This is a genomic window from Stenotrophomonas sp. GD03777 (genome assembly GCF_029842485.1).
GTDB lineage: Bacteria > Pseudomonadota > Gammaproteobacteria > Xanthomonadales > Xanthomonadaceae > Stenotrophomonas > Stenotrophomonas sepilia.
Genome location: NZ_JAOCGL010000011.1, coordinates 1 through 57,671 on the forward strand (window position 1 = coordinate 1; position 57,671 = coordinate 57,671).

The 57,671-nt window shown below is 66.4% G+C and carries 47 protein-coding genes (1 of these 47 running past the window's edge); 24 read left to right on the top strand and 23 right to left on the bottom strand.

The genetic code is table 11. The features are described 5' to 3' along the window. The 6 genes from gyrA to ligA all read right to left on the bottom strand — a co-directional run. Positions 1-2,682, bottom strand: a 2,682-nt coding sequence (gene gyrA / locus N5E02_RS04510; RefSeq protein ID WP_279945910.1) for a DNA gyrase subunit A, incomplete at its 3' end; no start/stop codon positions are given. A 260-nt stretch (positions 2,683-2,942) separates the two neighbouring features. Next, positions 2,943-4,007 (bottom strand): S-methyl-5-thioribose-1-phosphate isomerase, encoded by a 1,065-nt coding sequence (gene mtnA, locus N5E02_RS04515; RefSeq protein WP_053497328.1) that lies wholly within the window; start codon positions 4,005-4,007, stop codon positions 2,943-2,945. A 47-nt stretch (positions 4,008-4,054) separates the two neighbouring features. Further along, positions 4,055-4,783 carry a DUF3011 domain-containing protein gene (locus tag N5E02_RS04520; protein ID WP_279945911.1) on the bottom strand — a complete coding sequence of 243 codons (729 nt, stop codon included), beginning with the start codon at positions 4,781-4,783 and terminating at the stop codon, positions 4,055-4,057. A gap of 138 nt (positions 4,784-4,921) precedes the next feature. After that, positions 4,922-5,878, bottom strand: a complete 957-nt coding sequence (gene epmA / locus N5E02_RS04525; protein ID WP_065186188.1) for an EF-P lysine aminoacylase EpmA — start codon at positions 5,876-5,878, stop codon at positions 4,922-4,924. Further along, the gene (locus N5E02_RS04530; protein ID WP_053497333.1) at positions 5,875-6,360 is read right to left on the bottom strand and encodes a GNAT family N-acetyltransferase; all 486 of its coding nucleotides are present in this window, start codon (positions 6,358-6,360) and stop codon (positions 5,875-5,877) included. Before N5E02_RS04530 ends, epmA begins: the two co-directional genes overlap by 4 nt. Before the next feature lie 50 nt (positions 6,361-6,410). After that, positions 6,411-8,876, bottom strand: coding sequence for an NAD-dependent DNA ligase LigA (ligA, locus tag N5E02_RS04535; protein WP_279945912.1), 2,466 nt, complete (start codon positions 8,874-8,876; stop codon positions 6,411-6,413). Positions 8,877-9,143: 267 nt separating this feature from the next. On the opposite strand from ligA, the gene N5E02_RS04540 reads away from it, so the two are divergent. After that, the gene (locus tag N5E02_RS04540; RefSeq protein WP_279945913.1) at positions 9,144-10,268 is read left to right on the top strand and encodes a pyridoxal phosphate-dependent aminotransferase; all 1,125 of its coding nucleotides are present in this window, start codon (positions 9,144-9,146) and stop codon (positions 10,266-10,268) included. A gap of 93 nt (positions 10,269-10,361) precedes the next feature. On the opposite strand, the gene zipA is transcribed toward N5E02_RS04540, so the two are convergent. From zipA to N5E02_RS04570, 6 genes are all read right to left on the bottom strand, one after another. After that, a complete protein-coding gene (gene zipA / locus N5E02_RS04545; RefSeq protein WP_061480035.1) occupies positions 10,362-11,102 on the bottom strand; it encodes a cell division protein ZipA in 741 nt (246 codons plus the stop codon). A 46-nt stretch (positions 11,103-11,148) separates the two neighbouring features. After that, positions 11,149-14,652 carry a chromosome segregation protein SMC gene (gene smc / locus N5E02_RS04550; protein WP_279945914.1) on the bottom strand — a complete coding sequence of 1,168 codons (3,504 nt, stop codon included), beginning with the start codon at positions 14,650-14,652 and terminating at the stop codon, positions 11,149-11,151. A gap of 259 nt (positions 14,653-14,911) precedes the next feature. Beyond that, complete coding sequence (gene rplI / locus N5E02_RS04555; RefSeq protein ID WP_005417398.1) at positions 14,912-15,361, bottom strand: 50S ribosomal protein L9; 450 nt, start codon at positions 15,359-15,361, stop codon at positions 14,912-14,914. Between the two features lie 104 nt (positions 15,362-15,465). Next, positions 15,466-15,696, bottom strand: a complete 231-nt coding sequence (rpsR, locus tag N5E02_RS04560) for a 30S ribosomal protein S18 (RefSeq protein ID WP_002804494.1) — start codon at positions 15,694-15,696, stop codon at positions 15,466-15,468. Positions 15,697-15,707: 11 nt separating this feature from the next. Continuing rightward, positions 15,708-16,145, bottom strand: coding sequence for a 30S ribosomal protein S6 (rpsF, locus tag N5E02_RS04565; protein WP_005417400.1), 438 nt, complete (start codon positions 16,143-16,145; stop codon positions 15,708-15,710). 241 nt (positions 16,146-16,386) lie between these two features. Beyond that, complete coding sequence (locus tag N5E02_RS04570) at positions 16,387-16,725, bottom strand: iron-sulfur cluster assembly accessory protein (RefSeq protein WP_005417401.1); 339 nt, start codon at positions 16,723-16,725, stop codon at positions 16,387-16,389. Positions 16,726-16,853: 128 nt separating this feature from the next. On the opposite strand from N5E02_RS04570, the gene asnS reads away from it, so the two are divergent. The 12 genes from asnS to N5E02_RS04630 all read left to right on the top strand — a co-directional run bounded on the left by asnS (position 16,854) and on the right by N5E02_RS04630 (position 27,340). Next, positions 16,854-18,248 carry an asparagine--tRNA ligase gene (gene asnS / locus N5E02_RS04575; protein ID WP_005417402.1) on the top strand — a complete coding sequence of 465 codons (1,395 nt, stop codon included), beginning with the start codon at positions 16,854-16,856 and terminating at the stop codon, positions 18,246-18,248. A 30-nt stretch (positions 18,249-18,278) separates the two neighbouring features. Beyond that, positions 18,279-18,578 carry a hypothetical protein gene (locus tag N5E02_RS04580; protein WP_005417403.1) on the top strand — a complete coding sequence of 100 codons (300 nt, stop codon included), beginning with the start codon at positions 18,279-18,281 and terminating at the stop codon, positions 18,576-18,578. 5 nt (positions 18,579-18,583) lie between these two features. After that, positions 18,584-18,898, top strand: a complete 315-nt coding sequence (locus N5E02_RS04585) for a hypothetical protein (RefSeq protein ID WP_005417404.1) — start codon at positions 18,584-18,586, stop codon at positions 18,896-18,898. 7 nt (positions 18,899-18,905) lie between these two features. Further along, positions 18,906-19,544: an FMN-binding negative transcriptional regulator gene (locus N5E02_RS04590; RefSeq protein WP_279945915.1), complete on the top strand. Its 639-nt coding sequence runs from the start codon at positions 18,906-18,908 to the stop codon at positions 19,542-19,544. 71 nt (positions 19,545-19,615) lie between these two features. Continuing rightward, complete coding sequence (gene can, locus N5E02_RS04595) at positions 19,616-20,278, top strand: carbonate dehydratase (RefSeq protein ID WP_005417406.1); 663 nt, start codon at positions 19,616-19,618, stop codon at positions 20,276-20,278. A gap of 20 nt (positions 20,279-20,298) precedes the next feature. Further along, a complete protein-coding gene (locus N5E02_RS04600) occupies positions 20,299-20,820 on the top strand; it encodes a 3-hydroxyanthranilate 3,4-dioxygenase (RefSeq protein ID WP_049439577.1) in 522 nt (173 codons plus the stop codon). 138 nt (positions 20,821-20,958) lie between these two features. Next, positions 20,959-22,233, top strand: a complete 1,275-nt coding sequence (gene kynU / locus N5E02_RS04605) for a kynureninase (RefSeq protein WP_065178616.1) — start codon at positions 20,959-20,961, stop codon at positions 22,231-22,233. A gap of 31 nt (positions 22,234-22,264) precedes the next feature. Next, positions 22,265-23,632, top strand: a complete 1,368-nt coding sequence (locus N5E02_RS04610; protein ID WP_279945916.1) for an NAD(P)/FAD-dependent oxidoreductase — start codon at positions 22,265-22,267, stop codon at positions 23,630-23,632. Further along, entirely contained in the window at positions 23,632-25,071 is a 1,440-nt protein-coding gene (gene sbcB, locus N5E02_RS04615) for an exodeoxyribonuclease I (RefSeq protein ID WP_279945917.1), read from the top strand. Before N5E02_RS04610 ends, sbcB begins: the two co-directional genes overlap by 1 nt. Continuing rightward, positions 25,068-25,754, top strand: coding sequence for a DUF2461 domain-containing protein (locus N5E02_RS04620; RefSeq protein WP_053500718.1), 687 nt, complete (start codon positions 25,068-25,070; stop codon positions 25,752-25,754). Before sbcB ends, N5E02_RS04620 begins: the two co-directional genes overlap by 4 nt. Further along, positions 25,754-26,746 (top strand): aldo/keto reductase, encoded by a 993-nt coding sequence (locus tag N5E02_RS04625; protein ID WP_065178612.1) that lies wholly within the window; start codon positions 25,754-25,756, stop codon positions 26,744-26,746. The genes N5E02_RS04620 and N5E02_RS04625 overlap by 1 nt, the downstream gene beginning before the upstream one ends. Positions 26,747-26,788: 42 nt before the next feature. After that, the gene (locus tag N5E02_RS04630) at positions 26,789-27,340 is read left to right on the top strand and encodes a DUF2939 domain-containing protein (protein ID WP_065186194.1); all 552 of its coding nucleotides are present in this window, start codon (positions 26,789-26,791) and stop codon (positions 27,338-27,340) included. Between the two features lie 117 nt (positions 27,341-27,457). Here N5E02_RS04630 and N5E02_RS04635 read toward each other — a convergent pair whose 3' ends face one another. Next, positions 27,458-28,402, bottom strand: a complete 945-nt coding sequence (locus tag N5E02_RS04635) for a 5'-nucleotidase (RefSeq protein ID WP_005417414.1) — start codon at positions 28,400-28,402, stop codon at positions 27,458-27,460. Between the two features lie 47 nt (positions 28,403-28,449). Next, complete coding sequence (locus tag N5E02_RS04640; RefSeq protein ID WP_279945918.1) at positions 28,450-29,223, bottom strand: NAD kinase; 774 nt, start codon at positions 29,221-29,223, stop codon at positions 28,450-28,452. Between the two features lie 492 nt (positions 29,224-29,715). Between N5E02_RS04640 and N5E02_RS04645 the strand changes: the two genes are divergently transcribed. Then, on the top strand, positions 29,716-31,560 hold the full coding sequence (locus N5E02_RS04645) for a hypothetical protein (RefSeq protein ID WP_279945919.1): 1,845 nt from the start codon (positions 29,716-29,718) through the stop codon (positions 31,558-31,560). Between the two features lie 116 nt (positions 31,561-31,676). Here N5E02_RS04645 and N5E02_RS04650 read toward each other — a convergent pair whose 3' ends face one another. Continuing rightward, positions 31,677-36,653: an NAD-glutamate dehydrogenase domain-containing protein gene (locus tag N5E02_RS04650; RefSeq protein WP_235649368.1), complete on the bottom strand. Its 4,977-nt coding sequence runs from the start codon at positions 36,651-36,653 to the stop codon at positions 31,677-31,679. Positions 36,654-36,903: 250 nt separating this feature from the next. On the opposite strand from N5E02_RS04650, the gene N5E02_RS04655 reads away from it, so the two are divergent. Genes N5E02_RS04655 through N5E02_RS04665 form a run of 3 tightly spaced genes read left to right on the top strand, consistent with a single transcriptional unit; the run spans position 36,904 to position 42,017 of the window. Then, positions 36,904-37,560 carry a TetR/AcrR family transcriptional regulator gene (locus N5E02_RS04655; protein ID WP_005417420.1) on the top strand — a complete coding sequence of 219 codons (657 nt, stop codon included), beginning with the start codon at positions 36,904-36,906 and terminating at the stop codon, positions 37,558-37,560. Next, the gene (locus N5E02_RS04660) at positions 37,560-38,828 is read left to right on the top strand and encodes an efflux RND transporter periplasmic adaptor subunit (protein ID WP_262219821.1); all 1,269 of its coding nucleotides are present in this window, start codon (positions 37,560-37,562) and stop codon (positions 38,826-38,828) included. The genes N5E02_RS04655 and N5E02_RS04660 overlap by 1 nt, the downstream gene beginning before the upstream one ends. 15 nt (positions 38,829-38,843) lie before the next feature. Further along, positions 38,844-42,017: a multidrug efflux RND transporter permease subunit gene (locus tag N5E02_RS04665; protein WP_279945920.1), complete on the top strand. Its 3,174-nt coding sequence runs from the start codon at positions 38,844-38,846 to the stop codon at positions 42,015-42,017. 152 nt (positions 42,018-42,169) lie between these two features. On the opposite strand, the gene N5E02_RS04670 is transcribed toward N5E02_RS04665, so the two are convergent. Together N5E02_RS04670 and N5E02_RS04675 are read right to left on the bottom strand one after the other, a co-directional pair. Beyond that, on the bottom strand, positions 42,170-42,433 hold the full coding sequence (locus N5E02_RS04670; protein ID WP_061480105.1) for a hypothetical protein: 264 nt from the start codon (positions 42,431-42,433) through the stop codon (positions 42,170-42,172). 168 nt (positions 42,434-42,601) lie between these two features. Further along, positions 42,602-43,750 carry an acyl-CoA dehydrogenase family protein gene (locus N5E02_RS04675; RefSeq protein WP_279945921.1) on the bottom strand — a complete coding sequence of 383 codons (1,149 nt, stop codon included), beginning with the start codon at positions 43,748-43,750 and terminating at the stop codon, positions 42,602-42,604. A 152-nt stretch (positions 43,751-43,902) separates the two neighbouring features. Here N5E02_RS04675 and N5E02_RS04680 point away from each other — a divergent pair, with 152 nt between their 5' ends. From N5E02_RS04680 to N5E02_RS04695, 4 genes are all read left to right on the top strand, one after another. Next, entirely contained in the window at positions 43,903-44,832 is a 930-nt protein-coding gene (locus N5E02_RS04680) for a metalloregulator ArsR/SmtB family transcription factor (RefSeq protein WP_049465810.1), read from the top strand. 13 nt (positions 44,833-44,845) lie between these two features. Next, positions 44,846-45,937, top strand: coding sequence for a homocysteine S-methyltransferase family protein (locus N5E02_RS04685; RefSeq protein WP_164229485.1), 1,092 nt, complete (start codon positions 44,846-44,848; stop codon positions 45,935-45,937). A gap of 57 nt (positions 45,938-45,994) precedes the next feature. After that, positions 45,995-48,679 carry a methionine synthase gene (gene metH, locus N5E02_RS04690; RefSeq protein WP_279945922.1) on the top strand — a complete coding sequence of 895 codons (2,685 nt, stop codon included), beginning with the start codon at positions 45,995-45,997 and terminating at the stop codon, positions 48,677-48,679. An 86-nt stretch (positions 48,680-48,765) separates the two neighbouring features. Beyond that, complete coding sequence (locus N5E02_RS04695; RefSeq protein WP_279945923.1) at positions 48,766-49,950, top strand: MFS transporter; 1,185 nt, start codon at positions 48,766-48,768, stop codon at positions 49,948-49,950. Between the two features lie 12 nt (positions 49,951-49,962). Here the strand turns inward: N5E02_RS04695 and N5E02_RS04700 are convergent, their stop codons facing one another. From N5E02_RS04700 to N5E02_RS04725, 6 genes are all read right to left on the bottom strand, one after another. Beyond that, complete coding sequence (locus N5E02_RS04700; protein ID WP_279945924.1) at positions 49,963-52,035, bottom strand: acyltransferase family protein; 2,073 nt, start codon at positions 52,033-52,035, stop codon at positions 49,963-49,965. Between the two features lie 48 nt (positions 52,036-52,083). Further along, positions 52,084-52,764: a DUF2058 family protein gene (locus N5E02_RS04705; protein ID WP_005417446.1), complete on the bottom strand. Its 681-nt coding sequence runs from the start codon at positions 52,762-52,764 to the stop codon at positions 52,084-52,086. Positions 52,765-52,774: 10 nt separating this feature from the next. Continuing rightward, on the bottom strand, positions 52,775-53,017 hold the full coding sequence (locus N5E02_RS04710) for a SlyX family protein (RefSeq protein ID WP_005410256.1): 243 nt from the start codon (positions 53,015-53,017) through the stop codon (positions 52,775-52,777). Then, complete coding sequence (locus N5E02_RS04715) at positions 53,010-54,359, bottom strand: UDP-glucose/GDP-mannose dehydrogenase family protein (protein WP_065178603.1); 1,350 nt, start codon at positions 54,357-54,359, stop codon at positions 53,010-53,012. The genes N5E02_RS04710 and N5E02_RS04715 overlap by 8 nt, the downstream gene beginning before the upstream one ends. Positions 54,360-54,382: 23 nt before the next feature. Further along, positions 54,383-55,360: an FKBP-type peptidyl-prolyl cis-trans isomerase gene (locus tag N5E02_RS04720; RefSeq protein ID WP_139727356.1), complete on the bottom strand. Its 978-nt coding sequence runs from the start codon at positions 55,358-55,360 to the stop codon at positions 54,383-54,385. Positions 55,361-55,456: 96 nt separating this feature from the next. Beyond that, positions 55,457-56,044 carry a glutathione peroxidase gene (locus N5E02_RS04725; RefSeq protein ID WP_005417477.1) on the bottom strand — a complete coding sequence of 196 codons (588 nt, stop codon included), beginning with the start codon at positions 56,042-56,044 and terminating at the stop codon, positions 55,457-55,459. Positions 56,045-56,408: 364 nt separating this feature from the next. Between N5E02_RS04725 and N5E02_RS04730 the strand changes: the two genes are divergently transcribed. The 3 genes in view from N5E02_RS04730 to N5E02_RS04740 are tightly spaced (at most 2 nt apart) and all read left to right on the top strand, a layout consistent with a single transcriptional unit that may run on beyond the window. Then, a complete protein-coding gene (locus N5E02_RS04730) occupies positions 56,409-56,645 on the top strand; it encodes a hypothetical protein (RefSeq protein ID WP_032954303.1) in 237 nt (78 codons plus the stop codon). 2 nt (positions 56,646-56,647) lie between these two features. Beyond that, a complete protein-coding gene (locus N5E02_RS04735; RefSeq protein WP_005417481.1) occupies positions 56,648-57,007 on the top strand; it encodes a GntR family transcriptional regulator in 360 nt (119 codons plus the stop codon). Continuing rightward, on the top strand, positions 57,007-57,671 hold the 5' portion of the coding sequence (locus N5E02_RS04740; RefSeq protein WP_061480097.1) for an ABC transporter ATP-binding protein. It continues 211 nt past the right edge of the window; the window shows 665 of its 876 coding nt (coding positions 1-665); it begins with the start codon at positions 57,007-57,009; the stop codon falls past the right edge of the window. Before N5E02_RS04735 ends, N5E02_RS04740 begins: the two co-directional genes overlap by 1 nt.

Sequence of the window (57,671 nt, forward strand, 5' to 3'; positions counted from 1 at the left end):
AGCCGGGGCGCTGTCGGTCGTGGCCGGGGCGGCGACTGCCACCTCGTCCTCGTCCTCGTCGATCGAGGCATCCATGCGCTCCACCGCCTGCAGCTTCTCGTCCTTGGACAGGCGGATCAGGGTCACGCCCTGGGTGTTGCGGCCGACGCGGCTGATTTCCGAGCCACGCGTACGCACCAGCGTACCGCCGTCGGAGATCAGCAGGACTTCGTCGCGGGAGCCCATCAGCACTGCGGCGACCAGCTTGCCATTGCGCTCGGTGGTCTGGATGCCGATCACGCCCTGCGTGCCACGGCCCTTGCGCGGGTAGTCCGGCAGCGGGGTGCGCTTGCCGTAGCCGTTCTCGGTGGCGGTGAGGATGTACTGCACGCTGGCGTCGTCGGCACTATCGATCACCGCATCACCCGTGGCGGCGGCTTCCTCGACACCGTTGTCGTCCTCGTTCTCGTCCTCGATGCCACCGGCACTTTCGGCCACGATCAGGCTGACCACTTCCTCGCCGGCCGGCATCCTGATGCCACGCACGCCGGTTGCGGTACGGCCCATCGAGCGGACTTTGTCCTCGCCGAAGCGCACGGTCTTGCCGTTGGAGGCGAACAGCAGGATGTCGCGCTGGCCGTCGGTCAGGCCGACGCCGACCAGCGCATCGCCCTCATCGAGGTTGATCGCGATCTTGCCGCGGGCCAGACGGAAGGCGAACTCGCCCAGCGGGGTCTTCTTGACCGTACCGTTCTTCGTGGCGAAGAACACGAACTGGCCATCGGCGTACTCGCGCACCGGCAGCACGGCCTGCACGCGTTCGCCCGGTTCCAGCGGAATCCAGTTGATGATCGGACGGCCGCGGGCGTTGGAACCCGCTTCCGGCAGCTGGTAGACCGGCAGCCAGAACACCTTGCCCGAGCTGGTGAAGGTCAGCAGCGTGTCGTGCGTGTTGACCAGCCACAGCTGTTCGATGAAATCCTCTTCCTTGGTCGCCGCCGCACTGCGGCCACGCCCACCGCGGCGCTGTGCGCGGTACACGCTCACCGGCTGCCGCTTCACGTAACCTGCATGCGACACGGTGACCACCACGTCTTCCGGTGCGATCAGGTCGAGGATGTCCAGGTCTTCTTCGCTGTGGCGGATTTCGGTGCGACGTTCGTCGCCGAACTCGGCCTTGACGTTGACCAGCTCCTCGCGGATCACCTGCAGCAGGCGGTCGGGATCTTCCAGGATGTGGATCAGCCCGGCGATCACTTCCAGCAGCTGCTTGTACTCGTCGGTCAGGCGGTCCTGCTCCAGCCCGGTCAGGCGGTGCAGGCGCATTTCCAGGATCTGGGTGGCCTGGATCTCGGTCAGCTGGTAGCCGCCCTCGATCAGGCCCACGCCCTTGGGCAGGTCTTCCGGGCGCGAGGCTTCGGCACCGGCGGCACCCAGCATCGCACCGACCAGGCCCGGCTCCCACACGCGCGCCAGCATGCGCTCGCGTGCTTCGTTCGGGTTCGGCGAGGTCTTGATCAGTTCGATCATCTCGTCGATGTTGGCCAGCGCGACGGTCAGGCCTTCCAGCACGTGGGCACGGGCGCGCGCCTTGCGCAGCTCGAACACGGTGCGGCGGGTGACCACTTCGCGGCGGTGGCGGACGAACGCCTCCAGCATCTGCTTGAGGTTCATCAACTGCGGGCGGCCATCGACCAGCGCCACCATGTTGATGCCGAACACCGATTCCATCTGCGTCTGCTGGTACAGGTTGTTCAGCACAACCTCGGCAGATTCACCGCGCTTGATCTCGATGTAGATGCGCATGCCGTCCTTGTCGGACTCATCGCGCAGCTCGCTGATGCCTTCGATCTTCTTTTCCTTGACCAGCTCGGCGATCTTCTCGATCAGACGCGCCTTGTTCACCTGGTAAGGAATTTCAGTGACGATGATCGACTCGCGGCCGTTGTCGGCCACTTCGATGTCGGCCTTGGCACGGATGCGCACGCGGCCACGGCCGGTGCGGTAGCCGGCGACGATGCCGGCGGTGCCGTTGATGATGCCGGCGGTCGGGAAATCAGGGCCCGGGATGTACTCCATCAGGCCGTCGACGTCGATCTCCGGGTTGTCGATCAGCGCAATGCAGGCGTTGATCGATTCGCTCAGGTTGTGCGGCGGGATGTTGGTCGCCATGCCCACCGCGATACCGGCCGAGCCGTTGACCAGCAGGTTCGGGAACCGGGTCGGCATGACCGTCGGCTCCAGCTCCTTTTCGTCGTAGTTGGGCTGGAAGTCGACGGTTTCCTTGTCGATGTCGGCCATCAGCTCGTGCGCGAGGCGCGACATGCGCGCTTCGGTGTATCGCATGGCCGCGGCGGAGTCGCCATCGATGGAGCCGAAGTTACCCTGGCCATCGACCAGCATGTAGCGCAGCGAGAACGGCTGCGCCAGGCGCACCAGCGTGTCGTACACCGACTGGTCGCCATGCGGGTGGTACTTACCGATGACGTCACCGACGATACGCGCCGACTTGAAGTAGGGCTTGTTGCTGTGTGCGTTGAGCTCGTTCATCGCATACAGCACGCGGCGATGCACCGGCTTGAGGCCGTCGCGCGCATCCGGCAGCGCGCGGCCCACGATCACGCTCATGGCGTAATCGAGGTAGCTCTTGCGCATCTCGTCTTCCAGGTTGACCTGGATGATTTCCTTGGCGGTTTCTGCCATTCGGGTTCCGTTGTCTGGTAGCGGTCCAGTCCGGCGCAACCCTCTGCGGGAGGGGGTCGTGCCGGAACCTCGATTCAACCTGTGGATACTACCACAACAGGCCGTTTTCCGCCTCCCTTTACGGGGATTTTACCGGCACAAATCAGGAACTTAGGGGCCCCACCTATCCTGTAGAGCAGAGCCCATGCTCGGCTGCGGCGGATTCGCTGGCTGAGCCGAGCTTGGGCTCGGCTCTACAGACATCCGCAACCCTGCCCGCCTCAACCGCCGAAGGCGGCGCGCATGTTCTCGGCGGTAGGGTTCAGGATCACCCCGCGCTCGGTCACGATGGCGTCGATCAGCTCGCCCGGGGTGACATCGAACACCGGGTTCCAGGCGGCAATGCCTTCGGCCACGGTGCGGGCACCGCCCACGCCATACAGCTCACCCGGGTCGCGCTGCTCGATCTCGATCTGGCTGCCGTCCACGGTCTCCATGTCCACGGTCGAGGACGGCGCCACCACCATGAACTTCACGCCGTGGTGGCGTGCGGCAATGGCCAGTTGGTAGGTGCCGATCTTGTTGGCGGTATCACCATTGGCGCAGATGCGGTCTGCGCCCACGATCACCCACTGCACGGCACCGGTCTTCATCAGGTGCGAGGCCGCCGAGTCGGCGATCAGGGTGGCATCGATACCGTCCTGCTGCAGCTCCCACACGGTCAGGCGTGCACCCTGCAGCCACGGCCGGGTCTCGCCGGCGAACACGCGCGCGATACGGTGCTGGGCCATGCCGGCGCGAATGACGCCCAGCGCGGTACCGAAGCCGGCGGTGGCCAGCGAGCCGGTATTGCAGTGGGTCAGCACACCGCTGCCAGCCTCGATCAGGCCAGCGCCCAGTGCGCCCATGTGGCGGTTGGCCGCCAGGTCTTCCTCTGCGATCGCCTGCGCTTCGGACTCCAGCAACGCCTTCCAGTCGGCGCCGGCAGCGTTCAGGCAACGGCGCATCCGTGCCAGCGCCCAGGCCAGATTGACCGCAGTAGGGCGCGATGCGTTCAGGCGCTGCAGTGCCGGCTCCAGCTGCTGCAACGCGTGCGCACCGTCGGCGGCCTGCACCTCGCGCGCGGCCAGCACCACGCCCCAGGCGGCGGCAATGCCGATCGCCGGCGCGCCACGCACGGTCAGTGCGTGGATGGCGCTGGCAACCTCGTCACTGTCATGGCAGACCACGTGCTCGACCACGAACGGCAGCTTGCGCTGGTCCAGCAGTTGCAAGGCATCGCCGGTCCACAGGATCGGGCGGATGTGGTCGTAACGGGCGTAGTCGATGTCGGAGGCAGTGTTCATGGGCCCATTGTAGGGCCACGCCCCGCGTGGTTGGAGCCTGCCCCGGCTCAATTCACCGAGAATTCGGCGCGGCAGCCGCCATCCACCCAGATCTCGTTGCGGTTCCAGCCCCAGGTGCTGCCTTCCTCGCAGGGCGTGCTGGACAGCTGCTCGGAGACCACAGCACCCACCGAGATGCTCGCGCCGCAGAAGCGGCGCTTCTTCGACTTCGATTCGCAGGTCAGGCGGCGCGGCACATCGACGAAGCGGCCATCCTCGTCGGCCACCTCGAAATCGCCCTGGCAGCCACGGCTGGTCCAGACTTCATTGCGCTTGTAGCCCCATCCCTGGCCTTCCCGGCACGGCAGCACCGACAACTGGCGAAGCAGGCGCACCGGCGCGCCATCCAGGCGTACCGGGCAACTCTGCGGACGGCCATTGGATTCGCAGCGCACCACGCGGCGCACCAGGCGCTTACCTTCCGTTGCCGCAGGTGCCGCACCCTGCGCACGGCGCGCCCGGAATTCGGCGCGGCAGCCAAGGGTGACCCACACGCCGCTGCGGTCGGTGCCCCACTCGCTGCCGCGGATGCAGCTGTTGCTCGAGAGCTGGCGCACCAGATCGACGCCGTTGGCCACGTCGATATCGCAGTGCACCCAGCCCATGTCGCGGGACTCGCAGGTCACCACTTCATCGTCGTAGCCCACCTGCTGGGCCGACGCCGGCGACGGCAGCCAGGCACCCCAGAGCGCAATGGAGTACATCGGTGCAGCGACAACCGCAAACCACTTGACCAAAGCCTTCCCCAGCAGGAATGGATGAACTGCATGCCAGTGTCCGGCATTGGCCGTGATAAGAGCATCATCCTGCTTACCGACGCAAGCGCACAGAGCCCGCGTTTCGTTCAGCCTGCAATGTTCAGCAACACGCGGGCGTCACGCGTGGGCAAAGTCGTAGGCCAGCACATCGGCAATGCGTGGCGTGCGGTTCATCGCCATCAGCAGGCGATCGACACCCACCGCCACGCCGGCACAGGCCGGCAACGCTGGCAACGCCGCCAGCAGCGCCTCATCCAGTGGCGGCTGCACCTGCCCGCGTTCGTGGCGGCGCTGCTGGTCGCGCCGGAAGCGGGCGCGCTGCTCGTCGGCGTCGTTCAGTTCGTGATAGCCGTTGGCCAGCTCCACTGCACCCAGGTAGAGCTCGAAACGCTCGGCCAGCGGCGGCGTGCCGGCGCGGATGCGTGCCAGCGCGGCCTGGCTGGCTGGCCAGTCATGCACTACGGTCATCACCGCGTCGTCGAAATGCGGCTGGATACGATGGGTCATCAGCAGGTCGAGCCAGTCATCACGGGTCAATCCGACCGGGTCAATGTGCACCTCGCCCAACGCGGCACGCAGCGTGGACTCATCCGCCTTGAACGGATCCACGCCAAGGTGCTGCTGGAACAGCTCACGGTAACTCAGCACGTGCAGCGTTGCACGGCGTCCAACCAGGGCCAGCGCCTGTCCGATCAGCTCGGCGGTCTCCTGTACCAACCGATGGTGGTCCCAGCCGACCCGATACCACTCCAGCATGGTGAACTCGGGGTTGTGGCGGCCGCCGGCCTCACCGTTGCGGAATACCCGACCCAGCTCGTAGCAGTCGCCCACACCGGCCGCCAGCAGGCGCTTGAGCGGATACTCCGGCGAAGTGCGCAGCCAGCGACGACGGCCACCGGCATCGACATGGCCGGTGAAATCGGTGTGGAAGCTGTCGATGTTCGGCTCGGTGTTGCCTGCCACCGACAGGATCGGCGTTTCCACCTCGAGCACATCGCGCTCTGCAAAGAAGCGGCGCACCAGCGCGTTGAGCGCAGCGCGCTGCTGCAGCGCGCGCAGCAGGGCCTCGCTCACAGAATGCCCTCCGGGCGCGGATGGTCGAGCGGCAGGGTCAGCAGATCGCGCGTATCGTCGATGTAGCCGCTGGCCAGGTACAGGCGTCGGGCCAGTTCGTTGTGGTGGTTCACTTCCAGGCGAAGGCGGCTGACGCCACGACCACGAGCGCGCTGTTCGCAGATGGCCAGCGCCTGCTTGCCGCGGCCACGACCGCGCGCGCGATGGCTCAGGTACAGCTCGTCCAGCAGCATGAAGTGGCCGCCCTGCTCCAGGCTGAAGCCCATCGCGATCACCGCGTAGCCGACTACCTCGCCCGCCTCGTCCATCCACAACAGCACTTCGCCATTGCGCGGATCGGCCAGCAGCGCGTCCACGCCGCGACGCACGCGCGCGTCATCGAAGTCGATCCTGTCTTCGGCGTAGAACTCGCGCATCAGCGCGATCAACAGCTCCTCGTCGGCACGGGTGGCCAGGCGGAAATCCAGCGGGGCGGTCTGCATCGGTGTTCCTTTGTGTTTCATGCCGGGCGCGGGGACACCCGGCGGGATCGTCACTCGTGTTCGGCCAGATAGGCCAGCAGGCGGTCTTCGTCCCACACCGGCACGCCCAGCGACTGCGCCTTGTCCAGCTTGGAACCCGCTTCGCTACCGGCGACCACGAAGCTGGTCTTCTTCGAAACGCTGCCGGAGACCTTTGCACCGAGGGCCTCCAGGCGCTCCTTGGCGGCATCGCGGGTGAGCTGGGCCAGGGTGCCGGTCAGCACCACGGTCTGCCCATCCAGCGGGCCGGCCACGATCTCGGCCAGCGCCGGTGCCTTGGCCAGGATCTGCTGCATCGCCTTCTCGGCTGCCAGCAGCATCGCGCCATGGCCCTCGCTGTCCAGCCACTGGGCCAGGCCACGCGCGGTGTCGTCCGGCAATCCTGCGTTGACGAACTGCCCATGCTCGGCGTCGAGCACCGCCTGGGCACCGGGCAACGCAGCCACCAGTCTCTCCGCGCGCAGGCGGGTGATGCCGGGAATCTCTGATTCGACCAACAGCTGCGCCAGGTCCAGCCCCTCGCGCAGCCTGGCGCTGGGCGCGTGCACATCGCTGATGCGGACCTGGCCGACCTGCAGCAGGTCATCGATGGCCTGCTGGTTGCCCTGCTGTTCGAAGAAGTGGCCGAGCGACCGCGCCACTTCGCCACCGATGTCCGGCACGCGCTTGAACAATGGCCACGGCAGGTGGCGGATCAGTTCCAGGTCACCGAACCACTGCGCCAGCGCCTTGGCCGTGCTTTCGCCCACGTGCTCGATGCCCAGCGCGAACAGCAGCCGTTCCAGCGTGGCGGCACGACTGGCGTCGATGGCCGCGATCAGGTTGTCGGCCCACTTGGTCGCGATCTTCTTCGTGTTCCATTCGAAGCGGGCCGGCTGCGCCAGCGCCTGCGCGCGCCAGCCCGGATCGTTGCCGTCCAGCCTGAGCACCGCATTGAGCACCGCGCCACTGCCTTCGGCCGGCAGGTGCAGCTTCAGTGCGGCGGCCAGCGCCGAGGGATCTTCAGCGTCCAGCACCAGCTTCAGGTGCAGCAGCTGGTCACGACTGAGCCGGTACAGGTCGGCCACGCTCTTGACGATGCCAGCGTCGACCAGGGTTTCAATGTACTTGTCGCCCAGGCCGTCGATGTCCATCGCGCGGCGCGAAGCGAAATGGGCAATGGCTTCCTTGCGCTGCGCCGGGCAGGACAGCTCGCCCGAACAGCGCCATGCGGCCGCCCCTTCCTCGCGCACGATCTCCGAGCCGCACACCGGGCAGCGCGTCGGCATCTGCCAGGGCGTGGTGCCCTGCGGGCGGCGATCGAGGATGACGCTGACCACTTCCGGGATCACGTCGCCGGCACGGCGCACGATCACGCTGTCGCCGACGCGCACGTCGAGGCGTGCGATCTGGTCGGCGTTGTGCAGCGTGGCGTTGGACACGATCACGCCGGCCACGGCCACCGGTGCCAGCCGCGCGACCGGTGTGGCCGCACCGGTGCGGCCGATCTGGATCTCGATCGCGTCCACCGTGGTGCTCTGTTCCTGTGCCGGGAACTTGTGCGCGATGGCCCAGCGTGGCGCACGCGAGACAAAGCCCATCGCCTGCTGGCCGGCACGGTCATCCAGCTTGTAGACCACGCCATCGATATCGAACGGCAGGCCGTCGCGGCGCTCGCCGATATCGCGGTAGTAGCCGAGCAGGCCGTCGGTGCCTTCCACCACCTTGCACAGCGCGCTGACCGGGAAACCCCAGGCGCCGAGCTGCGCCAGCGTGCCCGAATGGGTATCGGGCAGCTCGCCGCCCTGCACTTCACCGGTACCGTAGGCAAAGAAGCTCAACCTGCGCTGCGCACTGATCTTCGGGTCGAGCTGGCGCAGCGACCCGGCCGCCGCATTGCGCGGGTTGGCCAGCACCTTGCCGCCGTGCAGGCGCGCACGTTCGTTGTATGCCTCGAAATCGGCACGCGCCATGTAGACTTCGCCGCGCACCTCCAGCACGTCCGGCCAGTCCTTGCCGTGCAGCCGCTTGGGAACATCGCCGATCTCGCGCAGGTTGGCGGTCACGTCCTCGCCGGTGCTGCCATCGCCGCGGGTCGCGCCGAGCACGAAATGACCATCCTCATAGCGCAGGCTGATCGCCAGGCCGTCCATCTTCGGCTCGGCCGAAAACTGCAGGCTGCGGCGGCCCAGGCGTTCATCGATGCGGCGCACGAAATCCGCCACTTCCTCATCGCTGAAGGCGTTGGACAGCGACAACATCGGCACCGCATGGCGGACTTCGGGGAAACGGCCGGAGGGACGCGCGCCGACCTGCTGGGTCGGACTGTCGGCCCGGGCCAGTTCCGGATGTTCGCGCTCCAGTGCTTCCAGCTCGCGCACCATCCGGTCGTAGTCGATGTCGGGGATCTCCGGGGCGTCCAGCTCATGGTAGGCGCGGTTGGCCTGGGCGATCTGCCGGCGGAGATCTTCGGCGCGTTCGGCGGGGCTGGAGCTCATCGGAATCCGCTGGTTCTGGGATGGCCGGGGATTCTACCGCGCCCGGCCGTCAGGCCCTGTAATGCCCCCCCTTCGCAGCGCCGAGCCATGCTCGACGGGCGCCCCCCCCCCTGCCCTGGTGGATGCCAACCATCTCCCCGCCCCGGCAGGTGCCCAACCTTGGTTGGCACACCTGCAGCCGACCATGGCTCGGCACTACAAAAAGCGGGCTTGCCGCCCACCGCAACCAGCGCTAGCGTGCGAAGGCTACTCCTCGGAATCCCACCCGTGACCCTGCCTGCTTCCCGTAGACGCTTCCTGCAACTGGCCGGTGCCGGCCTCGCCGTCGCTGGCAGCGGACTGCCGCGGCTTGGCCAGGCCCAACCTGCGGCCGCCGTCGCCCCGGCCCCTGCCGAAGGCGTGGTACTGCTGAACTTCAACGAGTGCCCCTACGGCCCCTCGCCGGCGGCCCAGCAGGCCGCGCGCGACAGTATCGCCAGTTGCGGCCGCTACCGCTTCGCCCTGGCCGCACAGGTGCGCGATGCCTTCATCGAGCAGGCACGTATTCCGACCGACCACGTGCGCCTCTATCCCGGCTCAAGCGAGCCGTTGAACCGCGCCGCCACGGTGTGGACCGGGCCGCAGGCGGGATTGGTGGTGGCCGACCCGACCTTCGAGACCCTGGGCGAGGTCGCCGCTGCTCGCGGCGCCCATGTGCAGAAGGTGCCGCTGCGCGACGACGGCGCGCATGACCTGCGTGCCATGGTCGCCGCCGCGCAAGCGCGCCCGACCGGGCTGGTGTATGTGTGCAATCCGAACAACCCGACCGGTTCGATCAGCCCACCGGATGAGCTCGCCTGGCTGCTGGCCCACAAGCCCGCATCGACCCGCGTGCTGGTCGACGAGGCCTACCTGCAGTACAGCGAGCAGCCGAGCCTGATCGCGCAGGTTGCGCAGCGCGATGACCTGATCGTGCTGCGCACGTTCTCCAAGCTGTACGGCATGGCCGGCCTGCGCCTGGGCGTGGCGGCCGCAAATCCCGACCGCCTGCGCGAACTGGCCAGCCTGGGCGACAACCCACTGCCCGTGCCAGCACTGGCCGCAGCACTGGCCAGCCTGCAGGATCCCCAGTTGATCGCGCAGCGGCGCCTGCAGAATGCCCAGGTGCGGCAGGCCACCATCGCGTGGCTGGGCAAGCGTGGTTTCAGCTGCGTCCCGTCGGAAGCGAACTGCTTCGTGGTGGATGTGCAGCGCGACGGTGCCGCCTTTGCCAAGGCGATGGCAGACAACGGCGTGATCATTGGCCGCAGCTGGCCGATCTGGCCACAGCGCGTGCGCGTGACCGTCGGCACCGAAGACGAGATGGCCGCATTCCGCCGTGCGTTCGCCAAGGTGGCCGGCGTACCGGCCTGACCCTGTCGGTGGGGGCGAACCTTGGTTCGCTCCATCCACGCATGGCGTGGATCTACCGGGGTGGGTGCCGACCGTTGGCCGGCACAACAGGCTTTACCAGCGCGGGGTTTTGGTCAGCGGCGGTGCCTGGTGCTGGCGGTCGTAGGCACGCAGCTCGTCGCGGATGTGCGCGATGCGCTGGCGGCCCAAGGCATTGCGGCTGTCGTCCAGCACCACGCCATCGAGCAGCTCGGCCATGCGCTGCACGGTCGGCAGCATCTTCTCCCAGGCATCAAGCGCGGTCAGCGGCGCCGGCAGGGTCAGGAAGAAGGCGATGGCCGGGGTTTCCATGGCACGGATGTTGGCCATGTCGAAGCTGCCCGGCTTCATGATGCTGGCCATCGAGAAGATCGGGCCGCGCTCGGGGTGGCCTTCCACCAGGCGGTGGAACACGTTCATGTGGCCGAATACCAGGCCGGTCTTCTCGGCCGCCACCACGATGTCTTCGCCGCGCAGCTGCTCGCCGGCACGGGCGGCCACGAACAGCGAGACGATCTTGTCGAAATCCTGGGTAGTGCGCTTGCCGAGGTCGTTGGCCGCGCCCGGGTCAGTGTCGGCCAGGCCAAGTTCGGCCTGCTCGCCTTCCCCGCGCATGCCCGGTTCGACGCGGCCCTCAGCCACCACGACGCCGTCCTCGCCCAGGACCGGTTCGCGGCGCTCGCCACTGGCCGGTTCCGTGTTCTCCACGCGACGGCCCTGGGGCTTCTTCTTCGGACGGCCAAACAGGAAGATCGCGGCGATCAACAGCAGGCCGGCGGCCAGGATGCCGATGCGCAACAGTGCCGTGTCGGACATTCGATAGGTTCTCCGGCTAATTCATTCAGGTAACTAGGATGGCACGTCAGGCCGCGCCCGCCAATCGCGCCGCTTCTTCCAGGTCCACGCTGACCAGGCGGCTGACACCCGGCTCACGCATGGTCACGCCCGACAGCTGGTGCGCGGCCTCCATCGTCGCCTTGTTATGGCTGACGAACAGGAACTGCACCTTCTCGCTCATTTCCTTGACCATGTTGGCCAGGCGGCCGACGTTGGCTTCGTCCAGCGGGGCGTCCACCTCGTCCAGCAGGCAGAACGGGGCGGGATTCAACTGGAAGATGGCGAACACCAGCGCCACTGCGGTCATCGCCTTCTCGCCGCCGGACAGCAGCGAGATGCTGGACACGCGCTTGCCCGGCGGGCGCGCCATGATGGTCACACCCGTGTCGAGCAGGTCTTCTCCGGTCAGTTCCAGGTAGGCGTGGCCACCACCGAACAGGCGCGGATACAGCGCCTGGACGCCGGCGTTGACGCGGTCGAAGGTGTCCTTGAAGCGCCCGCGGGTCTCGCGATCGATCTTGCGGATGGCATCCTCAAGTGTTTCCAGCGCCGTGGTCAGGTCGGCGTGCTGCGAATCCAGGTAGTCCGAACGCTGCGAAGCCTCGCCGTACTCGTGGATGGCGGCCAGGTTGACCGGCTCCAGCCGGCGCATGCGTGCGTCGATCTGGTGCACGGCCTGCTCCCAGTCGCCCAGGCGGGCGTCCTCGGGTAGTGCATTGAGCACGTCCTGCAGCACGAAGCCGGCCTTTTCCACCGCCGCCTGCAGGGTGTCGGCGCTGAGCACCAAGGCCTGCTGGTCGAGCTTGCGCTGCGAAATGCGCTCGCGCTGGGCCAACGCCTGCTCGTCGCGCTGGTGGCGGGTCTGCTCGTAGTTGCGCAGCTCGGCGTCGATGCCGTCCAGCAGCGTTCGCGCCTCGGTCAGCACACGGTCGGCCCGCACGCGCTCTTCCAGCGCGTTCTGATGTTCGGCCTGCAGCGATTCGACCGGCGAATCCCCTTCGTCCAGCTGCGAGTACAGCTCGCCCAGCCGCGCGTCCAGCTGCCCGCGCTGGGTGCCCATGCGTTCCAGCGCCTGGCTCAACGAGTCCAGCTGCGCGCGCTGCGATTCCAGGGTCAAGGCCAGCGAATGCGCGCGCTCGCGTACCGCGCGGGCGGCATCGCGGGCCAGGTCACGGGCCTCGGTCAACTGCCGACGCTCGCCCTCCAGCCGCTGCCGGGTCGATTCCAGGTCGCCCATGCTGCTGACCGCACTCTCCAGCCGCGAGCGCGCTTCACGCGCCTGCTCGTTGTTGGCTTCCAGCGCTTCCTGCAACTGCTTCAGCTCGCCCTCGATGCGGTCGATGCGGGTGCGTGCCGCTTCCACCTTGCCCTGCTGGCCCTGCAGCTGGCCGGCCAGCTCGGACACCGCGCGGTGGGCCTGGTAGAGCGCGCGCTGCGCGTCCTCGCGCTGCTGCTCGGCCGCCTGCAGCTGCTCACGGAAACTGCTCAGCTGCTCTTCCAGCTCGGCCTCGCGGTCCTGCAGCTGCTCGATCTGCTCACGCAGTTCGTTGATCTCACGCTCGCGCAGCAGCGCACCCTGCTCGGCGGCACCGGAGCGCCACACGCGCAGCCAGCCCTGGCCCAGCCGCTCGCCGCCCTGGGTGATGATCGAATCGCCTTCCGGCAGGCTGGCCTGCAGGGCCTTCGCCTCGGACAGGTCCTTCGCACCATGCAGGTGCGCCAGCAGCCGACGGATCGCCGCCGGGCCGCGCACGAGTGCCGCCAGCGAGGTCGGCGCCACCTTCAGTTCAGCAGCATCGTCGGCGACCAGCGCAATGTGGCCTTCGCCAAGTTCGCCCAGCGCGCCGACCAGGCTGGCCGGGTCATCGACCAGCACGCCTTCGATCAGCTGGCCCAGCGCACTTTCCACCGCGTTCTCCCAGCCGGCATCCACGTCCAGGCGTTCGCCGACGCGCGCCGCCGAATCCAGCCCGCGCGCCTTCAGCCAGGCCACGGCTGCACCCTGCTCCTGGCCCAGCGCGGCCTGCTGCAGGGTTTCCAGCGAGGCCAGGCGACCGCGCAGGCCGTTGGCCTGCTTGCGCAGTTCAGCCAGTTCGTTCTGGCCATTGCGCTGCTGTTCCTGCACCGCCGCCACGCCCTGCTTGCGCAGCTCGACGTCTTCGCTCAGTTCATCCAGCGCGGCCTTCTGCGTGTCGTGCTGCAGCTGCAGCTGCTCGAAGGCTTCTTCCAGCGCGTCCACGTCCAGGCCTGCGCGTTCGGCGGCCAGGGCCTCGCGACGCCGGTCGGCGTCGAGGATCTGCTTGTCCAGGTAGTCCACGCGCGTGCGCTCGACATCGCCGGCGCGCGAGGCTTCCGAACTCTGCGAGGTGTGCTGTTCCCAGCGCTGCTGCCAGCTGGCCAGCCGCTCTTCAGCCTCACGCAGGCTTTCCTGCTTGATCTCGTTTTCTTCCTGCAGTGCTTCCAGCTGCGGAGTGGCGGCCTCCACCGCCTCGCGCAGCACCCTCAGTCTGGCCTCGTCGCCGCTGATGTGCTGGCCCAGTTCAGCCAGCGCCTGCTGGGTTTCATCGCGCGCCTTGTGCAGGCGCTGCGACAGCTCGCGCTGGTGCTGGATCTGCTGTTCCAGGCGCGCCAGCGTACTGCCGACCTGGTAGACCGCAGCCTGCGCGGTGTTCAGCGCGTCGGCGGCCTCTTCGCGCCGCGCGCGCGAGGTCTCGATGCGCGCCTCGGCATCACGCTGGTCGGCGATCAGCTGCTGCAGCCTGGTCTCTTCCTGCGACAGGCCTTCGCGCAGCTTCGACAGGCGCCCGTCGAGGCCGCGGAATTCCAGCGCCTTCCACTCGGCATCCTTGACCCGGCGCTCTTCCTGCAGGGCCTGGTACTGCTCGGCCTGCTTGGCCTGGCGCTTGAGGTGCTCCAGCTGCTTGCTGATCTCGTCGCGCAGGTCGCCCAGCCGGTCCAGGTTCTCGCGGGTGTGGCGGATGCGGGTCTCGGTCTCCTTGCGGCGCTCCTTGTACTTGGAGATGCCGGCCGCCTCTTCCAGGTAGACGCGCAGGTCTTCCGGGCGCGCCTCGATGATCTGGCTGATCATGCCCTGCTCGATGATCGAGTAGCTGCGCGGGCCCAGGCCGGTGCCGAGGAACAGGTCGGTGATGTCGCGGCGGCGGCACTTGGTGCCGTTGAGGTAGTAGTTGCTGGTACCGTCGCGGCTGACCGTGCGCTTGACCGAGATTTCGTTGAACGCGGCGTACTCGCCGGAGATCGTGTGGTCGGAGTTGTCGAAGATCAGCTCGACCGTGGCCTGCGACACCGGCTTGCGGGCGTTGGAACCGGAGAAGATCACGTCGGTCAGCGAGTCGCCGCGCAGGCGGCTGGCCGAGCTCTCGCCCATGACCCAGCGCACGGCGTCGATGATGTTCGACTTGCCGCAGCCATTGGGGCCCACCACGCCGGTCATGTTGGTCGGCAGGTGCAGGGTGGTCGGATCGACGAACGACTTGAAGCCGGACAGCTTGATCGTGGAAAGACGCATAGGGGTTCCGGACTGGGGCCGGCAAGCGGCCTGCGTTTACCCTCCAAGTCATTGATCCTGTTGGGATCGATGCCCGTGGAACGGGTGTGACGCCCTGAGTATACCGATGTGGCCGTGTTCTACGAATGGGCGTGGAACATTGCCCGGCCCTGCCCCGCCGGCCGCACGTGGCCCGAGCTGGCGAAACGGAACCATAAAACAAAACGGGCACCCTTGCGGGCGCCCGTTCTGCGGTGATGCCAGGCCTTGCGGCGTGGGATCAGGCTTCGGCGACGACGACGACCTTGACGGTGGTCTCGACGTCGGCGTGCAGGTGGACCAGCACGTCGTATTCGCCGATGTTGCGGAAGGCGCCTTCACCCAGGATGACTTCGCTCTTCTCCAGCGGCAGGCCGGCGGCAGTGAAGGCTTCGGCGATGTCGCGCGGGCCGACCGAGCCGTACAGCTTGCCTTCGGTCGAAGCGTTGGCGGCGATGGTCACGCTCGCGCCTTCCAGCTTGGCCTTGCGGCCTTCAGCTTCTGCGTGGATGGCCTGGGCCTTGGCTTCGTACTCGGCGCGCTTGGCTTCGAACTCGGCCTTGTTGCTCTCGGTGGCCGGCACGGCCTTGCCCTGCGGCACGAGGAAGTTACGGCCGTAGCCCGGCTTCACGTCGACCAGGTCGCCCAGGTTGCCGAGGTTGGTGACTTTCTGCAGGAGGATCAGCTGCATGGTATTGCTCCAGATGAGTTATTCGTTAGCGAGGCGATGCCCCGCAACAAAGGCTGTCCGAATAGCTGGCACAGCGGGGGCGGCACCGGGCCGCCCCGCCGGCATCAGACGTCGTGGTTGTCGGTGTACGGGATCAGGGCCAGGAAGCGGGCGCGCTTGACGGCGGTCGCCAGCTGGCGCTGGTACTTCGACTTGGTACCGGTGACGCGGCTCGGCACGATCTTGCCGTTCTCGGTCAGGTACTGGCGCAGGGTGTTGAGATCCTTGTAGTCGATCTCCTTCACACCTTCAGCAGTGAACTTGCAGAACTTGCGGCGACGGAAGAACTTGGACATGGGAAGGCTCCTTAGGCGGCGGAAGCGGCGTCGTCGCCGGCTTCGTTGTCAGCGGTGGTGTTGGACTCGCCTTCTTCGTCGTCACGACGACGGCGCTCACCGCGCTCCGGCTTGTCACCCTTCTCGTCCTTGCTCTTCATGATCAGCGACTGCTCGGTGTCAGCCTCGTCACGCTTGATGACCAGGTTGCGCAGCACGGCGTCGTTGAAGCGGAAGCTCTCGGTCAGTTCGTTCAGAACGGCCTGGTCGGCTTCGATGTTCATCAGCACGTAGTGGGCCTTCACCAGGTTCTGGATCGGGTACGCCAGCTGGCGGCGGCCCCAGTCTTCCAGGCGGTGGATGGTGCCGTTGCCGTTCTCGACCAGCGACTTGTAGCGCTCGATCATGGCCGGGACCTGCTCGCTCTGGTCCGGGTGGACCATGAACACGATTTCGTAATGACGACTCATGTTTTTTCTACCTTTCGGATGTGGCCTTTCGGCCGGACAGCCCCCCGCCGTTGAGACCGCGGTGGGGCAAGGATTCCCGCCAGGAAGGCAGGAAGCCGCGCATTATGGCGCAGATGGGGATGGCGGGCAACCGGGGGCACCCGACCTTCTGAACCGGGATGCCCTGCCCCGGTACCGATCAAGGTCGGCACCCACCAGGCGGGTAGCGCCGGCCATGCCCGGCGGGCGCCAAAGCCGCGCGTCAGGCCTTGTCGGCGTCGGTGGTGAAGCTTTCGCCGCAGCCGCACTCGGCGGTGGCGTTCGGGTTGCTGAACGTGAAGGTCTCGCTCAGGCCATGCTTGCCGAAGTCGATCACGGTGCCGTCCACCAGCGCCAGGCTCTTGGCGTCGACATAGATCTTCACACCGTCCTGGTCGAACACGGTATCGCCCTCGCGCTCGTCGCGGGCCAGGTCGGTCACGTGGCCCCAGCCGGAGCAGCCGGTCCTGGTCACGCCGAAACGCAGGCCCAGCGCGCCGGGGGTCTGGGCGACGAAGCGCTGCACGCGCTCGAAGGCAATGGGGGTCAGGCTGACGGCCATGGGGCTACTCCAGAGGTACGGGGACATTATAAGGAGCCGTTGCCACGAAAAATGCCTCGCAAGCAGAACGCTGCAACCGGTAAACTCCCGTGTTCACAGATCGAGTCGATCAGCAGAGGATTCAAGTCATGACGGTGGTCAGCGTTGAACATGCGCTTGCCGGGAAGATCCCGGAAGGCGGCGAAGTCACGGTACGCGGATGGGTGCGCACGGTGCGCGGTTCAGCGAATCTGGCCTTCGTGAATGTGAGCGACGGCTCCTGCTTCGCCCCGATCCAGATCGTGGCCAACGACACCCTGGCCAACTTCGACGAGATCAAGCGCCTGACCAGCGGCTGCTCGGTCATCGGCACCGGCACCCTGGTGAAGTCGCAGGGCAAGGGCCAGTCGTTCGAGATCCAGGCCAGCGCACTGGACGTGGTCGGCTGGGTCGAAGACCCGCTCACCTACCCGATCCAGCCCAAGCCGATGTCGCCGGAGTTCCTGCGCGAAGTGGCGCACCTGCGCCCGCGCACCAACCTGTTCGGCGCAGTCACCCGCATCCGCAACTGCCTGGCCCAGGCCGTGCACCGCTTCTTCCACGAGAACGGCTTCAACTGGATCAGCACCCCGATCATCACCACCTCCGATGCCGAAGGCGCCGGCCAGATGTTCCGCGTGTCCACCCTGGACATGGTGAACCTGCCGCGTGACGAGAAGGGCGCGATCGACTTCAGCCGCGACTTCTTCGGCAAGGAAACGTTCCTGACCGTGTCCGGCCAGCTGAACGTCGAGGCGTACTGCCTGGCGCTGAGCAAGGTCTACACCTTCGGCCCGACCTTCCGCGCCGAGAACAGCCACACCACCCGCCATCTGGCGGAGTTCTGGATGATCGAGCCGGAAATCGCCTTCGCCGACCTGGCCGAAGACGCACGCCTGGCCGAAGAGTTCCTGAAGTACCTGTTCCGCGCCGTGCTGAACGAGCGCAGCGACGATCTGGCCTTCATCGCCGAGCGCGTGGACAAGAACGCGATCACCAAGCTGGAAGATTTCATCAACGCACCGTTCGAGCGCATCGACTACACCGATGCGGTCAGCCTGCTGCAGAAGTCCGGCAGGAAGTTCGACTTCCCGGTGGAATGGGGCCTGGACCTGCAGACCGAGCACGAGCGCTGGCTGACCGAGGAGCATGTCGGCCGTCCGGTGGTGGTGACCAACTATCCGGAGCACATCAAGGCCTTCTACATGCGCCTGAACGACGACGGCAAGACCGTTGCCGCGATGGACGTGCTGGCCCCGGGCATCGGCGAGATCATCGGTGGCAGCCAGCGTGAGGAGCGCCTCGACGTGCTGGACGCGCGCATGGCCCAGTTCGGCCTGGATCGTGAGCACTACAGCTGGTACCGCGACTTCCGCCGCTATGGCTCGGTGCCTCACGCCGGCTTCGGCCTGGGCTTCGAACGCCTGGTGGTGTACGTCTGCGGACTGTCCAACATCCGCGATGCGATCCCCTACCCGCGCGCCCCGGGCAGCGCGGACTTCTAAGCCCCACACGTCCACGGAGGTACGGCTCCCATGACCCTGTTCTTCGCCCTGTGTTTCGTCGGCGTTGCAGTGGCCGGGTTCAGTGCCTTCGTGATCTTCTGGCCGCTGACCCTGGTGCACGTTCGCGACCGCCATCCGGCGCTCGCCGAGCGCTTCGGCAGCGGCGCCTTCCTCAAGCCCGATGCCCTGGCCTGGCTGTTGCGCCGCGACTATCGCCAGCAGCCGGACCGCTCGCTGTCCGGGCTGGCGACGCCGGCCTGGGTATCGCTGCTGACCCTGCTGGCCGGACTGGGCATGGCCGCCCTGCTCTGGCTGGCCTCGCTCTGGTAACCCCCATGAATGACATTTCCGCCTCGCGCGACAGCTGGTGGCTGGCCAGCCTCGGCAACACCCTGATCTGGGCGCGCCTGCGCGTTCGCCCGGCCGGCACCGCTGAGGTGCTCGACAGCGACGGCAATACGCTGAGCTATGACAGCGAAGACACCGCCCGTTCGCAGCTGTTCGACGCCGAATTCGTCGAGTATGACGGTCTGGACGAGGAAGACGCGCTGGTGCGCGGCTTCAGCCTGCACGAAGTGCAGCCGCCGCAGGCCGACAACGACGAAGGCCTGCGCGGCCGCATGATCCAGTCGCTGGGCGCGCGCGCCTGATCCAGGCATGTTCACTCCACGCGCCTTCGCCGAGACCGACCTGCTCTGGCTGGACCGCCTGCTGGCGCGTGGTCCATTCGTCACGGTGCTCACCCCCGGCAGCGATGGCCTGCCGGAGCTGACCCGGATGCCGGTGCTGTACCGGCGCGAGGGCGAGCGCATCGAGCTGCGCGGGCACTGGGCCCGCGCCAACCCGCAGTCGCGCCACGGCGGTGCGGCCAAGGTGCTGGTCGACGGACCACACGGCTACGTCTCGGCCAGCTGGTATCCGGACAAGGAGCCTGCCGCACGGGTGCCGACCTGGAACTACGCCGCCGCCGAGCTGCGTGGCCAGTTGCACACCTTCGACGACACCGATGCGCTGGCCGGGCTGGTCGGCGCGATCAGCGACCACTTCGAAGCCAGCGTCGGCCAGGCCTGGCAGTTCGATGCCACGCGTGCCGAACATGGCCCGGAACTGCGCGCCATCGTCGGCTTCCGTTTCCAGGTCGAACACGTGCAGCTGAAGCTGAAGCTGAGCCAGAACCATCCCGACGCCAACCAGCGCGCCGTGATCGCCGAACTGGAACAGCTGGGCACCCCTTCCTCCACCGAGTTGGCGCAGTGGATGCGCTGGCACCGCGAACAGGCCGCCCGCAGCGGCTGAACACCCCCGATTCCCGCGACGTCGCAGCTGGATGGCTGCGGTGCGCCCCACCCGACGCCAGGGACCCGAACATGAAAGACATCCACAAGCTGCTGCAGAACAACCGCGACTGGGCCGACCGCATCGAGAAGGAGGACCCCGACTTCTTCCACCAGCTGGCCAAGCAGCAGCATCCCGAGTACCTGTGGATCGGCTGCTCCGATTCGCGCGTGCCGGCCAACCAGATCATCGGCATGGCGCCGGGCGAAGTGTTCGTGCACCGCAACGTCGCCAACGTGGTCGCCCACACCGACCTTAACTGCCTGAGCGTGGTGCAGTACGCGGTGGACCAGCTGAAGGTCAAGCACATCCTGATCGTCGGCCACTACGGCTGCGGCGGCGTGCATGCCTGCCTGCACAACACCCGCGTCGGCCTGGCCGACAACTGGCTGCGCCATGTCGGTGACGTGGTGCAGAAGCACCAGGGCATCCTCGACGCCATCGAAGACGACGAACTCAAGCACGCCCGGCTGTGCGAGCTGAACGTGATCGAGCAGGTCGCCAACCTCTGCCGCTCGACCATCGTGCTGGATGCCTGGGCCCGCGGCCAGAAGCTGATGGTGCACGGCTGGGTCTACAGCCTGAAAGACGGACGCGTGCGTGAAATGGGCATCGACGTCGGTTCGCTGGAAGAGCTGCAGCCAGCGTATGAAAAAGCGCTGTCCTTCGTGCCGCGCAAGGGACGTCGCGACTGATCCCCACACGGATGACCACCATGCTCGCTCCACCGATCAACCTGCACGCCTGGATCGAAGAGAACCGCCACCTGCTGAAGCCGCCGGTGGGCAACAAGATGATCGACAACGGCGATTTCATCGTGATGGTGGTCGGCGGGCCGAACTCGCGTACCGACTACCACTACGACGAAGGCCCCGAGTGGTTCTACCAGCTCGAAGGCGAGATGGTGCTGAAGGTGCAGGAGGACGGCGCGGTACGCGACATTCCGATCCGCGCCGGCGAGATCTTCCTGTTGCCGGCGAAGGTGCCGCACTCGCCGCGGCGCCCGCCCGGGGGCATCGGCCTGGTGGTCGAGCGCAAGCGGCTGCCGCATGAGATGGACGGCGTGATCTGGCACTGCGAGCGCTGCAACCACAAGCTGCACGAAGAGTATTTCCCGCTGCAGAACATCGAAACCGACCTGCCCAAGGTGTTTGCGCGCTACCACGCCAGCCTGGAACTGCGTACCTGCAGCCAGTGCGGGCACGTGGATCCGCTGCCGGTGCCGGCGGCGGGCTGAGCACCTGCCCCTGTAGAGCCGAGCCCATGCTCGGCTTCGTGGCCCGGCAGCCGAGCATGGGCTCGGCTCTACAGGTTCGGCGGCAGGCACGCCGCCAGGCGCTACACTGGCGGTCCCGTTGCAGCCTGTTGCCCGACCATGTCCGACCTGCTCAGCCGCACCCACGCCATCGCCCTGGACGCCGCCGATCCGCTGCGCCCGCTGCGTGGCGAATTCCTGATTCCGCGCCATGGAGGCGGCGAGCAGACCTACTTCGTCGGCAACTCGCTGGGCCTGCAGCCGCGCGGTGCGCAGGCAGCGGTGCAGGAAGTGATGAAACAATGGGGCGAACGGGCGGTGGAAGGCCACTTCACCGGCCCGACGCAGTGGCTGTCCTACCACCGCCTGGTGAGCGCGCAGCTGGCCCGAGTGGTCGGCGCACTGCCCAGCGAGGTGGTAGCGATGAACACGCTGAGCGTGAACCTGCACCTGATGATGGTCAGCTTCTACCGGCCGACCACGCAGCGCCCGGTGATCCTGATGGAAGCCGGCGCATTCCCGACCGACCGCCACGCGGTGGAAGCTCAGATCCGCTTCCATGGTTTCGACCCGGCCGAGTGTCTGGTGGAAGTGCAGCCGGACGAAGCCAACGGCACGATTTCGCTGGCCGCGATCGAACGCGCCATCGCCGAGCACGGCCCGCGCCTGGCGCTGGTGCTGTGGCCCGGCGTGCAGTACCGCACCGGCCAGGCCTTCGACCTCGATGCGATCACCCGCGCCGCACGCCTGCAGGGCGCACGCATCGGCTTCGACCTGGCGCACTCGGTTGGCAACCTGCCGCTGCGCCTGCATGAGGTGGCGCCCGATTTCGCCGTGTGGTGCCACTACAAATACCTCAACAGCGGCCCGGGCGCGGTGGCCGGCGCCTTCGTGCACGAGCGCCACCATCGCGACACCACCCTGCCGCGCTTTGCCGGCTGGTGGGGCCATGAGGAATCGACCCGCTTCCAGATGGCGCCCCAGTTCACCCCCGCCATCGGTGCCGAAGGCTGGCAGTTGAGCAATCCGCCGATCCTCGGCCTGGCACCACTGCGTGCCTCGCTGGACCTGTTCGAGCGTGCCGGCATGGAGGCGCTGCGCAGCAAATCGCTGGCGCTGACCGGCCTGCTCGAAGCACTGGTCCGCGCACGCCTGCCGCAGGTGCTGGACATCATTACCCCGGCCGATCCGCAGCGCCGCGGCTGCCAGTTGTCGCTGCGCGTGATCGGTGGCCGCGAGCGTGGCCGTGCACTGTTCGAGCACCTGCGCGGCATCGGCGTGCTCGGCGACTGGCGCGAGCCTGACGTGATCCGCATCTCGCCCACCCCGCTCTACAACCGCTACCTGGACGTGCACCATTTCGTCGAGGAAGTGGAAGCCTGGGCCGGCCTGTAAGCCGCCCCCTCCCCTGCTGCTGGACAGTTCGTTGATCGCACACGCCTCCCGCTCGTTGAGCATTATCGGTGCCGGCCTTGCCGGGTCCCTGCTGGCCATCCTGCTGTCACGGCAAGGCTGGCGCATCACCCTGTACGAACGCCGTGGCGATCCCCGCATTGCCGACTACGAGAGCGGTCGTTCGATCAACCTGGCGTTGGCCGAGCGCGGGCGCAATGCACTGCGCCAGGCCGGCGTGGAAGACGAGGTGATGGCGCGCGCGGTGATGATGCGCGGGCGCATGGTGCATCCACGCGACGGCGAACCGCAGCTGCAGCGCTATGGCCGCGACGACAGCGAGGTGATCTGGTCGATCCATCGCAGCGATCTGAACACCACGCTGCTGGAACTGGCCGAACAGGCCGGTGCCACCGTGCGCTTCCATCGCCGCCTGCATACCGTGGATTTCGATGCGGGCTACGCGCGTTTCATCGATGACCGTGACGACAGCCCGCACGACATCCGCTTTGACACCCTGATCGGTGCCGACGGCGCGGGCTCGGCACTGCGCGCGGCGATGAACCGTCGTGCGCCGCTGGGCGAGGACATCGCCTTCCTTGACCATTCGTACAAGGAACTGGAGATCCCGCCGGCCGCCGACGGCGGCTTCCGCATCGAGCGCAATGCGCTGCACATCTGGCCGCGCGGCCACTACATGTGCATCGCGTTGCCCAACCACGAAGGCACTTTCACGGTCACCCTGTTCCTGCCCAACCAGGGCGATCCCAGCTTTGCCACGGTCAACACCGGCGCGCAGGCCGAGGCGCTGTTCGCGCGCGAGTTCGCCGACACCCTGCCGCTGATTCCCAACCTGCGCAAGGACTGGGAACAACACCCGCCGGGCCTGCTCGGCACGCTCACCCTGGAACGCTGGCATCAGCAGGGCCGCGCCGTGCTGATCGGTGACGCCGCGCATGCGATGGTGCCGTTCCACGGCCAGGGCATGAACTGCGCATTCGAGGACTGCGTTGCACTGGCCCGCCAGCTGATGGAGGCCGATGACCTGGAAAGCGCGTTCGCCGCGTTCGAAGCCGAGCGCAAACCGAATGCACGTGCCATCCAGCAGATGGCGCTTGAGAACTACCTGGAGATGCGCGACCGCGTGGCCGACCCTGCATTCCTGCTGCAACGCGAGCTGGAGCAGGAACTGCAGCGGCGCTGGCCGACCCGCTTCGTGCCGCATTACACGATGGTCACCTTCCTGCACACGCCCTACGCCGAGGCGCTGCGCCGCACCGAACTGCAGCGCGACCTGCTGGTTGCAGCCACCGCCGGTCACGATTCACTGGACAACATCGACTGGGCCGCACTGGAAACGCAGGTCCACGCGCAGTTGCCGGTCCTGGAGGGCGCGCACTGATGGCAGACAGCTTCCTGTTCTACGACCTGGAAACCTTCGGCCAGGACCCGCGGCGCACGCGCATCTCGCAGTTCGCCGCGATCCGCACCGATGCCGACCTCAACGAGATCGACACGCCGGTCAGCTTCTTCGTGCGCCCGGCAGACGACCTGCTGCCCTCGCCGATGGCCACCCTGGTCACCGGCATCACCCCGCAGCAGGCCCTGGCCGAGGGCATCAGCGAGGCCGAAGCCTTCGACCGCATCAACGAGCAGCTGTCGCGCCCCGGCACCTGCGCACTTGGCTACAACACCCTGCGCTTCGACGATGAGTTCGTCCGCTACGGGTTGTTCCGCAACTTCCACGATCCCTACGAGCGCGAGTGGCGCAATGGCAATTCGCGCTGGGACCTGCTGGACATGCTGCGGCTGATGCGCGCGATGCGCCCGGACGGCATCCGGTGGCCGCTGCGCGAAGACGGCGCCACCTCGTTCAAGCTCGAGCACCTGGCCGAGGCCAACAACGTGCGCGAAGGCGATGCGCACGAAGCGCTGTCAGACGTGCGCGCCACCATCGGCATGGCTCGGCTGTTCAAGCAGTCGCAGCCGCGCCTGTGGGAGTATGCACTGAAGCTGCGCGACAAGCGCTTCGTCGGCGGCCTGCTGGACGTGGCCGCGATGAAGCCGGTCCTGCACATTTCCATGCGCTACCCTGCCAGCCGCCTTTGCGCCGCACCGGTTCTGCCCTTGGCCGTACACCCGACCATCAACAACCGGGTGATCGTGTTCGACCTGGAAGGCGAGATCGACGACCTGCTGGAGCTGCCGGCCGAGGTGATCGCACAGCGCCTGTACATGCGGGCCAGCGAGCTGCCCGAAGGCGTGACACGCGTGCCGCTGAAGGAAGTACACCTGAACAAGGTGCCGGCACTGATCGCATGGAACCACCTGCGCGCCGACGATCATGCGCGCCTCGGCCTGGACGTGGCCGCGATCGAGGCCAAGGTGGAACGGCTGCGCGCGTTCGCTCCACAGCTGGCCGAGAAGGCACGCCAGGTCTACAACCAGCCCCGCGTCGCGACCGTGGCCGATGTCGATGCCTCGCTGTACGACGGATTCCTCGGCAACGGCGACAAGCCGCTGCTCGCGCTGGCACGCACCACCGCGCCGCAGCAGCTGGCCGCGCTGGAAGGCCGCTTCCGCGACCCGCGCCTTCCAGAGCTGCTGTTCCGCTACCGCGCACGCAACCATCCCGGCAGCCTCGCGCCGGCCGAACACCAGCGTTGGCAGGATTACCGCCGCCAGCGCCTGCTCGGCGACGGCGGCCTGGGCGAACTCAACCTGCCCCAGTACCAGCAACAGCTTGATGCACTGGCCGCCGAAGCGCCCGGCGACGCGCGGCGCCAGGCCCTGCTGCAATCGTTGCGCGACTGGGGCCAGCACCTGCAGGAGACGCTGTGAGCACCTATTTCTCGGACGCCAGTTTCAAGTTCCTGCGCAGCCTGGCGCGGCACAACGACAAGACCTGGTTCAACGACCACCGCCAGCAGTATGAAGACCACGTCCGGCAGCCGTTCCTGCGCCTGCTGGGCGACCTGCAGCCGGCACTGGCCGAGGTCAGCGAGCACTTCCGCGCCGATACCCGCGGCGTCGGTGGCTCGCTGTTCCGCATCCACCGTGACGCGCGCTTTTCCAACGACAAGTCACCGTACAAGACCTGGCAGGGTGCGCGCCTGTTCCATGAGCGCCGCCGAGAGGTGGCCGCGCCGTCCTTCTATGTGCACCTGCAACCCGGCGAGAGCTTCGTCGGCGCCGGCCTGTGGCATCCGGAACCGGAAACCCAGCGCCGCGTGCGCCATTTCATCCTCGACAACCCGGGCAGCTGGAAGGCCGCCGCGCACGCGCCGGCCCTGCGCAAGCGCTTCGATTTCGAGGAGAGCGAGAAGCTGGTGCGTCCCCCTCGTGGCTTCCCGGCCGACTTCGAGTTCATCGACGACCTCAAGCACCGCAACTGGGTGATGTGGCGCTCGCTGGACGACGCCACGATGACCGGCCCACGCCTGCTGTCCACGCTGGGCAAGGACCTGGCCGCGCTCGGCCCGTTCGTCGACTACCTGTGCGCTGCGCTGGACCTGGAATTCTGATGTCGCAGAATCTTCCGCTGGCCCGCCAGCGGCGCGTGCTCGGCCGCACCAGCCTGGCCGTTTCACCGATCGGATTGGGCTGCTCCGGCTTCTGGGGTCATCGCCGCTTCCCCGAGCATGAGGCGGCTGCTGTGGTCGAACATGCGCTTGCCCACGGAGTGAACCTGCTCGATACCGGTCACAACTATTCCGGCTTCCATGCCGAGCCGCGCCTGGGCCGCATCCTGCGCCCGTTGCTGAAGCAGTACCCGCGCGATTCACTGGTGATCTCAAGCAAGGGCGGCACGCTGACCGGCCAGGCCGGCATCAGCGGCGCCGAGCAACGCAACTTCTCGCCCGCGGCCATCACCGCCAGCTGCGAGGCGTCGCTGCGCAACCTAGGCCTGGACCATCTTGATGTCTACCAGCTGCATGGCGCCAGCGAACACGACATCAGTGACGACCTGCTGGCGGCACTGCAGCGCCTGCGCGAACGTGGGTTGATCCGGTACACCGGCATCAACACCCACTCGGCCTCGACCCTGCGCTGGATGATCGCCCATCCGGACGCCTTCGATGTGGTACTGCTGGACTACAACGCCCTGCAGCAGGACCGAGAACCGCTTATCGATCGGCTGCAGGCAGTGGGCATCGGCGTGCTGGCCGGCACCGTGCTGGCGCAAGGACACCTGCTGCCCGCGCGTGCGCGCCTGCCACGGCTGGCCGATGGCTGGTATCTGGCGCGCGCGTGGCTGAAGCCCAGCAGCCGCCAGCTGATGCGCAGTGCCCGCCAGATGCGGCGCGCGGTGGCCACGATCCACAGCCAGCGCCCGGCCCAGACCGCCTTCGCCTATACGCTGGGCCATCCCGGCGTTGCCAGCGGCATCCTCGGCACCACCCGCACCCGCAGCCTGGACGAAGTGCTGGCGACGCGGCTGGAGGCGCTGACTCCGGCGGAACGGCAACGGCTGGTCGATGCCTTCGGTGATGGCCGTGGTTCGCCCAGTCAGTGAGTCTTCACCCGGCACTGCCGCCGTTGCGGCAGTCTGTCCGGCATGAAGAAGCTCACCGCACTGCTTGTGCTGCCGGTCCTGGCCTTGGCGGCCTGGTGGTTCGGCGGCCCGTACCTGACCGTCAATGGCCTGTCCAAGGCCATCGAGCAGCGCGACACTGCGCGCCTGGAGCGCTACGTCGATTTCCCGCGCGTGCGCAGCAGCCTGCGCGCGCAGCTCAATGACTACCTGGTGCGCCAGGCCGGCCCAGACGTGGCGGCCAGCCCGTTCGGCGCCCTCCTCTACGGCCTCGGCGACCAGCTCGGGGGGGCCGCGGTGGAAACCATGGTGACCCCGACCGGGATCGGCGCGATGCTGCAGGGCCACGTGCTGTGGAAGCGTGGCCGCAATGAACTGCAGGGTGGCGACGCCTTCGGCGCAACTGAACCGGCGCGGCCGTTGAAGAATGCCGAACATCATTTCGAAGCGCTGGACCGCTTCGTGATCGATGTGGATCGCGGCCCCGGCCAGCCACCGATGAAGGTGGTGCTGGAGCCGCAGGGCCTGCGCTGGAAAGTGGTGGACCTGCAGCTGGGGATGTCGGGCAGCCCGTAGCCCCATGCCGCTGCGCTCGCCGGGCATGGCCCGGCGCTGCCGCCGCCTTGTACCCCTCTCTGGTAGACGCCCACCTTGGTGGGCGCGGCTGCGCCGCGATGCCAACAGCTACCGGGCTCAGCCCTCGTTGGCGACGCCGTGCGGTACGTGGCCGGCGGCTACATGCTCGCGGGCACTGTCGATGTTGTGCTGCGAATCATCGAAGAAGATGTCGGCACCGAAGGCCTGCAGGAACGGCCCCTTGTGCCGGCCGCCGAGGAACAGTGCTTCGTCCAGGCGCACGCCCCACTCCCGCAGGGTACGGATCACCCGCTCGTGCGCCGGGGCCGACCGCGCGGTCACCAGTGCGGTACGGATCGGCGCGCTGTCGCCAGCCGGGAACACTTCCTGCAGCGTGTGCAGGGCCGACAGGAAGCCGCGGAAGGGGCCGCCACTGAGTGGCTCGCGGGCGCGTTCGCGTTCGTGGCGGCCAAAGGCTTCCACGCCCTGCTCGCGCGAAATGCGCTCACTCTCGTCACCGAAGATCACTGCGTCACCGTCGAAGGCAATGCGCAGCTGGCCGGCCGGGCGACCGGTATCGATCTGGTCGGCCGCTGCCGCAGCGGTCTCGCCCGGTGGTTTGGGCAGGATGGTCGCCGCCGCGATGCCATGGCGCAGCGCACTGCGCACCGATTCCGGGTTGGCCGACAGGAACAGGTCGGTGCCGAACGGCTTCACATACGGCCAAGTCGGCTCGCCAGCGGTGAACGTCGCACGGATGATGCCCAGGCCGTAATGCTGGATCGAGTTGAAGATACGCAGGCCGGTATCGGCCGAATTGCGCGACAGCAGGATCACCTCGACCCGCGGGTTCTCCGGGCTGGCGCCCTGGTTCAGTGCCAGCAGCTTGCGCACTACGGGAAAGGCCACGCCGGGACCGAGGATGTCGTCCTCATGCTGGCGCTGGAACTCGGCATAGGCCGCCACGCCATCGCTCTCGAACAGCGCGTGGCTTTCCTCGAGGTCAAACAGCGCGCGCGAGGTGACCGCGACGGTCAGCAAACGGGGGGAGTTGTCGCCCATCGGTGGGGGTCCTTCAAGCGGTCGGCGGGGCCGGCCGCCCATTGTCCTCAAAAAACGAACTGTTCGCTCAGGATCCGGTCTTCCAGGTTGTGCTCCGGGTCGAACAGCAGGGTCACACGACGGTCCCTCGACTCGCGGATGGTAACCTCGACCACATCGCGGGTCTCGTGCGAATCAGCGGTGACGCTGACCGGACGCTTGTAGGGATCGAGCACGCGGAAGCGCACTTCGGTGTCGGCCTTGAGGATCGCCCCGCGCCAGCGTCGCGGCCGATACGGAGCCAGCGGCGTCAGCGCGATGGTATGCGACCCCAGCGGCAACACCGGGCCGTGCGCGGAATAATTGTAGGCGGTACTGCCGGCCGGGGTGGCCACCAGCACGCCGTCACCGATCAGCTCGGCCACCCGCTCCTGGCCGTTGAGGTCGATGCCGATATGGGCCGCCTGCCGGGTCTGGCGAAGGAGCGAGACATCGTTGTACGCCAGCGAGCCGGTGCTGGTCCCCGACTCCGTCAGCGCCACCATTTCCAGTGGGCGCAGGTTGGCCGGTTCGGCACGCGCAATGCGGGCCTGCACGTCATCGTCGCCGCGGTACTGGTTCATCAGGAAGCCAACGGTGCCCAGTTTCATGCCGAACACCGGCTTGCCCAGGTGCCCGTGCCGGTGCAGGGTCTGCAGCATGAAACCGTCGCCACCCAGCGGGCACAGCACGTCGGCCTGCTCGGGCGCGTGATCGCCATAACGCGAGATCATCGCCGCGCGGGCCATCTGTGCAGGTTCGGCGGTGCTGGCCAGGAAAGCGATGCGGGGGGTGTTGCTCATCAGGCGTGGGGCCCTGGAAGTGTGGATAGAGCATACCTCGCCACTGCTCCAACGCAACTGAGGTTGCCGATTCCAATGCTGCCTGTCTGACTTCCGATTCCCAAGCGATGCCCTCCTCTGCACGCCACCAAGTAGAACGCCTGGGCGACGGCGGCCACAGCCCTCCAGAACCGGCCTACGCCCAAGGCTGATTGTTCCTTCGCTCCCTGGATGTGCGGGGAAACAATCGCGTTGGGCCCGATACCAACTACATCGTGGATGACGGAAGCCGCACTTTTGCGGGCAGCCGTGACCGCTTGGCACACGCGAACAACGTCGCGGAGGTTTCCATCTGCTCGAGGTGACTCTGTAAAAAATCCAACACATCGAAGGCTGCTCGCATCGTTTACCGACAACGTCCGATAGCTCCCGTCCGGTACTGCACCGACCATGCAGCAGCGTACTCGCCGTTCCGCGGCTGATTGCGCTCCACCCTTCAGAGAGAGAGGACACATGAACTTCAAGCACCTCAGCCTTGCGTTGGCGGCACTACTGCCGTCCTGGGCCAGTCTTGCCCAAGACGCAGCCACTTCTCAGCAAACCGCAGCGGCAAAGGCCCATATCGGCTTCCTGAGCCCGGCATCAAACGCCTACCGCGAGCTGCTGCCGGGCAACTATACGAATCTGTACTTCACGCTACGCAATGATGACTGGCAGGACCGGGTGCGGCTGCCCACCTCGCTGTCGTTGTCCGAGCGTTCCATCTATCTGGCCAACCTGGCGACATCGCCCCGCCATCTGGAGGTCGACGGTGTATTCACCCATCTGCCCTCAGAGGTCAGAAAGGTGATGTTGCCCGCCGGCCAGAACCTGGCCGTCAGCAACAGGATGAGCATGGCCTGGCGCCTGTCCCCGAAGCACCTGCGCGAGATCAATGGCCCGAACGAAGCGCGCTGGCGCATTCCTTCAAACGGACGCAAGCTCGCAACGGTACTCAATCTCCGTGATGGGCAGCATGTCGGCCAGGTGGGCCTGCCCGACGGCGCACACTCCTATGACACGGTTACCATTCGGCACACGGCAACGTGGCCGAGCTCGGTCATCGCAGCCGATACGCAGTTCCCGCGCTCGAACCTGCGGATCGAGTCGGGTGACGTGCACCACTACGTCTTTGATCCCTTCTTCCGCGTGTGGAAACTGAATCATGCAACCTATCGCCCCGTACTTCCGAATGACGCATCGCGAAAGACGAGTACGGCACGCACACTGGTCACGGCCACCAACGAGAACTTCCGGGGCTACCATCTGAATTTCCCCGATAGCCCCTCGGACCGTGATCGCCGGAGGTTCAAGATCGCTGACTCGAAGGTGATCGACCCAGGCTATGGACTGAAGATCAGCGCTGGCAACATCTTTGATCGCGAGGCCCACATCTGGACCCGCCCTGGCGAAGCGTTCGAGTTCATCTTCGTCAACGACAACGGCCCTGGCTCCGGTTACTGGCACGCACTTCGCTTCCCGGTACAGCGCGTCGACGTCGACAAGGAGCGTGGTGGCGAGGTCGACAACGCCGCCGCACAGCTCACCTGGGTGTCCACGGGCGGGGGCACGGTCACATTGCCGAATGCGCACCAGCGCCTGACACGCTTGGTGGTGGAGAATGTCACCGGCGTCCGGCCGCATCCGACACCAAGGACGACCACGATTGTCGGCCCCGGAGTGTCGGACAAAATCCTGCCGGGCGAGCAGGTGTCCTATCGCCTCAGGGACTACAAGTGGATTCGTGAAACGACCACTGTCGACGTGGTGTTTGCCGTTTCCGACCGCCTCGGCGAGATCGGTTCGAAGGACATGGCACTGGAATTAATGCGTGAAAGCCTGAAGAAGACGAACGATGCACTGGACAACTCCGGCGCGACCTTCCGCTTCCGTGAAGCGGCGGTGCGAAATATCACCGTGCCGTACTACCTGCCGACCTATGCCATTCCCGAGTGGATCGCCAACCACGCATCGCAAGTGATCAGCGACAGCGGTGCCGATGGGGTCTTCTTCGGTGGCGTGGCCGATGGCTGCAACGGCGTCCACCACTCCAAGCCGCGCAAGCAGTTTGCGGTGGCAATGAACCTGCTCTGCTCCACCGACATGCTTCGTGAGGAAATGGGCAAGGCACTGGGCTTGAAGGTCAATGGCATGCAGGGCGTTCCGGTCATCGGCGCCGGCAACAAGCTGCCGCTGTACCCGACGCCGTTGCGCTTCGTGGACGATGGCAACCGCGCCATCAACCCCGGCCAGCGCGACGAAGTGCAGCACATGAACGGTGTCGCCGCCGAAGTCGCCCGCTACGGCCACGCGCGTTGATGGACTGATTGCTGGCAGCCATCGGCGGCCAGCGGCCCCGGATACAGAACGGCCCCGCTTTCGCGGGGCCGTTCCTTTTCTCCACGCACGCCGGGCACGGCCCGGCACTACGTCACTTATGCACCATGCGCGGCCAGCTGGCCCAGGCGCTGCACCGCGACCGAGACGGTCGGGTAGTCCAGGGTCTTCTGCTCGGCCAGTTCGGCCAGCATCGCCAGGGTGAAGCGCAGGCTGTTGTCGTCGCGGCCCATCCAGGCAGCGACCTTGGCCTCGGCACTGTTGCCCTTGGTGCCCAGCACCTGGCCGGCCAGGTTGCGGTGGTTGGCTGCCAGCTCGTCACGCAGCACGCCACGCGCCACCGCGTGCCAACGACCGTTGACCTCCAACGCGTCGACCTGCTCGAACAACCACGGCAGCTGCAGGGCATCGCCCAGGCGGAAGTGGACCTTGGACACGTCCACCGGCTTCAGCTTGCGGGTGCGGGCCAGTTCGATGATGTCGAACGCCGGCTCCAGGAAGTGCAGTTCGGCCAGCTGCTGTGCCAGCGCGGACGGCAGGCCCTTTTCCTTCCACTCGGCCACCAGGGCTTCGTAGGTCGGACGCTGCGAATCCGGCAGCACGCCCGAAGCAACGCGAATGTCGTTGAACGGGCCCTGGTAGCGGTTGACCGCCTCGGTGATGCCCGGCATCGCGCCCGGGCGCGACAGCAGCCAGCGCACGAACGAACGCTGCAGCTTCCAGATCACTTCCAGTGCGTCGATCTGCACCGACTCCGGCACCTTGCCGTCGAGCGCGTCGATCTGCGCCCACAGTGCGCGTGCATCAAGCGTTTCACGGCTGATGGTGTAGGCCTTGGCGACCTCGGCGATGGAACGACCGGTGTCTTCCTGCATGCGCATCAGGAAGGTGGCGCCCATGCGGTTGATGGTCTGGTTGGTCACGGCCGTGGCGATGATTTCGCGCTTCAGGCGGTGACGCTCCATCGCGTCGGCGTACTTCTTCTGCAGCGGGGTCGGGAAGTAGCGCTGCAGTTCCTTGGACAGGTACGGGTCTTCCGGGATGTCCGAATCCAGCAGCTGGTTGAACGCCACCAGCTTGGAGTAGGACAGCAGCACCGACAGTTCCGGACGGGTCAGGCCCTGGCCGCGTGCCTTGCGCTGCGACAGCTCGGCGTCGGACGGCAGGAACTCGATCTGGCGGTCGAGCAGGCCCTGCTGTTCCAGGGTGCGGATGAAGTGCTGCTTGGAACCCAGGCGCTTGACCGCCATCCGCTCCATCAGGCTCAGCGCCTGGTTCTGGCGGTAGTTGTCGTTGAGCACCAGCTCGGCGACTTCATCGGTCATCGACGCCAGCAGCTTGTTGCGCTGCTCGACGGTCAGCTTCTTGGCCCGCACCACATCGTTGAGCAGGATCTTGATGTTGACTTCGTGGTCGGAGGTATCGACGCCGGCCGAGTTGTCGATGAAGTCGGTGTTGAGCAGCACGCCGGCCTGGGCAGCCTCGATGCGGCCCAGCTGGGTCATGCCCAGGTTGCCGCCCTCGCCCACCACCTTGCAGCGCAGCTCGCCACCGTTCACGCGCAGCGCGTTGTTGGCGCGATCGCCGACGTCGCTGTGCTGCTCGCTGGCGGCCTTGACGTAGGTACCGATGCCGCCATTCCACAGCAGGTCGACCGGTGCCTTCAGGATCGCGCTCATCAGATCGTTCGGCGACAGCGCCTTGACGTTCTCGTCCAGGCCCAGCGCTTCGCGCACCTGCGGGGTGATCTCGATCGACTTCAGGCTGCGCGGGTACACGCCGCCGCCCTTGCTGATCAGCTTGGTGTCGTAGTCCGCCCAGCTCGAACGCGGCAGGGTGAACAGGCGCTCACGCTCGATGAACGACGTGGCCGCATCCGGATTCGGATCCAGGAAGATGTGGCGGTGGTCGAACGCAGCGACCAGGCGGATATGGCGCGACAGCAGCATGCCGTTGCCGAACACGTCGCCGGACATGTCGCCGACGCCGACCGCAGTGAAGTCCTGGCTCTGGCTATCACGACCCAGCGCACGGAAGTGGCGCTTGACCGATTCCCACGCGCCGCGCGCGGTGATGCCCATGCCCTTGTGGTCGTAACCGACCGAACCACCGGAGGCGAACGCATCGCCCATCCAGAAGCCGTGCGCGATGGCCAGGCCATTGGCGATGTCGGAGAAGGTCGCCGTGCCCTTGTCCGCGGCCACCACCAGGTACGGATCGTCCATGTCGTGGCGCACGACATCCACCGGCGGCACGATCTTGTTGTTGACGATGTTGTCGGTGATGTCCAGCAGGCCCTGGATGAACAGCTTGTAGCAGGCCACGCCGTTGGCGAAGATCGCATCGCGGTCGCCGTTCACCGGCGGGGTCTTGGCGAAGAAGCCGCCCTTCGCGCCGACCGGCACGATGACAGTGTTCTTGACCATCTGTGCCTTGACCAGGCCCAGCACTTCGGTACGGAAGTCTTCGCGACGATCCGACCAGCGCAGGCCGCCACGCGCAACCGCGCCGAAGCGCAGGTGGGTACCTTCCACGCGCGGGCCGTACACGAAGATCTCGCGGTACGGGCGCGGCTTCGGCAGGTCCGGCACCAGCGCCGAATCGAACTTGAAGCTGATGACATGGCCGTGCTGGCCGTTGGCATCGGTCTGGTAGTAGCTGGTACGCAGGGTCGCGTCGATCACGCCCATGAACGAGCGCAGGATGCGGTCCTCGTCCAGGCTGGACACGCGATCCATCAGCTTCAGCAGTGCATCGCGCGTGGCCTGCATCTGCGCGTCGCGGTCCCCCTTGCGGGCATCGACCACGCTCTTGAGCACCTTCAGGGTGGCATCGTCGCCAGCGGCCAGCACATCGAAGTGGGCCTTCAGCTGGGCCTGACCGGCCGCGATGTCGTCCTTGCTCTCATGGCCGGTGGCCGGATCGAAGCGGGCCTCGAACAGTTCGACCAGCAGGCGGGCCAGCAGCGGGTAACGCGCGAAGGTGCCTTCCACGTAGGCCTGCGAGAACGGCACGCCGGTCTGCAGCAGGTACTTGCAGTAGCCACGCAGCATGGCGACCTGGCGCCAGTGCAGGCCAGCAGCCAGCACCAGGCGGTTGAAGCCGTCGTTCTCGGCGTCGCCGTGCCAGACGCGGGCGAAGGTCTCGCCGAAGGCTTCATCGACACTGGCGGCATCGATCACGCCAGCGGTCGACTCGACCTCGAAGTCCTGCACGTACACCGGCGCGTTGTCGACCGACAGGCGGTACGGACGCTCGGCGATCACGCGCAGGCCCATGTTTTCCATCATCGGCAGCGCGTCCGACAGCGGGATGTCATCCAGCTGCCGATACAGCTTCAGGCGCAGGCCATCGCCGCTTTCGCGCGGCACGGCCTGCAGGCTCAGGCGCAGGTCGTCCGGGCCGGTCAGCGCGTCGAGCTGGCTGACATCGTTGGCGGCAACGGCGGTGCTGTTGTCTTCGATGTAGCCGGCCGGCAGCGCCTTGCCGATGCGGGCGGCGATGCGCAGGCCTTCGGTCTCGCCGTGGCGGCTCACCAGCGCTTCGCGCAGGTCGTCCTGCCAGTTGCGCAGCACCTGGGCCAGCTTCTGCTCCAGTTCGGCGGTATCGACGTCGAGCATTTCACCCGGCTTCGGGCGCACGATCAGGTGAACCTGCGCCAGCGGCGATTCGCCCAGCACCACCGAGCTGTCGACGAACTCGCCGTGCAGCGCGTCCTTGAGCATCGCTTCGATGCGCAGGCGCACATCGGTGTTGAAGCGCTCGCGCGGCAGGTAGACCAGCGCGGAGATGAAACGGCTGTACTTGTCACGGCGCAGGAACAGGCGGCTGCGCACGCGTTCCTGCAGGCCCAGCACGCCCATCGCGGTGCGGAACAGTTCGTCCTCGCTGGACTGGAACAGTTCTTCGCGCGGCAGGGTTTCCAGGATATGGCGCAGGGCCTTGCCACTGTGGCTGGCCGGGGCCAGCCCGGACTGCTTCATCACATGCTCGTGGCGCTGGCGCACCAGCGGGATTTCCCACGGGCGACGGTTGTAGGCGCTGGAGGTGAACAGGCCGAGGAAACGCTGCTCGCCGATGATCTTGCCCTTGGCGTCGAACTCCAGCACGCCGATGTAGTCCATGTAGCCGGCGCGGTGCACGCGCGAACGGGCATTGGTCTTGGTCAGGATCAGCGCATCCTTCAAACCGGACGTGGTATTCAGGCCCTGCGCGGCCAGCGTCTTGACCGGACGGGCGGCGGACTTGTCCTTGCCGCGCATCAGGCCCAGGCCGGTGTCGTTCAGCGGCGCCAGCACCTCTTCCTTGCCCTGCTTCTCGACGCGGTACTCGCGGTAGCCGAAGAAGGTGAAGTGGTTGTCAGCGGCCCAGCGCAGGAACTCCTGTGCTTCCTTGCGCGACGCGTCGTCGACGGGCAGCTGGCGGCTGCCCAGGTCGTCGGCCAGTGCCAGCGCCTTGTCCTTCATCGGCTGCCAGTCGCGCACGATCGCACGCACTTCATCCAGCGCCTTGTTGATGGCCTGCTCGATGGCGGCCATCGCATCGGCCGGCTGGCGGTCGATTTCCAGCAGCATCACCGACTCGGCATCACCTTCGCCGACCTTGACCAGCTTGCCGGCCTTGTCGCGGGTGAAACGCAGTACCGGGTGGCCCAGCACGTGGACGCCCACGCCCTGCTCGGCCAGTGACATGGTGACAGTATCGACCAGGAACGGCATGTCGTCGTTGACGATCTGCAGCACGGTATGCGGCGATTCCCAACCGTTGGCCTTCGCGGTCGGATTGAACACGCGGACGTTGGCCTTGCCAGCCTTGCGGGCCCGGGCGAATTCCAGCGTCTCAGCCGCGAGAGCGGCCCACTCTTCAGCGCTGTGGTGCGGGAACTCGTCCGACTCCATGCGCTTGTAGAAGTCAGTGGCGAAGGCCACTGCTTCGGCCTGTGCGGCCGCGGGGTAGCGCTTGCGCAAGGCCGTGTACACCGGCTCCAGGGAGAAACCAGCGGTCACTGCGACCTCCGACTCTGCTGGTTTCGTCTTGTTTTTCACGGTCTTGGCTGCGGTTTTTTGCGGTTTCATGGCAGAGCGATGCGCTTGCTCAGTTGGGAAAATGAAATTGTAGCCCTACCGCACGAAAAGGCCTTGCTGCAGGACGGAATAAGCAGATTCGGGTTTGCTGCGGTTTAGACGCCTATTCAGTTCGCTCCGGTATGGAGCTGGCGCCTGCTTCAGCACTGCCGACAGGATCGGCAAAGCGTGTTACCGGAAGACACACGCGGCGACGCCGATTCGATTCCACAATCCTGAACTGGACGGTATAGTCCACCGCGTGAACCCGGCCTACCTCCCCGTTGCCCTCGACGCACGCGATGAGCGCGTGTTCGATGCCGTGCGCGAACTGCTGGCCCAGCAGGGCATCCAGATGAGCATGGACGCGGTGGCCCAGCATGCCGGCTGTTCCAAGCAGACCCTCTACTCGCGCTATGGCAGCAAGCAGCAACTGCTGCGCCGGGTAATGCAGCGCCACGTCGGCCACGCCACCGGGGCCATGGTTCGTGCACTCCGCAGTGACGACCTGCGTGCCAGCCTGCTCCAGTTCGCCACCGACTTCCTGGAGCATTTCAACCAACCGCACGTAGGGCAGGCCTGCCGGCTGATCGCGGCCGAGGCGGCCCAGTTTCCCGAAGAGGCGCGTACGCTGTACCGGCATGGTGCCGGCGCGTTGTCGCTTCATCTTGCTGAATGGATTGAAACCGTTTGCATGCAGGGCCAGCTCCGGCATGACGACCCGCACTTCATGGCCGAACTGCTGCTGAGCATGATCGCCGGTCAGGATTTCGACAAACAGCGCTTCCATACCCCCCACCGTGATGACGCGCTCTTGCGTCGGCGCTGGGCAGAGTTCTCCGTCGACAGCTTCCTGCGCGCCTTCGCGCCTCAGCCGTCGCCGGCCCCGTCTACAAACCAACCCCGGAGTTCCTCCTGATGACCGCCCCACTCCGCACCCTTGCCTTGACGTGCGCCGTTGCTGTCGCGCTGGCTGCCTGCAAGAAGCCGGAACAGCAGACGCCCCCGCCGCCGGAGGTGGGCGTGATCGACGCCAAGCCGCAGACCCTGCCGCTGCAGCGCGAACTGGTCGGCCGCCTGTCGCCGTTCCGCAGCGCCGACGTCCGCGCACGCGTGCCCGGCGTGCTGCTCAAGCGCGTCTACCAGGAAGGCTCGCAGGTCAAGCAGGGCCAGACCCTGTTCCTGATCGACCCGGCGCCGCTGCGTGCCTCGCTCAACGCCTCCGAGGCCCAGCTGGCCTCGGCCCGCGCGACCTACGCCAACGCCAAGGTCGCCGCCGACCGCGCACGCTCGCTGGCCCCGCAGCAGTTCGTCTCCAAGTCCGACCTGGACAACGCCGAATCGGCCGAGCGCACCGCGCTGGCCGCGGTCAAACAGGCCGAAGCGGCAGTGACCTCCTCGCGGATCAACCTGGGCTATGCCGAAGTGACCGCGCCGATCAGTGGCGTGGCCAACAAGCAGCAGGTCACCGAGGGCGCGCTGGTGGGCCAGGGCGATGTGACCCTGCTGACCACCGTCGACCAGCTCGACCCGCTGTACGTCAACTTCTCGTTGAGCGTGGACGAGCTGACCCAGCTGCGCGCGCAGCAGGCCAAGGGCGCGCTGGCGCTGTCCGGCGACGGCAAGGCCACGGTCAACGTCAAGCTCGCCGACGGCACCACCTATGGTGAGCCGGGCACGCTGGACTTCTCCTCGACCACGGTCGACCCGGCCACCGGCGCCGTGTCGTTGCGCGCGCTGCTGCCGAACCCGCAGCAGATCCTGCTTCCGGGCGCCTTCGTCAGCTTCCAGGCCAACCTGGGCGAGCGCAACAACGCCTTCCTGGTGCCGCAGCAGGCGCTGCTGCGCGATACCACCGGCGGCTACGTGATGGTGGTCGGCGCCGACGGCAAGGTCGTGCGCAAGAACGTGAAGACCGATGGCGCGCAGAACGGCAACTGGCTGGTCAGCGACGGCCTGGCCGCCGGTGACAAGGTGATCGTGGCCGGCGTGCAGAAGGTCAAGGAAGGTGCACCGGCGGTGGCCAAGCCGTGGACCCCTGGCCAGGACGCCAACGGCAAGCCGGCCGCAGGCGGCGCCGCCCCGGCGGGCGCTGCACCGGCTGCAGGCAAGGCACCGACCGACGCGGCCAAGCCCGAGCAGGCCGATGCGGCCAAGCCGGCCGCCACCGATTCGAACAAGCAGTAACGGGAACCTTCCGTCATGCCTAAATTTTTCATCGAACATCCAGTCTTCGCCTGGGTGGTTGCGATCCTGATCTCGCTCAGCGGCGTGATCGCGATCCTCAACCTGGGCGTGGAGTCCTATCCCAACATCGCCCCGCCGCAGGTCACCGTCTCGGCGACCTATCCGGGCGCCAGCGCCGATACCACGGAAAAGTCGGTCACCCAGGTGATCGAGCAGCAGCTGACCGGCATCGATCACCTGCTGTACTTCAGCTCCTCGTCCGCCTCCAACGGCCGTGCACAGATCACCCTGACCTTCGAGACCGGTACCGATCCGGACATCGCCCAGGTGCAGGTGCAGAACAAGGTCTCGCTGGCCACGCCACGCCTGCCTTCGGAAGTCACCCAGCAGGGCGTGGTGGTGGCCAAGGCCAACGCCGGCTTCCTGATGGTGGTGGCGCTGCAGTCCGATACCCCGACCATCAACCGTGACGCGCTGAACGACATCGTGGGCTCGCGCGTGCTCGACCAGGTCTCGCGCATCCCCGGCGTCGGCAGCACCCAGCAGTTCGGTTCCGAGTACGCCATGAACATCTGGCTGAACCCGGAAAAGATGCAGGGCTACGGCCTGTCGGCCAGCCAGGTACTGGCCGCGGTGCGTGCGCAGAACGTGCAGTTCGCCGCCGGCGCGCTGGGTTCGGATCCGTCGCCGGAAGGCCAGCACTTCACCGCCACGGTCTCGGCCGAAGGCCGCTTCAGCTCGCCGCAGGAATTCGAGAACATCATCCTGCGTGCCAACGCTGATGGCTCGCGCGTGCTCCTGAAGGACATCGCCCGCGTCGCCTTCGGTGCCAACAACTACGGCTTCGACACCCAGTACAACGGCAAGCCGACCGGCGCCTTCGCCATCCAGCTGCTGCCGGGCGCCAACGCCCTGAACGTGGCCGAAGCGGTGCGCGCCAAGATGGACGAGCTGCAGCCCAGCTTCCCGGCCGGCGTCACCTGGTTCTCGCCGTACGACAGCACCACCTTCGTCAAGATCTCGATCCAGGAAGTGGTCAAGACACTGTTTGAAGCAGTGTTCCTGGTGTTCCTGGTGATGCTGATCTTCCTGCAGAACTTCCGCGCCACGCTGATCCCGACCCTGGTCATCCCGGTGGCGCTGCTCGGTACCTTCCTGGGCATGTGGATGATCGGCTTCACGATCAACCAGCTGACGCTGTTCGCGATGGTGCTGGCGATCGGCATCGTGGTCGACGACGCGATCGTGGTGATCGAGAACGTCGAACGCATCATGACCGAGGAGGGCCTGGCGCCGAAGCCGGCCACGCAGAAGGCGATGACCCAGATCACCGGCGCGGTGGTGGCGATCACCGTCGTGCTGGCCGCGGTGTTCATCCCCTCCGCCCTGCAGGGCGGTGCCGCCGGCGAGATCTACAAGCAGTTCGCGCTGACCATCGCCATCTCGATGGCGTTCTCGGCGTTCCTGGCGCTGGGCTTCACCCCGGCGCTGTGCGCGACCTTCCTCAAGCCGACGCACAACGACAACCCGAACATCGTCTACCGCACCTTCAACAAGTACTACGACAAGATCAGCCACACCTACGTGGGGCACATCACCTCGGCGGTGCGCCATGCGCCGCGCTGGATGATCCTGTTCGTGGTGCTGACCGCGCTGTGCGGCTTCCTGTTCACCCGCATGCCGGGCAGCTTCCTGCCGGAAGAAGACCAGGGCTATGCGCTGGCGATCGTGCAGCTGCCGCCGGGCTCGACCAAGGGCCAGACCAACGAAGTGTTCGCGCAGATGCGTGGCATCCTGGAAAAGCAGGATGGCTATGAAGGCATGCTGCAGGTGGCCGGCTTCAGCTTCGTCGGTTCCGGCGAGAACGTGGGCATGGGCTTCATCCGCCTGAAGCCGTGGGAGGAACGCAAGTTCACCGCGCCCGAGTTCATCCAGAACATGAACGGCGCGTTCTACGGCATCAAGGAAGCGCAGATCTTCGTGGTCAACCTGCCCACCGTGCAGGGCCTCGGCCAGTTCGGTGGCTTTGACATGTGGCTGCAGGACCGTAGCGGTGCCGGCTACGAACAGTTGACCCAGGCCCGCAACATCCTGCTCGGCCAGGCCGCGCAGAAGCCGGACCACCTGGTTGGCGTGCGCCCCAACGGCCTGGAAAACGCGCCGCAGCTGCAGCTGCACGTGGACCGCGTGCAGGCGCAGTCGATGGGCATGTCGGTGTCGGACGTGTACAGCACCATCCAGCTGATGCTGGCCCCGGTGTACGTCAACGACTTCTTCTACGAAGGCCGCATCAAGCGCGTGACCATGCAGGCCGATGGCCCGTACCGCACTGGCCAGGAATCGCTGAAGAGCTTCTACAGCCCGTCCAGCCTGACCCAGAACGCCGATGGCACCAACGCGATGATCCCGTTGAACACGGTGGTCAAGTCCGAATGGGTGTCGGCGCCGCCGTCGCTGAGCCGCTACAACGGCTACTCGGCGATCAACATCGTCGGTTCGCAGGCACCGGGCACCAGCTCGGGTGAGGCGATGCAGACCATGGAAGGCATCGTCAACGACGACCTGCCGGCCGGCTTCGGCTACGACTGGTCGGGCATGTCCTACCAGGAAATCCTGGCCGGAAACGCTGCGACCCTGCTGCTGGTGCTGTCCATCGTGGTGGTGTTCCTGTGCCTGGCCGCCCTGTATGAAAGCTGGTCGATCCCGGTGGCGGTGCTGCTGGTGGTGCCGCTGGGCGTGCTGGGTGCCCTCGGCCTGTCGATGCTGCGCGGCCTGCCCAACGATCTGTTCTTCAAGATCGGCCTGATCACCGTGATCGGCCTGGCGGCGAAGAACGCGATCCTGATCGTGGAGTTCGCGGTGGAGCAGCGCGCAGCAGGCAAGAACCTGCGTGATGCCACCATCGAAGCGGCGCGCCTGCGTTTCCGCCCGATCCTGATGACCTCGTTCGCGTTCATCATGGGCGTGATCCCGATGGCGATCTCCACCGGTGCCGGCGCCAACTCCCGCCACGCCATCGGTACCGGCGTGATCGGCGGCACGCTGTTCGCCACCCTGCTCGGCCTGCTGATGATCCCGGTGTTCTTCGTGGTCGTGCGCCGCATGCTGGGCGACAAGCTGGACGAACCGTCCAAGGAGTTCATGGAACGCCAGCGCGATGCGGATGCCGCACATCGTCCGGATCGTTGATCCGGTGCTGCGCTGAGAACGAGAAGGCCCCGGAGCGATCCGGGGCCTTTTTATTGCCACAGTTGAATTCATGCCAACCCAGGTTGGCATCTACCGGAACAACGGCATTGCCGGTAGCCGCCAACCTTGGTTGGCGCTGTTCGGGCAACGCCTCAGCGCATCACCGCGACCACGGCGCACACCGCCACCAGAATCAGCGAGGCCCACTGCATGGGTACGAAGAAGAAATGGTGGGGTGCGGCCTCCCCCTTCTGCCGCGGCGCACGGTTGAGCCACAGGCCCAGCACCACGTTCACCGCTGCGCCGAGGCCTGCGCCCAACAGAACCTGTGACAGCGGAGTATTGCCCTTGGGGCCGTCATGCGGAAAGAAGTACGCCAGCAGCAGGATCGCTGCAATCGGCGTCACCAGCGTCATGATTCCCCAACCGCGATAGATCACGTCGTCATCCTCGAAGAAACGGACTGCATTAGAGCAGCATGCGTCTCTGCAGGCCAACGGCAATGACGTCATCTGGATGACCATCATCCACGCGTGGCGTGGACCTACCGCCGCGCCGCCATTGCGGCGGCGCGGCCCTGCGACTCAGCGCAGCCCGGTTTCGTTGCGGGCGATCACCAGGCGCTGGATCTCCGAAGTACCTTCGTAGATCTCGGTGATCTTGGCATCACGGAAGTAGCGCTCCAGCGGCATTTCCTTGGAATACCCCATGCCGCCGTGGATCTGCACCGCCTGGTGGGTAATCCACATCGCCGCCTCAGAGGCGGTCAGCTTGGCAATGGCAGCCTCATTGCTGAAGCGCTTGCCCTGGCCCTTCACCCACGCCGCGCGCAGGGTCAGCAGCAGCGCTGCGTCCAGCTTGCACTTCATGTCGGCAATCTTGGCCTGGGTCATCTGGAAGGTACCGATGGCCGCGCCGAATGCCTTGCGCTCCTTGACGTATTCAATCGTCGCTTCATAGGCGGCACGGGCGATGCCGATGGCCTGCGAAGCGATGCCGATGCGACCGGCATCGAGCACGCTCATGGCGATCTTGAATCCCTCGCCTTCCTGGCCCAGCACGTCTTCGGCCTGCGCTACGTAATCGTTGAACTCGATCTCGCAGGTGGCCGAGGCGCGGATGCCCAGCTTGGGCTCGGTCTTGCCACGACCGAAACCGGCCTTGTCGGTATCGATGATGAAGGCGGTGATGCCGCGCGCGGCCTTGTCCGGCTCGCTCATCGCGAACAGCACGATGTACTTGGCCACCGGACCGGAGGTGATCCAGCTCTTCTTGCCATTGATGACGAAGGTGCCGTCGGCCTGCTTCACCGCGCGGCAGCGCATGGCGGTGGCATCGGAACCGGACTGCGGCTCGGTCAGCGCGAACGCGCCGATGGCCGTGCCTTGGGCGATGGCACGTACGTAGGTCTGCTTCTGCTGCTCGGTACCGTGGGTCAGGATGCCGTTGCAGAACAGCGAATTGTTGACCGACATGATGGTCGAATGGGCTGCGTCGGCGGCGGCGACCTCCACCATCGCCAGCACGTACGCAACCGGGTCCATGCCCGCACCGCCGTATTCGGTCGGCACTTCAATGCCCATCAGGCCGTTCTCGCCCAGCAGGCGGATGTTGTCCAGCGGGAACTCGCCGGTGCGGTCATGATGCTCCGCACTGGGGGCGATCTTTTCCTGCGCGATGCGCCGCGCAACGTCCTGCAGCATCAACTGCTCTTCGGTAAAGCTGAAATCCACAACACCCTCCCGGGTACATGAAGTTATGGGCCGCATACGGCGCGCCCAGGTGCTCCGATTGTACCGGGGCCCGGCAGTTTCCGTACGCTGGCGACTTGACCGCGACAGCCCCTTCAGCGAATATATCTCTATATCGCGATAGGTAGATGTTTATGGATCTGGAAGACTGGTCGACCCGCCTGAAGGTGTTCGCCGATGCCACTCGCGTGCGCCTGCTGGCGCTGCTGGAGCAGGAGGAACTGACCGTGGCCGAACTGTCGGCGATCACCCGGCTGGCGCAGCCGCGCGTGTCCACCCACCTGGCACGCCTGAAGGAAGCCGGCCTGGTCCGCGACCGCCGTGCCGGCGTGTCGGCCTACTACCGCTTCGACGAGGCCCAGCTGGACCCCGCGCAGCGTGCATTGTGGCATGCCTTGAGCAACGGAAGCGATGACCCGCTGCTGCGCCAGGACGCTGAACGCGTGGCCGCCGTGCTGGCCCACCGCGCCTCCGACCAGAACTGGGCCGACAGCGTGGCCGGCGACATGGAACGCCACTACTCGCCGGGGCGCACCTGGGAGGCGCTGGCCCGCACCGCGCTGCCGCTGCTTGAGACCGGCGACGTGCTGGATATCGCCTCTGGTGATGGCGTGCTGGCCGAACTGGTTGCCCCGCATGCCAAGCGCTACATCTGCATCGACACCAGCGCGCGCGTGGTTGCCGCCGCCAGTGAACGCCTGCGCCGCCTGCCCAACGTGGAAGTGCGCGAGGGCGACATGCATGCCCTGCCGTTCAAGGACAGCAGCTTCGATCTGGTCGTGCTGATGCACGCGTTGACCTACGCCAGCAAACCGGCGCAGGCAGTGACCGAAGCCGCGCGCGTACTGCGACCGGGTGGCCGCCTGCTGCTGTGCAGCCTGGCCCGGCACGAGCACAAGGCGGCCGTGGAGGCCTATGGCCACGTCAACCTCGGCTTCAGCGACAAGGAACTGCGCAGGTTCGTCGACAAGGCCGGCCTGCAGGTGTCCAGCCTGGAGACGGTCACCCGCGAGAAGCGTCCGCCGCACTTCGAAGTGATTTCGCTGATCGCCAACAAGCCCTGAGCCCGAGACCGCCATGCCCGCCCTGCCCTGGTTGCATCCAGATCGTGCCAACGCCCTGCTCGACGCCCTGCGCGAGCGGATCCTGATCATCGATGGTGCGATGGGCACGATGATCCAGCGCCACGACCTGCAGGAAGACGATTACCGTGGCGAACGCTTCGCCGGTGGCTATGACCATCTGCATGGCTCCGGCTGCGATCACGCCACACCGGAAGGCCATGACCTGAAGGGCAACAACGATCTGCTGCTGTTGACCCGGCCGCAGATCGTCGCCGACATCCACACCGCCTACCTCGAGGCCGGTGCGGACCTGGTCGAAACCAACACCTTCAATGCAACCTCGGTCAGCCAGGCCGACTACCACCTCGAGCACCTGGTGTACGAGTTGAACAAGGCCGGCGCTGCGGTCGCGCGCACGTGCTGTGATGCAGTGGCCGCAACCACCCCGGGCAAGCCGCGCTTCGTGATCGGGGTGATCGGCCCGACCAGCCGCACCGCTTCGATCAGCCCTGACGTCAACGATCCCGGCTTCCGCAACACCAGCTTCGACGAGCTGCGCGACACCTACCGCGAAGCCATCGAGGGCCTGATCGACGGCGGCGCCGACACCCTCATGGTCGAGACCATCTTCGACACGCTCAACGCCAAGGCCGCGCTGTATGCGCTGGAGGAAGCGTTCGATGCGCGCGGCGCGCGGCTGCCGGTGATGATCTCCGGCACCATCACCGACGCTTCCGGTCGCACCCTGTCCGGGCAGACCGCCGAGGCCTTCCACGCATCTCTCGCCCACGCCCGGCCGTTGTCGATCGGCTTGAACTGCGCGCTGGGTGCCGATGCGATGCGCCCGCATGTGGAAACCCTCTCGCAGGTCGCCGACTGTTACGTCAGCGCCCACCCCAATGCAGGCCTGCCCAACGCGTTCGGCGAGTACGACGAAACCCCTGAAGAGATGGCCACCACCCTGCGCGGCTTCGCCGAGGATGGCCTGTTGAACCTGGTCGGCGGCTGCTGTGGCTCCACCCCCGAGCATATCCGTGCAATTGCCAATGCCGTGGCCGGACTGCCGCCGCGCGCACTGCCCGGCGCCCGGGAGCAGGCCGCATGAACGTTGCCGCCACTGTCCCGCACTTCCCGCCCTACTGCTGTTGAGCCGACGCCTGCCATGACGCCTGTCCGCCCTACCCGCCTGTCCGGCCTGGAACCTCTGGTCATCACCCCGGACCTGCTGTTCATCAATGTCGGCGAACGCACCAACGTCACCGGCAGCGCGCAGTTCCGCAAGCTGATCAAGGAAGGCCGCTACGAGGAGGCGGTGGACGTGGCCCGCCAGCAGGTGGCCAGCGGCGCCCAGATCCTCGACGTCAACATGGATGAGGGCCTGATCGATTCGGAAGCGGCGATGACGCGCTACCTCAACCTGATCATGTCCGAGCCGGACATCGCGCGCATCCCGGTAATGGTCGACTCCTCCAAGTGGAGCGTGATCGAGGCCGGCCTGAAATGCCTGCAGGGCAAGAGCGTGGTCAACTCGATCTCGCTGAAGGAAGGCGAAGCGCTGTTCCGCGAGCACGCGCGCAAGGTGCTGCGCTATGGTGCCGCGGCAGTGGTGATGGCGTTTGACGAGGCCGGGCAGGCAGACACCTGTGCGCGCAAGGTCGAGATCTGCACACGCGCCTACCGCATCCTGGTCGACGAGATCGGCTTCCCGCCGCAGGACATCATCTTCGACCCGAACATCTTCGCCGTCGCCACCGGCATTGAAGAGCACGACAACTACGCGGTGGACTTCATCGAAGCCACCCGCATCATCAAGCAGACCCTTCCGCACTGCCATGTCTCCGGCGGCGTCTCCAACGTCTCGTTCTCGTTCCGAGGCAACGAAACCGTGCGCCAGGCCATCCATTCGGTGTTCCTGTACCACGCGATCGCCGCCGGCATGGACATGGGCATCGTCAACGCCGGCGCGATGCCGATCTACGACGAACTGGAGCCGGACCTGCGCGAGCGTGTCGAGGACGTGATCCTCAACCGCCGAAGCGATGCCACCGAGCGCCTGCTGGAGATCGCCGAGCGCTACAAGGGCAAGAAGGGCGCGGCGAAGACCGAAGATCTGGCCTGGCGCGACAAGCCGGTGGCACAGCGCTTGGCACATGCCCTGGTACACGGCCTGGATGCCTTCGTCGAGGAAGACACCGAACTGGCCCGGCAGGCCTCCAGCCGCCCGCTGGACGTGATCGAAGGACCGCTTATGGACGGCATGAACATCGTCGGCGACCTGTTCGGCGCCGGCAAGATGTTCCTGCCACAGGTGGTGAAATCCGCGCGCGTGATGAAGAAGGCCGTGGCCTACCTGCTGCCTTACATCGAAGCGGAAAAGGCGCGCAGCGGTGACACTGCCAAGAGCAACGGCAGGATCATCATGGCCACGGTGAAGGGCGATGTGCATGACATCGGCAAGAACATCGTCGGCGTCGTACTGGCCTGCAACAACTTCGACGTGGTCGACCTCGGCGTGATGGTGCCGGCGCAGAAGATCCTCGATGCTGCCCGCGAGCACAACGCAGACCTGATCGGCCTGTCCGGGCTGATCACCCCGTCCCTGGAGGAGATGAGCCACGTCGCCCGCGAGATGGAGCGCCAGGGCTTCGACCTGCCGCTGCTGATCGGGGGCGCGACCACTTCGCGTGCGCATACCGCGCTGAAGATCGACCCGCACTACAAGGCGCCGACGGTGTGGGTGAAGGATGCGTCGCGCGCGGTTGGCGTGGCGCAGTCGCTGATCTCGCGTGATCTGCGCGAGGCCTTCGTTGCCGCCAACGAAGCCGACTATGCCGAAATCCGCGCACGCCACCGCAACCGGGGCGACGCCAAGCGCCTGGTCACGCTGGAACATGCGCGCGCGCAGAAATTCCATGGCGGCTGGGACAACTACACTCCACCGACACCGAATCAGCCCGGCCTGCACGTGTTCGACGACTATTCCCTGGCCGAACTGGTCCACTACATCGACTGGACGCCGTTCTTCCAGGCTTGGGAGCTGGCCGGCAAGTTCCCGGCGATCCTCACCGACGGGATCGTCGGTACCCAGGCCAGCGAGCTGTACAAGGATGCCCGTGCGATGCTCGAGCGCATCGTCGGCGAGAAGTGGCTGACGGCCAAGGCCGTGTTCGGCCTGTGGCCGGCCAACAGCATCGGCGACGACGTCCGCGTGCAGCACGCACAGGGCGAAACCACCCTGCACTTCCTTCGCCAGCAGGTGGACAAGCCAGCCGAACGCCCGGATTTCTGCCTGGCCGATTTCATTGCGCCGGCCGACAGCGGAAAGCAGGACTGGATCGGCGCCTTCGCCGTCACTGCCGGCATCGGCATCGACGCCCACGTCGCGCGCTTCGAAGCCGAGCACGACGATTACAACGCGATCCTGCTGAAAGCACTGGCCGACCGCTTCGCCGAGGCGCTGGCCGAGCGCCTGCACCAGCGCGTGCGTACCGAATTCTGGGGCTACGACCGCGCCGAGACGCTGGACAACGAGGCCCTGATCGACGAGCAGTACCGCGGCATCCGTCCGGCACCGGGCTACCCGGCCTGCCCCGAGCACAGCGAGAAGCGCCGCCTGTTCGACCTGCTGCAGGCTGAGAAGAACGCGGGCATGGAATTGACCGAGAGCTTCGCGATGCTGCCCACGGCCGCTGTCTCGGGCTACTACTTCAGCCATCCGCAGAGCCAGTACTTCGTGGTCGGGCGGCTCAGCCGCGAACAGGTCACCGACTATGCCCGGCGCAAGGGCGTGGACCGCGCCCAAGCCGAACGCTGGCTGGCCTCCAACCTCGACTACGACCCCGAATGACACAAAAAGGGGACGGAGGGGATTAAGTCGTTTGTGCATTAGCGACTTAATCCCCTCCGTCCCCTTTTTTGCTTCATCATTCGGCGATGACCGTTCCCGTTGCCCGCCTCTCAAGTTTCTACCTGTTCTACTACGCGGCGCTCGGCGCGTTCACGCCGTACTGGAGCCTGTTCCTGACCGCGCGCGGCATGAGCGTGACCGCGATCAGCGTGATGATGGGCCTGTGGTACGCCACCCGCGTGATCGCACCCAGTACCTGGACCTCGCTGGCGGCCGCATCACCGCGGCCGATCCGCCTGCTGCGCGTCGGCTGCGTGCTGACCCTGCTCAGCTTCGCTGCCTTCCTGCTGCCACTGCCGCAGCCGTGGATGTACCCGGCGATGATCGTGTTCTGCTTCTTCTACAACGCGGTGATGCCGCAGTTCGAGTCGATCACCCTCACCCACCTGGGCAACGACAGCCACCGTTACGGGTTGATCCGGGTCTGGGGTTCGCTCGGCTTCATCGCCGTGGTCACCTTGTTCGGCTGGCTGATCGAAGGCGATGGCGCCGGCAACCACGCCGGATTGTTGCCGTGGATGATGCTGCCCCTGTTCGTGCTGCTGGTTGCCTCGGCCTTCAGCAACCACTACGCGCGCGGCATCGGCAAGACTGCGGGTGACACCAGCGGCTTCTGGCAGATCGTGCGCCGACCGCCGGTGCTGGCGTTCTTCCTGGCCGCCTTCATGGAACAGCTGTCGTTCGGCCCGTACTACACGTTCTTTTCGGTCTACATGGACCATCACGGCTACCGTACCTCCACCCTTGGCCTGCTGTGGACCATCGGCGTGGTCTTCGAAGTGGGCGTGTTCTTCACCATCGGCCGCTTCTTCCGCCGCTACGACGCCAGCTGGATGCTGCTGATCGCGCTGGTCAGTTCCTGCCTGCGCTGGGCCGTGACCGCACTGTTCCCGGAGAACCTGCCGGTGATGCTTCTGGCGCAGACCGCGCACGCGCTGGGCTTTGCCGCGTTCTTCGCTGCAGCGATGCAGATGCTGGCGACCTACTTCCCCGGTCGTCTCAACGGCCACGGCCAAGGACTGCTGTACGGCTTTTCGTCCGGTGTCGGCGGTGTGCTGGGCGCGCTCATTGCCGGCCAACTGTGGAAGATCGACGACGGCCGCACCGCGTTCCTGGCCGGCAGCGGCTTCGCCCTGATTGGCGCCCTGCTCTGCTTCTTCGCGCTGAGCCTGCCGCTGATACGCGCGCGCCGGACCCACGGCGGACACTGACAACGCTCCGATTCAGCGCTGCAGCAACACCTGCTGCAGCGATGGCAGCAGCACGCGGTTGCCATGCGCGCTGAGATGATCGCCATCGAAGAACAGCGGGCGGCCATCGCGCTGCGCGGGACATAGCGCGTCGTCGCACAGCACCGGCATCGGGTCCCACAGCACGCCACCCGGCAGTCCATCAACCACCTGCCGCAGGCTGCCCAGCATCGGCGCACGCAGCGCTTCCATCGCCTCGCGCGTGCTGTCCAGGCCATTGCGGCAGACTTCGTTGCGCGAATTGAAACGGTCCGAGCAGCGATAGGGCGGCGCCGGCAGCACCGGCTTGGGCGCCTCCAGCACGATGCGCACACCGCGCTCGGCCAGTGGCTTCCACTGCTTGATCGCCTCGACCGCTTCGGCCTCACGCCCTGCCGTGGCCTCCGCTGTCAGTTCGCCCGCCAGCTGCGCCCGCGCATCGAACAGCACGAACTGATCGGACAGGCGAGGCATCCGCAGCGATACCAGCACCACGGCATCACCCGGCTGCGCGCGCCGCGCGATATCGGCGAACACCGCGGCATCGAAATCAGCGCAACCGGCACCCGCCCCACGCCACTTCTGCAGGCTCACCTGCGGGCATCCGCCGCGGCCATAGAGGGAGACCTCCGAGCCGGTTTCCAGCGCCAGCCGCTGCAGCAGCTCGATGTAAGCCATCGCATGCGAATCACCGGCAACAAACACCCGCTTCGGCGCGCCGGCCGGCGTCGGGCGGTCGCAGTTTCCACGGGCAAAGGTCCGCGCACTGCCGCCCTCGAAACGATGCTTGGCAGCCAGCAGAGCGCAATTGGGATAATCGCCAGCCACGCTCTTGCCATTGGGGTACCAATCGGCCGGATGCCGGCTGACGGTACTCAGCGACAGTCGTGGCGCCTGCTGATAGAGCAATGCCTGGATACCGGCGGCGCACAGCAGTACGACCGCGCCGGCCAGCACCCAACGCCCGGGGCGCAGGCGCTGCGCCAACGTGCCGCGGAACGGCTGTTCCACCCAGCGCCACGACGCCCATGACAGCACCAGTACCAGCACCATCGCAGCGGTCATCTGCCAGGGTGCCTGCAGGCCCACGGTCCAGCGCATCAGCACGAACACCGGCCAGTGCCACAGATACAGCGAGTACGAAAGCAGACCGATGCGGCGCATCGGAGCGCTGGCCAACAGGCGCGCCACCCATGCCTGCGGATGGTGATGCAGCGCCCAGAGCAGGCCCGCGGTGGCGAAGGCCGGCAGCAGGCCGTCAGGCCACGGCGAGCGCCCGGCACGCGAGGACCATAGCGCCCACCCCAGCAGGGCCAGCGCCATCATGGCCAGCAGGGAAAACACCGGCGCAGCGCGCTTCAGTGCCTGACTGGTTGCCGGGTCCAGCGATTGCCGCACGTGCAGCAGCTGGAACAACAGCACGCCCAGCCCCAGTTGCCAGAGACGGGTGCTGGTGGCGTAGAACGCCCACGATGGCGGCGCCTCGCGCAGACCCAGCACCGCAGCGTGCAGCAGCGATGCCATGCTGACCAGTGCGAACAGGCCCAGGCTGATCCAACGCCCGCGCGCGCCACGTGCCCAGGCCAGGAACAGCAACGGGAACAGCAGGTAGAACTGCTCTTCCACACCCAGCGACCAGGTATGGGTATAGGGATTGAATTCGGCCTTGGGCGCGAAGTAATCGTTGCCGATCGCCGCCAGCACCCAGTTGCTGAAGCCGAACAACGCCATCAGCCCCGTCTTGTCGCTGGCTTCGCTGAGCCACGACTCGGGAATGAACAGCACGCTCGCCACAGCGGTCAGCAACACGCACGCCAGCAGCGCTGGTGCGATGCGACGGATGCGACGCGCATAGAAGCGCAGCATCGACTGCCCCAGCGACAGCGGCGGCAGCCGGTGTACTGATGCGCTGACCACGAAACCGGAGATGACGAAGAACACATCCACGCCAGTGAACCCGCCTGGCAACCAGGCCGGGTCCAGGTGGAACACGATGACGGCCAGCACCGCGATCGCGCGCAGGCCGTCAATGTGCGGCACGTAGCCGCGGCTTGGATCAGCGGTCATCCCTTCCCCCACGGCCGCGACGGCAGCGCGCCCGCGGCGGTCACGCGCTTACCAGACCAGGTCGTCCGGCACCTGGTATTGCGGGTCCGCGTACGGATCCTCCTCGGCCGGCGCATTCGGATCGACCTTCAGCGCCACCGACGCGGCGAACACCGCCTCGGACTGCGCCAGCACCTCGGCGGTCACCAGCAGGTAGCGGCCATTGAGCTGGACCACCCCAAGCTCGCCGGCATTGAGCGCGGTCAGCTGTTCGGCGGTCACATAGATGCGCTTGATCTTGCCGCCATATGGGAAGTGGCGGGCGATATCGGCCGCTTCCGAGTTCAGGCTCTTGTCCTTCAGCAGTTCTTCCAGCTTGGCCTTGGCCTCGCGGCGCACACGCGCCTCTTCCTGCTTCAGGCGCTCGGTCTCGATGCGCTCTTCCTTTTCCTTCTGCGCGCGGATGGCGTAGGCCTTGGCCAGGTCCATCTCTTCGGCGCTGCGCGGCTTGCGCGGGCCCTGCTGGCCTGGGCCACGTGACTGACCGGGCTTGCCCGGGCCGCCGTGGCCATGCCCACGACGCTCGCCGGGCTTGTGCTCGCCCTTGCCAGCGCCCTGCGGCTTTCCATTGCCGTTGCCACCCTTGCCCTGCGGGCGACCATCACGGCGGGGGCCATCATTCTTGCGCTCGGGCTTGGGCGCAGGCTTGAAGCCCAGGCCCATCAGCTGGTCGCGGAGGGTATCGCTCATAGGATTCGGATCAGTAGTGCGGCGGCGGCGGTTCGCTCGCCGGATCGGAAGAATTCAGCGCGTTGCGGACCTTGCCCAGGTCTTCCAGCAGCACGCGCAGCACGTCGGCGTTGCGCATGCCCTGCATGCGGGCATCGGCCAGCGCATCGCTCAGTTCGGCCAGCGCCTGTTCCTGGAAGGACACGCGCATTTCCAGTTCGACCAGGCGCGCTTCCAGCGCCTGCTCGCGTTCGGTTGGCAGCAGATCAGACATGCAGCGAGCGCCCCCGGCCAATGCCGTAGTACGCCAGGCCCGCCGCTTCCACATCCGCCGGCTCGTACAGGTTGCGGCCGTCGAACACCACCGCGTCCTTCAACTGCTCGCGCAGCCTCTGGAAATCGGGGCTGCGGAACTGCTTCCACTCGGTCACCACGACCAGTGCATCGGCCCCCTGCAGCGCCTCGTCGGCACTGCTGCAGAACACCAGATCATCGCGCTCGCCGAAGATGCGCTGCGACTCGTGCATCGCTTCCGGATCGTAGGCACGCACCGTCGCGCCGCCTTCCCACAGCTGCGCCAGCAGGCGACGGCTGGAGGCTTCGCGCATGTCATCGGTGTTCGGCTTGAACGCCAGGCCCCACACGGCAAAGGTCTTGCCACGCACACCTTCGTCTTCACCCTTGTCGTAATGACGCTGGATGAGAGCGAACAGATGGCCCTTCTGCGCGTCGTTGACCGCTTCCACGGCGTTCAGCAACTTCGGCTCCAGGCCGGCCTGCTGCGCGGTGCGGGCCAGCGCCTGCACATCCTTGGGGAAGCACGAGCCGCCGTAACCGGCGCCCGGGTAGATGAAATGCCAGCCGATGCGCGGATCCGAGCCAATGCCCTGGCGGACCTGCTCGACATCGGCGCCGACACGTTCGGCGATGTTGGCGATTTCGTTCATGAACGAGATCTTGGTCGCCAGCATCGCGTTGGCGGCGTACTTGGTCAGCTCCGCCGAACGCACGTCCATTTCCACCACGCGGTCGTGGTTGCGGTTGAACGGTGCGTACAGGCGCCGCATCACCGCCACCGACTCGGCGCTGGTCGCGCCGATGATGATGCGATCCGGGCGCATGCAGTCGGCGACAGCGTCGCCTTCCTTCAGGAATTCCGGGTTGGACACCACATCGAAGGCGATGTCCGCGCCACGTGCCGCCAACTCTGCGGCAATGGCAGCACGCACCTTGTCGGCGGTGCCCACCGGCACCGTCGACTTGTTGACCACCACGGTCGGCACGCTCATGTGCCGCCCGATGGTACGGGCCACAGCCAGCACGTACTGCAGATCGGCACTGCCATCCTCGTCCGGCGGCGTGCCGACGGCGATGAACACGACCTGGCCGTGGCCGATCGCGGCCGCGGCATCGGTGGTGAACGCCAGCCGCGACGCCGCGTGGTTGGCCTTCACCATCGGTTCCAGGCCCGGCTCATAGATCGGGATGATGCCCTGGTTGAGGCCATCGACCTTGGCCTGGTCGATATCGACACAGACCACCTGGTGGCCGACGTCGGCCAGGCAGGTACCGGTCACCAGCCCTACATAACCGGTACCGAAAATCGCAACGCGCATGTCCGTGCAGGCTCCGTGGTCGCTTACGGCAGGACGCCCAGCAGCTCGACGTCGAAGGTCAGAGTCGCGTTCGGGCCGATCGGGCCACCCGGGGTGCCGTTCTCACCGTAAGCCAGCTCACCCGGGATCCAGAAGCGGTACTTCGAACCGACCGGCATCAGCGCGACGCCTTCGGTCCAGCCCTTGATCACCTGGTCCAGGCCGAACTCGGCCGGCTGGCGACCATAGGAGCTGTCAAACACGGTGCCGTTGAGCAGCTTGCCTTCGTAGTTCACACGCACCTTGCTGCTCGGCAGCGGGCGCTCGCCGCTACCCGGGCGGATGATCTGGTACTGCAGGCCAGACGGGGTGGTCACCACGCCCGGCTGGGTCTTGTTCTTGGCCAGGAACGCGTTGCCTTCCTCGCGGTTGGTCTGCGCAGCGGCGGCGGCCTTGGCCTGCATCTCGGCCTGCTTGCTGCCCATGAAGGCCTGGATGGTGGCGGTCGCGTCAGCTTCCGTCATCTTCGGCTGGCCCTTGCTCAGGCCTGTGCTGATCGCGTCAAACAGCGAGGCGACATCGATGTCGTCCTTCAGCTGTGCCAGCGACGGGCCGACCGAGTACGAACCGATCATCTGCGACACTTTGACGCGATCGACCTTCGGCGGCTGCGAACCCGGCGCCATGCCCGGCACCTGCTGGCCACTGCGGGCCATCACGACCTGGCGCAACGCGGCATCGGTGGCCTTGGCCTGTTCCTGGGTGATCTGCGGCTGCAGGCCTTCGAACGAACGCTCCACGGCAGTGCGCAGCGCGGCCACATCGATCTCATCGGCGATCGGGGTGAACGACTTGGCGACATCAAGGCCGATGGCGTAGCCGAGCTTCTGCTTGGGGGAATTCAAGGTTGCGGTCTCCTTGACGGCTGCGGGGGCAGCCGGTTGTTGCGACAGAGCGACACCCGAAGTGCCCATCGCCAGAATCAGAACCGACGCCGCGGCGCCGCGCATTCCCATCTTCATTCGCTGCATTCCTGGAAGTGTCTGGGCGCCGACGTCGGCGCGAAAAGAAACATTGTCGCACGCATGCCGTCGATGTCGAGGCATCCGTGCCGGATATCAATGCGTGGCGGCTGCGGCCAGCGCCTTGTCGATGGCGGCGGTCAGCTGCGGATCGTCCGGCGTTACCTTGCTGGCGAACTGGGCAATGACCTTGCCATCGCGGCCGACCAGGTACTTGTGGAAGTTCCAGCCCGGCGCCACGCCGGTGGCCGCGGTCAGCCTCTGGTACAGCGGCGTGGCCTGTGCACCGACGACATGCACCTTCTCGAACATCGGGAACCTGACGCCGTAGGTGAGCGTGCAGAAATCCTGGATCTGCTTTTCGTCACCGGGCTCCTGGCCCTTGAAATCGTTGGACGGGAAACCGAGCACGGCAAAGCCGCGGCCGGCATAACGCTTCTGCAGCGCCTCCAGGCCTTCGTACTGAGGGGTATAGCCGCACTTGCTTGCGGTATTGACCACCAGCAGTACCTGCCCGTGGTAGCGCTGCTGCAGGTTGACCTGCTGCTTGCTGGCCAGTGGGCGGTACTCCAGGTCCAGCAGATCGGCCGCCAGCACATGGCCGGAACCGGCCAGGCCGGCCACCAGCAGGGTCAGCAGGGACAGGCCGCGCAGGCGGCGCGGGATAACGGTCGGCAGGGGCATCGAGAGCGGTCCGCGGTAGCCATTCACAGGGCCGGCCGGTAGCGGCCGGGAATCGGCCGAACTATAGCACCGCCCCCCGCCCCCCCGTTGCGGCAAGCGCCAGCGGCTTTGCGCGGCGTGGCGTCTTCCCGCTGGCCTTGCCAACGACGGCGCAGTGATGACATAGCATGGACAACACTGAATGGCAGGCGGAACTGGACCAGCCCGCACATCAAATTTATTTCCCTTTCCAATCAAATGGATAAGAGGATATTTCAGCAATTTGACCACCCCTGCCATCAGTTGGGGACGGCAGGGGGTTGCACCCAGGCGTGCCGGTGTTATAGTTGCATACAACACCAGTCACCTGAGACAGGGGGAAGCCGTGAACGCCCGCATCCGTCGCAACCTCACCGCACCCGCGGCCGCTGCTGTTTCGACCCTGATCGTGCTGGCCTGGCTGGCCACGCCCACCACCCCCGCCTCTCCCGATAGTGCGCAGGACGCAACCGCTGCACCGGCCGGGAACGCCGATTCCTCCCCCCCTCCCCCGCGTCGGCTGCACAGCTCCCTGTCCATGCCGTATTTCTCGTTCGCCCAGCCGCTGACCCCACGGAGCTGAATATGAGCGACATCCAGTGGAGCGACGGCGCTCCCATCTACCGTCAATTGAAGGAGCGCGTGATCGCCATGATGCTCGACGGAATCCTGAAGCCGGGCGATGCCCTGCCTTCGGTGCGCCAGGTGGCCGCCGACTATCAACTCAACCCCATCACCGTTTCGCGCGCCTACCAGGAACTGGCCGATGAAGGCCTGGTCGAGAAGCGCCGCGGCCTGGGCATGTTCATGACCGAGCAGGCGGCCACGCAGCTGCGCAGCAGCGAGCGCGAGCGCTTCCTCAACGAAGAATGGCCCGCGGTGCTGGAGCGCATTCAGCGCCTGGGCCTGAGCCTCGACGAATTGCTGCCCCAGGGGAACGTCTGATGAACAGCACTGCAAGCGAACCCGTCATCACCGCGCGAGGCCTGCGCAAGGCCTACAGGACCACGGTAGCCCTCGACAACGCCAGCTTCAGCATTCCGAGCGGGCGCATCGTCGGCTTGATCGGCCCCAACGGCGCCGGCAAGACCACCGCACTGAAGGCCATCCTCGGCCTCACCTCGGTGGAAGGCGACCTGAGCGTGCTCGGCCGCGATCCGCGACTGCATCGCGACGAGCTGATGAATGACATCTGCTTCATCGCCGACGTCGCCGTGCTGCCGCGCTGGCTGAAGGTGCGCGAGGCGATCGACTTCGTCGCCGGCGTGCACCCGCGCTTCGACCGGGCCCGCTGCGAGCGCTTCCTGGCCAATACCAAGCTGCAACCGAAGCAGCGCGTGCGCGAACTGTCCAAGGGCATGATCGTGCAGCTGCACCTGGCGCTGGTGATGGCCATCGACGCCCGCATCCTGGTGCTGGACGAGCCCACTCTCGGCCTGGACATCCTCTATCGCAAGGAGTTCTACCAGCGCCTGCTGGAGGACTATTTCGACGAACAGAAGACCATCATCGTCACCACCCATCAGGTGGAAGAGATCGAGCACATCCTCAGCGACGTCATGTTCATCCGTGATGGCCGCATCGTGCTCGACGCGGACATGGACGATGT

Excerpts from the sequence above, each read along its gene's own strand:
- metH (WP_279945922.1), top strand. The coding sequence starts at position 45,995 with ATGACGCCTGTCCGCCCTACCCGCCTGTCCGGCCTGGAACCTCTGGTC.
- sbcB (WP_279945917.1), top strand. The coding sequence starts at position 23,632 with ATGGCAGACAGCTTCCTGTTCTACGACCTGGAAACCTTCGGCCAGGAC.
- can (WP_005417406.1), top strand. The coding sequence starts at position 19,616 with ATGAAAGACATCCACAAGCTGCTGCAGAACAACCGCGACTGGGCCGAC.
- N5E02_RS04685 (WP_164229485.1), top strand. The coding sequence starts at position 44,846 with ATGCCCGCCCTGCCCTGGTTGCATCCAGATCGTGCCAACGCCCTGCTC.
- N5E02_RS04630 (WP_065186194.1), top strand. The coding sequence starts at position 26,789 with ATGAAGAAGCTCACCGCACTGCTTGTGCTGCCGGTCCTGGCCTTGGCG.
- N5E02_RS04530 (WP_053497333.1), bottom strand. The coding sequence starts at position 6,360 with ATGCAGACCGCCCCGCTGGATTTCCGCCTGGCCACCCGTGCCGACGAG.
- ligA (WP_279945912.1), bottom strand. The coding sequence starts at position 8,876 with ATGAGCTCCAGCCCCGCCGAACGCGCCGAAGATCTCCGCCGGCAGATC.
- N5E02_RS04585 (WP_005417404.1), top strand. The coding sequence starts at position 18,584 with ATGAATGACATTTCCGCCTCGCGCGACAGCTGGTGGCTGGCCAGCCTC.
- N5E02_RS04640 (WP_279945918.1), bottom strand. The coding sequence starts at position 29,223 with ATGAGCAACACCCCCCGCATCGCTTTCCTGGCCAGCACCGCCGAACCT.
- mtnA (WP_053497328.1), bottom strand. The coding sequence starts at position 4,007 with ATGAACACTGCCTCCGACATCGACTACGCCCGTTACGACCACATCCGC.
- smc (WP_279945914.1), bottom strand. The coding sequence starts at position 14,652 with ATGCGTCTTTCCACGATCAAGCTGTCCGGCTTCAAGTCGTTCGTCGAT.
- N5E02_RS04650 (WP_235649368.1), bottom strand. The coding sequence starts at position 36,653 with ATGAAACCGCAAAAAACCGCAGCCAAGACCGTGAAAAACAAGACGAAA.
- zipA (WP_061480035.1), bottom strand. The coding sequence starts at position 11,102 with ATGTCCGACACGGCACTGTTGCGCATCGGCATCCTGGCCGCCGGCCTG.
- N5E02_RS04680 (WP_049465810.1), top strand. The coding sequence starts at position 43,903 with ATGGATCTGGAAGACTGGTCGACCCGCCTGAAGGTGTTCGCCGATGCC.
- N5E02_RS04590 (WP_279945915.1), top strand. The coding sequence starts at position 18,906 with ATGTTCACTCCACGCGCCTTCGCCGAGACCGACCTGCTCTGGCTGGAC.
- rpsR (WP_002804494.1), bottom strand. The coding sequence starts at position 15,696 with ATGTCCAAGTTCTTCCGTCGCCGCAAGTTCTGCAAGTTCACTGCTGAA.
- N5E02_RS04625 (WP_065178612.1), top strand. The coding sequence starts at position 25,754 with ATGTCGCAGAATCTTCCGCTGGCCCGCCAGCGGCGCGTGCTCGGCCGC.
- N5E02_RS04570 (WP_005417401.1), bottom strand. The coding sequence starts at position 16,725 with ATGGCCGTCAGCCTGACCCCCATTGCCTTCGAGCGCGTGCAGCGCTTC.
- N5E02_RS04660 (WP_262219821.1), top strand. The coding sequence starts at position 37,560 with ATGACCGCCCCACTCCGCACCCTTGCCTTGACGTGCGCCGTTGCTGTC.
- N5E02_RS04715 (WP_065178603.1), bottom strand. The coding sequence starts at position 54,359 with ATGCGCGTTGCGATTTTCGGTACCGGTTATGTAGGGCTGGTGACCGGT.
- N5E02_RS04710 (WP_005410256.1), bottom strand. The coding sequence starts at position 53,017 with ATGTCTGATCTGCTGCCAACCGAACGCGAGCAGGCGCTGGAAGCGCGC.
- N5E02_RS04635 (WP_005417414.1), bottom strand. The coding sequence starts at position 28,402 with ATGGGCGACAACTCCCCCCGTTTGCTGACCGTCGCGGTCACCTCGCGC.
- N5E02_RS04720 (WP_139727356.1), bottom strand. The coding sequence starts at position 55,360 with ATGAAGATGGGAATGCGCGGCGCCGCGGCGTCGGTTCTGATTCTGGCG.
- N5E02_RS04735 (WP_005417481.1), top strand. The coding sequence starts at position 56,648 with ATGAGCGACATCCAGTGGAGCGACGGCGCTCCCATCTACCGTCAATTG.
- N5E02_RS04725 (WP_005417477.1), bottom strand. The coding sequence starts at position 56,044 with ATGCCCCTGCCGACCGTTATCCCGCGCCGCCTGCGCGGCCTGTCCCTG.
- N5E02_RS04695 (WP_279945923.1), top strand. The coding sequence starts at position 48,766 with ATGACCGTTCCCGTTGCCCGCCTCTCAAGTTTCTACCTGTTCTACTAC.
- asnS (WP_005417402.1), top strand. The coding sequence starts at position 16,854 with ATGACGGTGGTCAGCGTTGAACATGCGCTTGCCGGGAAGATCCCGGAA.
- rplI (WP_005417398.1), bottom strand. The coding sequence starts at position 15,361 with ATGCAGCTGATCCTCCTGCAGAAAGTCACCAACCTCGGCAACCTGGGC.
- N5E02_RS04580 (WP_005417403.1), top strand. The coding sequence starts at position 18,279 with ATGACCCTGTTCTTCGCCCTGTGTTTCGTCGGCGTTGCAGTGGCCGGG.
- N5E02_RS04670 (WP_061480105.1), bottom strand. The coding sequence starts at position 42,433 with ATGACGCTGGTGACGCCGATTGCAGCGATCCTGCTGCTGGCGTACTTC.
- N5E02_RS04645 (WP_279945919.1), top strand. The coding sequence starts at position 29,716 with ATGAACTTCAAGCACCTCAGCCTTGCGTTGGCGGCACTACTGCCGTCC.
- N5E02_RS04600 (WP_049439577.1), top strand. The coding sequence starts at position 20,299 with ATGCTCGCTCCACCGATCAACCTGCACGCCTGGATCGAAGAGAACCGC.
- N5E02_RS04665 (WP_279945920.1), top strand. The coding sequence starts at position 38,844 with ATGCCTAAATTTTTCATCGAACATCCAGTCTTCGCCTGGGTGGTTGCG.
- kynU (WP_065178616.1), top strand. The coding sequence starts at position 20,959 with ATGTCCGACCTGCTCAGCCGCACCCACGCCATCGCCCTGGACGCCGCC.
- rpsF (WP_005417400.1), bottom strand. The coding sequence starts at position 16,145 with ATGAGTCGTCATTACGAAATCGTGTTCATGGTCCACCCGGACCAGAGC.
- N5E02_RS04705 (WP_005417446.1), bottom strand. The coding sequence starts at position 52,764 with ATGAGCGATACCCTCCGCGACCAGCTGATGGGCCTGGGCTTCAAGCCT.
- N5E02_RS04700 (WP_279945924.1), bottom strand. The coding sequence starts at position 52,035 with ATGACCGCTGATCCAAGCCGCGGCTACGTGCCGCACATTGACGGCCTG.